Origin of the sequence: uncultured Caulobacter sp. (assembly GCF_937900395.1) — a bacterium.
In the GTDB taxonomy this organism is placed as follows: domain Bacteria; phylum Pseudomonadota; class Alphaproteobacteria; order Caulobacterales; family Caulobacteraceae; genus Caulobacter.
The window spans coordinates 1-56,736 of sequence record NZ_CALCDX010000013.1 but is presented as its reverse complement, the minus strand read 5'-3'; the positions used below and the strand labels follow the sequence as shown (position 1 = coordinate 56,736).

Annotated in this window: 48 protein-coding genes, 1 tRNA gene and 1 pseudogene (1 of these 50 only partly in view); 26 read left to right on the top strand and 24 right to left on the bottom strand. The window is 65.8% G+C overall.

Features of this window, described 5'->3' with window-relative positions; all coding sequences use genetic code 11:
* Together Q0379_RS00900 and Q0379_RS00895 are read left to right on the top strand one after the other, a co-directional pair.
* Positions 1-2,412 carry the 3' portion of a PAS domain S-box protein gene (locus Q0379_RS00900; protein WP_299003196.1) on the top strand. Its footprint begins 321 nt before the window's first position, so the window shows 2,412 of its 2,733 coding nt (coding positions 322-2,733); the start codon falls outside the window, past its left edge; its stop codon occupies positions 2,410-2,412.
* Positions 2,413-2,477: 65 nt separating this feature from the next.
* A complete protein-coding gene (locus Q0379_RS00895) occupies positions 2,478-4,130 on the top strand; it encodes an MFS transporter (protein ID WP_299003193.1) in 1,653 nt (550 codons plus the stop codon).
* Here the strand turns inward: Q0379_RS00895 and Q0379_RS00890 are convergent.
* A complete protein-coding gene (locus Q0379_RS00890) occupies positions 4,127-5,023 on the bottom strand; it encodes an NAD(P)-dependent oxidoreductase (RefSeq protein WP_299003191.1) in 897 nt (298 codons plus the stop codon). The two genes, Q0379_RS00895 and Q0379_RS00890, sit on opposite strands and share 4 nt — an antisense overlap.
* A gap of 12 nt (positions 5,024-5,035) precedes the next feature.
* Complete coding sequence (locus Q0379_RS00885) at positions 5,036-5,347, bottom strand: MliC family protein (RefSeq protein ID WP_299003189.1); 312 nt, start codon at positions 5,345-5,347, stop codon at positions 5,036-5,038.
* A gap of 152 nt (positions 5,348-5,499) precedes the next feature.
* Between Q0379_RS00885 and Q0379_RS00880 the strand changes: the two genes are divergently transcribed.
* From Q0379_RS00880 to Q0379_RS00870, 3 genes are all read left to right on the top strand, one after another.
* Positions 5,500-5,955: a (2Fe-2S)-binding protein gene (locus Q0379_RS00880; RefSeq protein WP_299003187.1), complete on the top strand. Its 456-nt coding sequence runs from the start codon at positions 5,500-5,502 to the stop codon at positions 5,953-5,955.
* Positions 5,952-8,126 carry a xanthine dehydrogenase family protein molybdopterin-binding subunit gene (locus Q0379_RS00875; protein WP_299003184.1) on the top strand — a complete coding sequence of 725 codons (2,175 nt, stop codon included), beginning with the start codon at positions 5,952-5,954 and terminating at the stop codon, positions 8,124-8,126. The genes Q0379_RS00880 and Q0379_RS00875 overlap by 4 nt, the downstream gene beginning before the upstream one ends.
* 71 nt (positions 8,127-8,197) lie before the next feature.
* On the top strand, positions 8,198-8,416 hold the full coding sequence (locus Q0379_RS00870) for a hypothetical protein (protein ID WP_299003181.1): 219 nt from the start codon (positions 8,198-8,200) through the stop codon (positions 8,414-8,416).
* Here Q0379_RS00870 and Q0379_RS00865 read toward each other — a convergent pair.
* Positions 8,388-9,032 (bottom strand): nucleotidyltransferase family protein, encoded by a 645-nt coding sequence (locus Q0379_RS00865; protein WP_299003178.1) that lies wholly within the window; start codon positions 9,030-9,032, stop codon positions 8,388-8,390. The genes Q0379_RS00870 and Q0379_RS00865 overlap by 29 nt on opposite strands.
* A gap of 29 nt (positions 9,033-9,061) precedes the next feature.
* Here Q0379_RS00865 and moaA point away from each other — a divergent pair, with 29 nt between their 5' ends.
* The 5 genes from moaA to moaC are packed head-to-tail and all read left to right on the top strand — an operon-like array spanning position 9,062 to position 11,838.
* Entirely contained in the window at positions 9,062-10,105 is a 1,044-nt protein-coding gene (moaA, locus tag Q0379_RS00860) for a GTP 3',8-cyclase MoaA (protein ID WP_299003215.1), read from the top strand.
* 2 nt (positions 10,106-10,107) lie between these two features.
* Entirely contained in the window at positions 10,108-10,347 is a 240-nt protein-coding gene (locus tag Q0379_RS00855; RefSeq protein ID WP_299003173.1) for a MoaD/ThiS family protein, read from the top strand.
* The gene (locus tag Q0379_RS00850) at positions 10,344-10,787 is read left to right on the top strand and encodes a molybdenum cofactor biosynthesis protein MoaE (protein ID WP_299003171.1); all 444 of its coding nucleotides are present in this window, start codon (positions 10,344-10,346) and stop codon (positions 10,785-10,787) included. Before Q0379_RS00855 ends, Q0379_RS00850 begins: the two co-directional genes overlap by 4 nt.
* 12 nt (positions 10,788-10,799) lie before the next feature.
* A complete protein-coding gene (gene moaB / locus Q0379_RS00845) occupies positions 10,800-11,354 on the top strand; it encodes a molybdenum cofactor biosynthesis protein B (protein ID WP_299003169.1) in 555 nt (184 codons plus the stop codon).
* Positions 11,355-11,367: 13 nt separating this feature from the next.
* Positions 11,368-11,838, top strand: coding sequence for a cyclic pyranopterin monophosphate synthase MoaC (gene moaC / locus Q0379_RS00840; RefSeq protein ID WP_299003167.1), 471 nt, complete (start codon positions 11,368-11,370; stop codon positions 11,836-11,838).
* 7 nt (positions 11,839-11,845) lie between these two features.
* Here the strand turns inward: moaC and Q0379_RS00835 are convergent, their stop codons facing one another.
* The 5 genes from Q0379_RS00835 to tsaD form a co-directional block, all read right to left on the bottom strand.
* Entirely contained in the window at positions 11,846-13,645 is a 1,800-nt protein-coding gene (locus Q0379_RS00835) for a HAMP domain-containing methyl-accepting chemotaxis protein (RefSeq protein ID WP_299003162.1), read from the bottom strand.
* Positions 13,646-13,767: 122 nt separating this feature from the next.
* A complete protein-coding gene (locus tag Q0379_RS00830; protein ID WP_299003158.1) occupies positions 13,768-14,133 on the bottom strand; it encodes a Rieske (2Fe-2S) protein in 366 nt (121 codons plus the stop codon).
* A gap of 4 nt (positions 14,134-14,137) precedes the next feature.
* Positions 14,138-14,419, bottom strand: coding sequence for a YciI family protein (locus tag Q0379_RS00825; RefSeq protein ID WP_066682407.1), 282 nt, complete (start codon positions 14,417-14,419; stop codon positions 14,138-14,140).
* Positions 14,420-14,434: 15 nt separating this feature from the next.
* Entirely contained in the window at positions 14,435-15,433 is a 999-nt protein-coding gene (locus Q0379_RS00820) for an NAD(P)H-dependent glycerol-3-phosphate dehydrogenase (protein WP_299003145.1), read from the bottom strand.
* Positions 15,430-16,533: a tRNA (adenosine(37)-N6)-threonylcarbamoyltransferase complex transferase subunit TsaD gene (tsaD, locus tag Q0379_RS00815; protein WP_299003142.1), complete on the bottom strand. Its 1,104-nt coding sequence runs from the start codon at positions 16,531-16,533 to the stop codon at positions 15,430-15,432. The genes Q0379_RS00820 and tsaD overlap by 4 nt, the downstream gene beginning before the upstream one ends.
* 71 nt (positions 16,534-16,604) lie before the next feature.
* Between tsaD and hemC the strand changes: the two genes are divergently transcribed.
* The 5 genes from hemC (at position 16,605) to Q0379_RS00790 (ending at position 20,834) form a co-directional block, all read left to right on the top strand.
* Positions 16,605-17,573 (top strand): hydroxymethylbilane synthase, encoded by a 969-nt coding sequence (gene hemC / locus Q0379_RS00810; protein WP_299003139.1) that lies wholly within the window; start codon positions 16,605-16,607, stop codon positions 17,571-17,573.
* 3 nt (positions 17,574-17,576) lie between these two features.
* A complete protein-coding gene (locus tag Q0379_RS00805; RefSeq protein WP_299003137.1) occupies positions 17,577-18,263 on the top strand; it encodes a uroporphyrinogen-III synthase in 687 nt (228 codons plus the stop codon).
* 43 nt (positions 18,264-18,306) lie between these two features.
* Positions 18,307-19,185, top strand: coding sequence for a mitofilin family membrane protein (locus tag Q0379_RS00800; RefSeq protein ID WP_299003134.1), 879 nt, complete (start codon positions 18,307-18,309; stop codon positions 19,183-19,185).
* Positions 19,182-20,717 (top strand): heme biosynthesis HemY N-terminal domain-containing protein, encoded by a 1,536-nt coding sequence (locus tag Q0379_RS00795; protein WP_299003131.1) that lies wholly within the window; start codon positions 19,182-19,184, stop codon positions 20,715-20,717. The genes Q0379_RS00800 and Q0379_RS00795 overlap by 4 nt, the downstream gene beginning before the upstream one ends.
* 41 nt (positions 20,718-20,758) lie before the next feature.
* Positions 20,759-20,834 (top strand) — tRNA-Thr (locus tag Q0379_RS00790).
* A gap of 194 nt (positions 20,835-21,028) precedes the next feature.
* Here Q0379_RS00790 and Q0379_RS00785 read toward each other — a convergent pair.
* The 5 genes from Q0379_RS00785 to Q0379_RS00765 are packed head-to-tail and all read right to left on the bottom strand — an operon-like array spanning position 21,029 to position 29,767.
* A complete protein-coding gene (locus Q0379_RS00785; RefSeq protein WP_299003128.1) occupies positions 21,029-24,484 on the bottom strand; it encodes a DEAD/DEAH box helicase family protein in 3,456 nt (1,151 codons plus the stop codon).
* Positions 24,484-26,211 carry a DUF262 domain-containing protein gene (locus Q0379_RS00780; protein WP_299003125.1) on the bottom strand — a complete coding sequence of 576 codons (1,728 nt, stop codon included), beginning with the start codon at positions 26,209-26,211 and terminating at the stop codon, positions 24,484-24,486. The genes Q0379_RS00785 and Q0379_RS00780 overlap by 1 nt, the downstream gene beginning before the upstream one ends.
* A gap of 3 nt (positions 26,212-26,214) precedes the next feature.
* On the bottom strand, positions 26,215-27,333 hold the full coding sequence (locus Q0379_RS00775) for a restriction endonuclease subunit S (RefSeq protein WP_299003123.1): 1,119 nt from the start codon (positions 27,331-27,333) through the stop codon (positions 26,215-26,217).
* Positions 27,330-28,898, bottom strand: a complete 1,569-nt coding sequence (locus Q0379_RS00770; protein ID WP_299003120.1) for a class I SAM-dependent DNA methyltransferase — start codon at positions 28,896-28,898, stop codon at positions 27,330-27,332. The genes Q0379_RS00775 and Q0379_RS00770 overlap by 4 nt, the downstream gene beginning before the upstream one ends.
* Positions 28,898-29,767: a WYL domain-containing protein gene (locus Q0379_RS00765; RefSeq protein WP_299003118.1), complete on the bottom strand. Its 870-nt coding sequence runs from the start codon at positions 29,765-29,767 to the stop codon at positions 28,898-28,900. Before Q0379_RS00765 ends, Q0379_RS00770 begins: the two co-directional genes overlap by 1 nt.
* Before the next feature lie 141 nt (positions 29,768-29,908).
* Between Q0379_RS00765 and Q0379_RS00760 the strand changes: the two genes are divergently transcribed.
* The 6 genes from Q0379_RS00760 (at position 29,909) to Q0379_RS00735 (ending at position 39,624) form a co-directional block, all read left to right on the top strand.
* Positions 29,909-30,193, top strand: a complete 285-nt coding sequence (locus Q0379_RS00760; RefSeq protein ID WP_299003115.1) for a DUF3892 domain-containing protein — start codon at positions 29,909-29,911, stop codon at positions 30,191-30,193.
* 71 nt (positions 30,194-30,264) lie between these two features.
* Entirely contained in the window at positions 30,265-31,770 is a 1,506-nt protein-coding gene (gene rmuC, locus Q0379_RS00755; protein ID WP_299003112.1) for a DNA recombination protein RmuC, read from the top strand.
* A gap of 147 nt (positions 31,771-31,917) precedes the next feature.
* Positions 31,918-33,870: an anti-phage ZorAB system protein ZorA gene (gene zorA, locus Q0379_RS00750; protein WP_299003109.1), complete on the top strand. Its 1,953-nt coding sequence runs from the start codon at positions 31,918-31,920 to the stop codon at positions 33,868-33,870.
* Positions 33,867-34,619 (top strand): OmpA family protein, encoded by a 753-nt coding sequence (locus Q0379_RS00745; RefSeq protein ID WP_299003107.1) that lies wholly within the window; start codon positions 33,867-33,869, stop codon positions 34,617-34,619. The genes zorA and Q0379_RS00745 overlap by 4 nt, the downstream gene beginning before the upstream one ends.
* Positions 34,616-36,004, top strand: coding sequence for an EH signature domain-containing protein (locus Q0379_RS00740; RefSeq protein ID WP_299003105.1), 1,389 nt, complete (start codon positions 34,616-34,618; stop codon positions 36,002-36,004). The genes Q0379_RS00745 and Q0379_RS00740 overlap by 4 nt, the downstream gene beginning before the upstream one ends.
* Before the next feature lie 116 nt (positions 36,005-36,120).
* A complete protein-coding gene (locus Q0379_RS00735; protein WP_299003102.1) occupies positions 36,121-39,624 on the top strand; it encodes a DEAD/DEAH box helicase in 3,504 nt (1,167 codons plus the stop codon).
* Positions 39,625-39,940: 316 nt separating this feature from the next.
* Here the strand turns inward: Q0379_RS00735 and Q0379_RS00730 are convergent, their stop codons facing one another.
* Together Q0379_RS00730 and Q0379_RS00725 are read right to left on the bottom strand one after the other, a co-directional pair.
* A complete protein-coding gene (locus Q0379_RS00730; RefSeq protein ID WP_299003099.1) occupies positions 39,941-40,483 on the bottom strand; it encodes a hypothetical protein in 543 nt (180 codons plus the stop codon).
* A 516-nt stretch (positions 40,484-40,999) separates the two neighbouring features.
* A complete protein-coding gene (locus tag Q0379_RS00725) occupies positions 41,000-41,458 on the bottom strand; it encodes a hypothetical protein (RefSeq protein WP_299003097.1) in 459 nt (152 codons plus the stop codon).
* 93 nt (positions 41,459-41,551) lie between these two features.
* Between Q0379_RS00725 and Q0379_RS24090 the strand changes: the two genes are divergently transcribed.
* Complete coding sequence (locus Q0379_RS24090) at positions 41,552-41,734, top strand: helix-turn-helix domain-containing protein (RefSeq protein ID WP_366519282.1); 183 nt, start codon at positions 41,552-41,554, stop codon at positions 41,732-41,734.
* A 64-nt stretch (positions 41,735-41,798) separates the two neighbouring features.
* Here the strand turns inward: Q0379_RS24090 and Q0379_RS00720 are convergent, their stop codons facing one another.
* A complete protein-coding gene (locus Q0379_RS00720; RefSeq protein WP_299003094.1) occupies positions 41,799-42,266 on the bottom strand; it encodes an ArsR family transcriptional regulator in 468 nt (155 codons plus the stop codon).
* A 605-nt stretch (positions 42,267-42,871) separates the two neighbouring features.
* Complete coding sequence (locus tag Q0379_RS00715) at positions 42,872-44,032, bottom strand: site-specific integrase (protein ID WP_299003091.1); 1,161 nt, start codon at positions 44,030-44,032, stop codon at positions 42,872-42,874.
* 405 nt (positions 44,033-44,437) lie between these two features.
* Between Q0379_RS00715 and Q0379_RS00710 the strand changes: the two genes are divergently transcribed.
* The 3 genes from Q0379_RS00710 (at position 44,438) to Q0379_RS00700 (ending at position 47,762) form a co-directional block, all read left to right on the top strand.
* A complete protein-coding gene (locus Q0379_RS00710; protein WP_299003088.1) occupies positions 44,438-44,755 on the top strand; it encodes a hypothetical protein in 318 nt (105 codons plus the stop codon).
* Between the two features lie 429 nt (positions 44,756-45,184).
* A complete protein-coding gene (locus tag Q0379_RS00705; RefSeq protein WP_066687593.1) occupies positions 45,185-45,712 on the top strand; it encodes a hypothetical protein in 528 nt (175 codons plus the stop codon).
* A gap of 25 nt (positions 45,713-45,737) precedes the next feature.
* Positions 45,738-47,762: a TonB-dependent receptor gene (locus Q0379_RS00700; RefSeq protein ID WP_299003081.1), complete on the top strand. Its 2,025-nt coding sequence runs from the start codon at positions 45,738-45,740 to the stop codon at positions 47,760-47,762.
* Between the two features lie 63 nt (positions 47,763-47,825).
* On the opposite strand, the gene Q0379_RS00695 is transcribed toward Q0379_RS00700, so the two are convergent.
* The 7 genes and pseudogenes from Q0379_RS00695 to Q0379_RS24085 form a co-directional block, all read right to left on the bottom strand.
* The gene (locus Q0379_RS00695) at positions 47,826-48,464 is read right to left on the bottom strand and encodes a hypothetical protein (RefSeq protein WP_299003078.1); all 639 of its coding nucleotides are present in this window, start codon (positions 48,462-48,464) and stop codon (positions 47,826-47,828) included.
* A 131-nt stretch (positions 48,465-48,595) separates the two neighbouring features.
* Positions 48,596-50,797 carry a 3-hydroxyacyl-CoA dehydrogenase NAD-binding domain-containing protein gene (locus tag Q0379_RS00690; protein ID WP_299003073.1) on the bottom strand — a complete coding sequence of 734 codons (2,202 nt, stop codon included), beginning with the start codon at positions 50,795-50,797 and terminating at the stop codon, positions 48,596-48,598.
* A gap of 24 nt (positions 50,798-50,821) precedes the next feature.
* Positions 50,822-52,027, bottom strand: coding sequence for an acetyl-CoA C-acetyltransferase (locus Q0379_RS00685; protein ID WP_299003068.1), 1,206 nt, complete (start codon positions 52,025-52,027; stop codon positions 50,822-50,824).
* 72 nt (positions 52,028-52,099) lie between these two features.
* A complete protein-coding gene (locus Q0379_RS00680) occupies positions 52,100-52,480 on the bottom strand; it encodes a hypothetical protein (protein WP_299003212.1) in 381 nt (126 codons plus the stop codon).
* Positions 52,481-52,491: 11 nt separating this feature from the next.
* Entirely contained in the window at positions 52,492-53,655 is a 1,164-nt protein-coding gene (locus tag Q0379_RS00675) for an acyl-CoA dehydrogenase family protein (protein WP_299003062.1), read from the bottom strand.
* A gap of 2 nt (positions 53,656-53,657) precedes the next feature.
* Entirely contained in the window at positions 53,658-55,451 is a 1,794-nt protein-coding gene (locus Q0379_RS00670) for an acyl-CoA dehydrogenase C-terminal domain-containing protein (RefSeq protein ID WP_299003059.1), read from the bottom strand.
* Between the two features lie 121 nt (positions 55,452-55,572).
* Positions 55,573-56,061, bottom strand: a pseudogene (locus tag Q0379_RS24085) (GNAT family N-acetyltransferase); the annotation flags it as partial.
* 116 nt (positions 56,062-56,177) lie between these two features.
* Between Q0379_RS24085 and Q0379_RS00665 the strand changes: the two are divergent.
* Complete coding sequence (locus Q0379_RS00665; RefSeq protein ID WP_299003056.1) at positions 56,178-56,384, top strand: hypothetical protein; 207 nt, start codon at positions 56,178-56,180, stop codon at positions 56,382-56,384.
* The last annotated feature ends 352 nt before the right edge of the window (positions 56,385-56,736 follow it).

Sequence of the window (56,736 nt, the reverse complement as noted above, 5' to 3'; positions counted from 1 at the left end):
GCGGTGTGGCTGCAGGGCCGCTCTCGCCTTGGGCCCAACGGCGAGATGATCGGGCTGATGCACGACGTCTCCAGTGACGTGGAGGCCCGGACCGAGCTGGAGACCGCGCGGCGGACGCGCGAGATGCTGGCCGAGGCCGCCGGGATCGGCGTCTGGACCTATGAGCCCGAAACCGGCCTGGTCGACTGGGCTCCGGATGCTCTGGCCCCGTTGGGCCTCATGCCCGCCGACATCGCCACGACCGCGCTGTTCTTCGAACGGGTCGCGCCCGAGCAGCGCGCCAAGGTGAGCGACGCCTTCAAACGGGCCGTCGCCACGGGCGAGGGCGGAACGATGGAGTACCGGCTGCGAGGGGACCACGGCCGCTGGCTGACCTTCCGCAGCACCTACCGCGCCGAGCCACGCCCGGGCGGCATCTACGCGCTGAAGGGCATCTCGCAGAACATCACCGACGTGGCGCGCAGCCGGGACAAGGCGATCTGGAGCGAACGCCGCGCGCGCCGGTTGATCGAGGACGCGCCGTTCGCGGTCGGCGTTTACGACATCGACATGCGTCTTCGCCTCGTCAGCCCCAAGTTCCTCGAGATCTTCAAGGCCTCCGAGGCGGACGTGATCGGCAAGTCGCTGGACGAACTGACCGGCGGCAGCCGCCGCCGGTTCGTCGCCGGCGTGGCCCGGGCCTTGTCGGGCGAAACCGTGACCCGCCGCGAGGATCGTCTGCTCGACGCCGAGGGCGGCGAGCACTGTCTGCGCTGGGAGGCGCGGCCCTGGCGCGACGTGAACGGCGAGATCGTCGGTGTCATCACCTATATGGACGACGTGACGGCCCTGGCGGCCGCGCGGCGGGAGGCTCGCATCAATGCGCGGCGGCTGAAGGTCGCCCTGGGCGCGGCCCGGGCCGGCGTCTACGAGATCGACCATGAGCGCAAGACCTTTTGGGGCTCGCCCGAGTTCCATCGCATGATGGGTCGTCGGGTGGGATACGAAGACGTGCGCGAGGCCATCTGGCCGATGCTCCACCCCGAAGATCGCGCCAGGCTCTACGCGGCCGCCGCCCAGTGGAAGAGGTCGGGCGACCGCGGCGCCCACGAATACGACGTGCGCCTGTCGCCGTCGGAGGGCGAGACCCGCTGGATCCGCGTCTTCCACGAAGTGAGGCGCGATCCCAGTGGTCGTCCGCGCAAGGCGTTCGGCCTGGTGCTCGACATCGACGAACACAAACGGGCGGAGTTGGCCCTGATGGCCGCCGAGCGCGCCGCCCAGGCGGCCAGCGAGGCCAAGGCGCAGTTCCTGGCCAATATGAGCCATGAGATCCGCACCCCGATGAACGGGGTGCTCGGCGTCCTCCACGTCCTCAAGCGCGAATTGCCCGATGGCGAAAACGCCGAGCTGCTCGGCGAGGCCTTGGCCGCGGGCCAGATGCTGTCGACGCTGCTCGACGACGTGATCGATATCTCCCGTATCGAGGCGGGGCGGCTGGAGCTGAACCGCGAGGCGGTCGATCCGGCCGAGCTGGCGCGCGGCGTCGTGCGTTTGCTGGCCGGACCGGCGTCTGAAAAGGGGCTGCGGCTGGAGCTCGACATCGTCCAGAACCTGGGCTGGATCGAGACGGACGCGACCCGGGTGCGGCAGGCCTTGTTCAACCTGATCGGCAACGCGGTGAAGTTCACCGTGAAGGGCTCCGTCACCGTGCGGGTGCGGCGGTTGGGCGCGCCGACGGACCAGCGGTTGGCATTCGACGTGATCGACACGGGCGTCGGCGTGCCGCTGGCGGCCCAGGGGCGCCTGTTCGACCGGTTCCAGCAGGCCGACGCCAGCACCACCCGTCGCTTCGGCGGGTCAGGCCTTGGTCTGGCGATCAGCCGCAACCTGGCGCGCATGCTGGGCGGCGACATCACCCTGGTTTCGAAGCCGGGCGTCGGTTCGACGTTCAGCCTGACCATCGCCGCGCCGCCGGCGATCGCACCCATCGGGACGGGGGGCGAGACCGAGGACCTGCTGGCGGGGCTGCGCGTGCTGGTGGTCGAGGACAATGCGACGAACCAGCTGGTGGCCCGGCGCATCCTCGAGCAGCTGGGCGCCGCGGTCTCGGTGGCCGATGACGGCGCCGCCGGCGTCGCCGCGGCGCGTGACGGCGCCTTCGACCTGATCCTGATGGACGTGCAGATGCCCGGCATGGACGGGCTGGAGGCGGCGCGCCGAATCCGCGCCTTGCCAGGCGAAGCCGGGCGCGCCCCGATCATCGCCTTGACCGCCAATGTCATGGCCCACCAGCGCGCCGCCTACCAGGCCGCCGGCATGGACGGGGTCGCCGCCAAGCCGATTTCGCCGGCCGCCCTCGTGACCGAGATTCTCCGCTTGTCGAATAATGGATCGCCGGGCGCGAGCGCCAGCCTGGGCGCGCTGGCCTAACGGCGTTCCGCCTCTTTCCCCCGTGGCCTGAAGCACGCTAAAGCAGGAGAAAATCGGGGGAACATATGGCTGACCAGGGTCAGGAACGCGCCTCGATGCGCACCGTGGTGGCGGCGTCTTCGGCCGGCACGGCGTTCGAGTGGTACGACTTCTTCATCTTCGGCAGCCTGGCCCAGGTCATCTCCAAGACGTTCTTCGCCGGGCTCACCGAGACCGCGGGCTATATCGCCGCCCTGGCGTTGTTCGGCGTCGGCTTCGCGTTCCGGCCGTTGGGCGCCCTGGTGTTCGGCAAGATCGGCGACCAGGCGGGGCGCAAGGGCGCGTTCCTGGCCACCGTGCTGCTGATGGGGGGCGCGACCTTCGCCATCGCCTTCCTCCCGACCTACCAGCAGGCGGGGATCATCTCGCCGATCCTGCTGATCATCATGCGTTGCGTGCAGGGCTTCGCCCTGGGCGGCGAATATGGCGGCGCGGCCATCTATGTCGCCGAGCATTCGCCGCCGGATCAGCGCGGTTGGTCGACCTCGTGGGTGCAGACATCGGCGGCGTTCGGCCTGTTCGGCGCCCTGCTGGTCATCCTGGTCACCCGCTGGATTCTCGGCGCTCAAGTCGGACCCGAAGCCTTCGACGCCTGGGGCTGGCGCATTCCATTCGCCGTCTCGATCGGCCTGCTGGGCGTCTCGGTCTGGATGCGAATGAAGCTGACCGAAAGCCCAGCCTTCGAGGCCATGAAGGCGGAAGGCGAACACTCCAAGGCGCCGTACGCCGAGGCGTTCGGCCAGTGGAAGAACCTCAAGCTCGTCCTTCTGGCCTTCTTCGCCATGATGTCGGCGCAGGGGGCGGTCTGGTACACCAGCTTCTTCTACGTCCAGACCTTCATGGAGAAGTTCCTGAAGGTCGATCCCGTCGACATCAACGGCCTGATGATGACGGCCACGGCGATCAGCGCCATCTTTTATGTCGTGTTCGGCTGGCTGTCGGACCGCATCGGCCGCAAGCCCGTGATGCTGGGCGGCATGACCCTGGCGCTGCTGTTCTACTTTCCGGGGTTCCACCTGCTGGAAAAGGCCGCCAATCCGGCCCTTGCGGAGGCCAGCGCCCGCGCGCCCGTCGTGGTGGTCGCCGACCCCCAGGACTGCTCGCTGCAGTTCGATCCCGTGGGCAAGGCGGCCTTCGTGACCGCCTGCGACATCGTCAAGGGCGCGCTGGCCAACGCCGGCGTGTCCTACGTCAACCAGAAGGCTCCGGCCGGGACCGTCGCGACCATGAAGGTCGGCGGCGTCGAGGTGGCGTCGCAAAGCGCCAAGGGGCTGCCGAAAGCCGAGGCCAAGGCCGTGAAGACGGCGGTCGAGGCGAAGATCAAGTCCGCCCTGGCCCAGGCCGGCTATCCCGCCAAGGCCGATCCGGCGCGGATGAACCGGCCGATGATGCTGGCGGTCCTTCTGGTGTTCGTGATCGGCGCCACGGCGTTGTTCGGCCCGCTGGCCGCTTGCCTGGTGGAGCTGTTCCCGACCCGGGTGCGCTACACCGCCCTGTCGCTGCCCTATCACATCGGCACCGGCTGGGTGGGGGGCTTCGTGCCCTTCTTCGCCTTCGCCATCGTCACCGCGGTCGGCGATATCTATGCGGGTCTCTGGTACCCGGTGGCCTTCACCCTGCTCAGCGTCCTGACCACGCTGTTCTTCCTGCCCGAGACCAAGGGACGGTCGCTGGACTAGTCTGCCTGGGCGACGGGCAGGGCCTCCACGGCGACACCCGCGCGCCGCAAGGCTTCCAGCAGGGCGGGCGCTGAGGGCCGCGCGCGCAGCCAGACGACCTGCCGTCCTTCGCGCGCCAACGCCGTCAGGTGATCCGCGTCGGCCTCGCTCGGCGCCAGGCGTTCGACGTCGCGCCGCGCCAGCCTGACCACCTCCGGATCGGCGTCCGGATCGATCACCGCGACATCAGCGGTTCCAAGAGCGCGGATCGCGCGCAGGCTCAGCAGGTCGACGGGCCCCGTCGCGGCAAGGAACTGGACGCCGCCCGCGCGCGTCACGCCCTTGGCCAACGCCTCGCGCAGCAACGCCTCGGCCCGGGCCATGTCGCCGTCCAGGGCCGCCTGGGCCGCCTCGCCGCGCACCGCCGCGCGCAGGAAGGCCCGCCGCTCGTGCAGGACGGGCAGGGCGCGGCGCACCTCGTCCTGGAGGCGGGCCAGCAGAGCGGCGACGCGGCCCATGCCTTCGGGCAGCTGGGCCTCGATGGCGTTGCGCAGCAGGGTCGCCATCACCGGCGCCGAACCGCCCGTGCCGACCGCCGCCACCACCTGTCCCCGATCGATGATGGCGGGGGTGTTGAAATCGCAGAGCGCGGGGCGATCGACCACGTTGAGCAGGGCGCCGGCCGCCCGCGCGGCCTTGACGGCGGCCTGGACGAAGGCCTCGTCGGCGTCGCCCACGAACACCAGGATCGCGCCCTCGTAGGCGGCGGGCGAGAACGCCTCTGGCGCCTGCAGGCGCACGACCGTCGCCGGAGACCCCTCGAACAGACGCGCCTTGGCCTCGGCCGGCTCGCCCGAACCGGCGATCACGACCTTGCGCCCGGCCAGAGGGAAATAGGCGGGAAAGGAGTCCACGCGGTCCTCGAGCTATTGCGCGCTGCAGTCCAGGTAGGGGCCGCCCGGAAAGCCCTTGAGCGTGGCGGCGGGGCCCTTGCCCCAGATTTCCGCCTGTCCGGCCGTATAGCGCGCGCCAGAGCCCGAGCGCGCCAGTTTCAGCGTCCGGGTGATCCCGCCGGCGGTCACCACCACCCGCTTGCCGTCCAGCGCATAGGCGGCCGTGAAGCCTTTGCCCGCCTGGCAGCGATAGCGGATCGGCGCGTCGGTGGCGTCCGGCGCCAGGGTCGCGCAGCCCGCCGCGGTCAGGGACAGCAGGGCGAGAAGGATGAACGCGCGCCGCATGTCGTAGCCTCCGGGTGATCTGGGTCTCGACCATAGCGGGTTTGGGGCGCGACGATCCAGGCGATCGCGATTTACTCTGGTCAAGTCCAATGTGAACGGTGTTAGCTTTCGGCGCGGGCGCGCCGCGTCCGTCTTCGGGGAGGCGAAGGCGCATGGCTGTGACACTGGACATCAATGGCAAGCCGGTGACGGCGCAGGCCGCGCCGGATACGCCGCTTCTGTGGGTCCTGCGCGACGAGCTGGGACTGACCGGAACGAAGTTCGGCTGCGGCATGGCCCAATGCGGCGCCTGTACGGTGCATCTCGACGGTCAGCCGATCCGCTCTTGCGTGACGCCGATCGCCGCCGTCGGCGCCGGCAAGATCACCACCATCGAAGGTCTCGGCGGCGCCCACCCGGTGCAGCAGGCCTGGGTTCGCCACGACGCGCCCCAATGCGGCTACTGCCAGTCCGGCCAGATCATGTCGGCGGTCGCCCTACTGGCCGAGAAGCCCAAGCCCTCGGACGAGGACATCGATAGCGCGATGGCCGGGAACATCTGCCGCTGCGGCGCCTATCAGCGCATCCGCGCCGCGATCAAGGACGTGGCCGAGGGAGGCGTCCGATGAACGCGCCCTTCAAGCCCGAGGCGCCCAGTCGCCGGGACGTTGTCGTGGCCGCCTCGCTGGTCGGCGGCTCGCTGCTGGTCGGCTGCTCGCCGGCCGACCTGATGAGCATGGGCTCCAAGGTCGAGGTCGGCGCCTTTGGCCCGTTCATCAAGATCGCCCCCGACGGCGCGGTGACGGTGATCTCCAAGCACATCGAGTTCGGCCAGGGCAATCACGCGGGCCTCTCGGCCATCGTCGCCGAGGAGCTGGACGCTGACTGGAGCCGCGTGCGGGTCGAGCAGGCCCCGGCCAACGCCAAGCTTTATGCGAACGGCTCCCTGGGCGCCCAGCTGACGGGCGGCTCGTCGGCGATCTCGAACTCGTGGGAGCAGCTTCGCGAGGCTGGTGCGACGGCCCGCGCCATGTTCGTGCAGGCCGCCGGCAATCGCTGGAACGTCCCGGTCGGCGAGATCACCGTCAAGGACAGCGTGCTGACTCACGCCTCTGGCAAGAGCGCGACCTTCGCCGAGCTCTTGGCGGACGCCGCCAAGGTTCCGCCGCCCAAGGACGTCAAGCTGAAGGACCCCAAGGCCTTCACCCTGATCGGCACCGACCGCGTGCGCCGCAAGGACTCCCAGGCCAAGAGCGACGGGACGGCGCGCTACACCCAGGACGTCCATCTGCCGAACATGCTGACCGCCATGGTCGCTCATCCGCCGCGCTTCGGGGCCAAGGTGAAAAGCTTCGACGCAGCCCCGGCCAAGCAGGTTCCGGGCGTGGTCGACGTCTTCCAGATCCCGTCCGGCGTGGCGGTGGTCGCGCAGAACACCTACGCCGCCAAGCTGGGCCGCGAGGCCCTGAACATCACCTGGGACGAGGCGGAGGCGGAAAAACGCGGCTCGGCCGTCATCACCCAGCTGTTCAAGGACATCGCCGCCGGCAAGGACGACTCGGCCAAGTGGGAGGCCTTCGATCAGCGCGGCGACGCTTCGTCCCTGGCCGCGGCCAAGGGCGACGGCGTGTTCGAGGCGACCTACGAATTTCCGTACCTCGCCCACGCCACCATGGAGCCGATGAACTGCGTCGCCTCGGTGGACGGGTCGAAGGTCAGGCTGACGTTCGGCTCGCAGGGCCAGACCCTGGACCAGCTGAACGCGGCCAAGATCGTGGGCTGCCTGCCCGGATCGGTCGAGATCGAGACCCTGTTCGCCGGCGGCTCGTTCGGCCGCCGCGCCAATTTCCAGTCCGACTATGTCGCCGAGTGCGTCCATATCGCCAAGACGGTCGGCGACGGCCGGCCGGTGAAGCTGGTCTGGACGCGGGAGGACGACATGCGGGCCGGCTACTTCCGCCCGATCGTCGTCCACGCGGTCAAGGTCAAGCTGGACAAGGACGGCTATCCGGGCGCCTGGCGCCACCGGATCGTCACCCAGTCGATCATGAAGGGCTCGCCCATGCCGGCGGGCAAGGGGCCGGACCAGACGGCGGTCGAGGGCGCGGCGGGGTCGCCCTATCTGAAGGCCACGCCCGTGGTCGACGCCCAGGTCGCCTGCCCGGACGTCGGCGTGCCGGTGCTGTGGTGGCGTTCGGTGGGCGCGACCCACACGGCCTTCGTCATGGAGCACACGATCGATCAATTGGCGCGCCAGGCCGGCAAGGACCCGATCGACTATCGTCGGACGCTCTATCGCAAGGCCGGCGCGGATCGCCATCTGGCGGTTCTGAACCACGCGGTCGAGAAGGCCGGCCAGGCCGTGACGCCGGGCTGGACGCGCGGCGTCGCCGCGCACGAGAGCTTCGGCTCGGTCGTGGCTCAGGTCGCCGAGGTCAAGGTGGAGAACGGGGTCCCGCGCGTCGGTCGCGTGGTCACCGCCATCGACTGCGGCGTGGCGATCTCGCCCGACCAGATCGCCGCCCAGATGGAAGGCGGGACCTGCTATGGCCTGTCGGCGGCGTTGTTCGGCGAGGTGACCCTGACGGACGGCAAGGTCGACCAGGGCAATTTTGACGGCTACCGCGTGCTGCGGATCAACGAGGCGCCGGCGGTCGAGACCTACATCGTCCCCTCGGGCAATCCGCCCAGCGGCGTGGGCGAGCCGGGCACGCCGGTGATCGGTCCCGCCGTGGCCAACGCCCTTCTCGCGCTCGACCAACGCGCCACCCACCGGCTTCCCCTGATCCGGGGCGCCTGACGGCGCGGCAAGCTGGACGGAATCGACCTATCCGAGCATTGTGCGCCTGTTCGCCAATGCGTGGGGTGTTCATGGCCGAGCTGTCCGGGTCCTCGGAGGACGAGATCGAGGACGATATCGCGGAGTTCCGCGAAGCTCTGTCGCGCATCCGCGAGGACCACCGCAGGGTCTTGCTGGTCCTCGTGCCCCGCCTGGCGGCGATGCAGGAGCGCGGCGACACCGAGGGCGCCTTGGCCCTGGTCGCCAAGATCCAGGCCATCCTCAGCGATCCCGAGCGCCCGCTCCAGTAGCGGGCCCGATCCGGGCCAGGTCCTCGGGTCGATCGACGTCGAGCAGCACGCCGGGGTCATCGACCTCCACGACGCTGACGCGGGGTCCGGCTTCGACGATCAGCTTGCGGGCGCCCTCGTCGCCCTCGCGTGTCCCGAGGGCGGCCAGCCAGTTCGCGCCGAACAGGACCGGATGGCCGCGCCGGCCCTTGTGGACCGGAACGACGATGCGGTCGGGCCCATCCCAGGCGGTCGCCAGGCGCGCCGGCGTTTCCGGCCGGATCGCGGGCATGTCGCCAAGAAAGACAAACACGCCATCGACATCCTCCGACACGGCCGCCGCGACGGCGGCCAGGGACGCTCCCATGCCCTCGGCGGCGTTGGGCGCGGGGACGAGCACGAGGCGCTCCAGCGCCTCCAGGCGCGTCGCCTCGGCCCTCAGCGCCGCGGCCAGCGGGAGATCGTCTCCGACCGCGACCAGAACCCGGCGCGCGGGGGCGGCGAGGGCTGTCCGCAAGGCCCATGCGACCAGGGGCGCGCCCTTCAGATCGGCCAGCAGCTTGTCGCCGCCGAACCGCGCGCCGCGCCCGGCCGCCAGGATCACGGCTTCCAAGACCGGGGTATGGCTTTGCGTCATCGACTCCAGCGCCTATCTTGCGGTCAGACATGACGCCCTATGACGACAGCCCCGCGCAAGCGGTCTTGGCGCCGATCGGCCCGCCCGCCCTGGTGGACGGCTTCGGGCGCGCCGTCACCTATCTTCGCGTCTCCGTCACCGACCGCTGCGACCTGCGCTGCGTCTATTGCATGGCCGAGCACATGACCTTCCTGCCGAAGGCCGACGTGCTGACTCTGGAAGAGCTGGATCGCCTGGCCTCGGCCTTCGTGGCCCTGGGCGTGCGCAAGCTGCGCCTGACCGGCGGCGAGCCGCTGGTGCGCAAGGGTTTCATGACCCTGGTCGAGCGCCTGTCCCGGCATCTGAAGTCGGGGGCTTTGGACGAGCTGACCCTGACCACCAACGGCGCCCAGCTGGAGCGGTATGCGACCGAGCTCGCGGGCCACGGCGTGCGGCGGATCAATGTCTCGCTCGACACCCTGGATCCGGCGGTCTTCCGCCGCCTGACCCGCGGCGGTGACGTCGCCCGCGTGATCGCCGGGATCGACGCGGCCCAAGCCGCCGGCATGGCGGTCAAGATCAACGCCGTGGCGCTGAAGGACGACAATGCCGGGGTGCTGCCGGATCTGATCGCCTGGGCCCACGCTCGTGGGTGCGACGTCAGCCTGATCGAGACCATGCCGCTGGGCGAGGTCGAGCAGGACCGCACCGACCAGTTCCTGTCGTTGGCGCAGGTGCGTCGCGACCTCTCCTCGTTCTGGACGCTGCGGGACATCCCGCTGGTCACCGGCGGGCCGGCTCGCTACGTGCGGATCGCCGAGACCGGCGGACGGCTCGGCTTCATCACCCCGCTCAGCCATAATTTCTGCGACGCCTGCAACCGCGTGCGCCTGACCTGCACCGGCACGCTGCACACCTGCCTTGGCCGGGACGACGCCAGCGATCTGCGGGCCGTGCTGCGGTCGGGCGCCGACGAGGCCGGCTTGCGCGCGGCGATCTTCGCGGCGATCGGCGCCAAGCCCCAGGGGCACGACTTCCAGATCGCCGCCGCCCGCCCCGCCGTGGCGCGGCACATGTCGACCACGGGAGGCTAGGCATGGCGCGGGTGCTGCTGTTCGGACGCCTGGCCGACCAGGCCGGCTGGCGTGACCGGCGGATCGAGGCCGGCGATCTTTCCGCCCTGCGCGCGGCGCTCGCCAAGGAGGACGCCGACCTGGGCGAGGCCTTGGCCGGTCCGGGGGTCCAGGTGGCCGTCGACAAGGTTCTGGTTCGCGGCGAGGCGGCGCTGGCCGCCGGGACCGAGGTCGCCTTCCTGCCGCCGATGAGCGGCGGATGACGGTCGCCCTGACCGACCAGCCCTTCGAGCCGGGCGCCCTGGTGACGGCCTTCTGCGCCCACCGCGTCGAGACCGGCGCCGTGGCGACCTTCGTCGGCCTGGCGCGCGCCGAGCGGGGCGCCGCCGCGGCCCTGGAGCTCGAGGCCTATCCCGGCTTCACCGAGGCGGCGATCGGCGAGATCGCCGACCAGGCCACGGCGCGCTTCCAGCTCCAGGATGTCCAAATCGTCCACCGCATCGGCCGGATCGCGCCGGGCGAGGCCATCGTCTTTGTCGCCACCGCCGCCGCGCATCGTCGCGAGGCGTTCGAAGCCTGCGACTTCCTGATGGACTATCTGAAGAGCCGCGCGCCTTTCTGGAAGAAGGAGCATGGCCCGGACGGCGCGCGCTGGATCGAGCCGACGGACCGCGATAGGACCGACGCTCAGCGCTGGGATTGAACGGAGACACGGATGTCGGAGGCGGGCCTAAAGCCGGGCGGCGGAATCAAGCCGGAGCTGCCGTTCAAGCCCGTGCGCGTGGCGGTGCTGACGGTCTCGGACACGCGCGACGAAGCGACCGACACCTCGGGCCAGATCCTGGTCGAGCGCATCTATGCCGCCGGTCATGAGCTGGCCGGCCGCATCGTCGTGCGCGACGACATCGAGAAGATCCGCGCGCAGGTTCGCGCGTGGATCGCCAGCAAGAGCGTCGACGCCATCGTCACCACCGGCGGCACCGGCCTGACGGGCCGCGACGTCACGGTCGAGGCGCTGGAGCCGCTGTTCGACAAGAAGATCGACGGCTTCTCGGTGGTGTTCCACCTGGTGTCCTACGCCTCGGTCGGGCTTTCCACCCTGCAGTCGCGCGCCACCGCCGGCCTGATCGACGGCGTCTTCGTCTTCTGCCTGCCGGGCAGCAACGGCGCGGTGAAGGACGGCTGGGACAAGGTCATTTCCGCGCAATTGGACAGTCGCCACAAGCCTTGCAACATGGTCGAGCTGATGCCCCGCCTGCTGGAACAATGAGGGTGGTTGGGCGATGAGCAAGCTGACCCACATCGATGACCAGGGCCGGGCCCGCATGGTCGACGTCTCCGACAAGCCCGCGACAGCGCGCGAGGCGGTCGCCGCGGGGTTCGTGCGGATGAGCCCCGAGACCCTGGCGCTGGCGGTCTCGGGTTCGGGGCGCAAGGGCGACGTCCGCGCCGTGGCCGAGCTGGCGGGCGTCATGGCCGCCAAGAAGACCTCCGACCTGATCCCGCTGTGCCATCCGCTGGCGTTGTCGAAGGTCGAGGTCTCGGTTGAGCCGGCCGACGGCGGCCTCGCCGTCACCGCGCGGGTCAAGACCACCGGCCCGACGGGCGTCGAGATGGAGGCCCTGACGGCCGCCTCGATCGCCTGCCTGACGATCTACGACATGCTGAAGGCCGCCGAGAAAGGCATGGTCATCGAGGCCGTGCGCCTGCTGGAAAAGACGGGCGGCAAGTCCGGAGACTGGGCGGCGGGATAGTCGGTTCTTAAGCCGCCGCGGCGCTCCGCGCCTCGGCGCTGATGCGCAGCTCGCCCATGCGCTGGGCCAGGCGCGTGGCTTCCTGGGCCAGGGCGTGGCTGGCGGCGGTGGTCTGCTCGACCATGGCCGCGTTCTGCTGGGTGACCTGATCCATCTGGGCCACGGCGCCATTGACCTCGACCAGGCCGCGAGCCTGCTCGGCGGCCGAGGCGGCCATGTCGCGCACCAGTCCATCGATCTGCTGCACCTCGGCGGCGATGGCGCGCAGCACCTCGCCGGTGCGGCCGACCTGCTGGACGCCATGGTCGACCTCGGCCGAGCTGGTGTCGATCAGGTCCTTGATCTCCTTGGCGGCGTCCGCCGACCGTTGCGCCAGCGCTCGGACTTCCTGGGCGACGACGGCGAAGCCGCGACCGGCTTCACCCGCCCGGGCCGCCTCGACCCCGGCGTTCAGCGCCAGGAGGTTGGTCTGGAAGGCGATCTCGTCGATCACGACGATGATCTTGCCGATCTGGGAGGAGGACTTCTCGATCGCCTCCATGGCTCCGACGGCCTGGTCGACGATGTCGCCGCTGGCGCTGGCGGCCTCGCGGGCCCGTTCGACCACCGAGCGCGTGCGGCCGGTCGTCTCGGCGGTCTGGCGCACCTTGGCGGTGATCTGGTCCAGCGCGGCGGCGGTTTCTTCCAGGCTGGCGGCCTGCTGTTCCGTGCGGCGGGCCAGGTCGTCGGCGGCCGAGGTGATCTCGCGCGAGCCGCCGTGGATCATGTTGGTGGCCTCGAGCGAGGCGGCGATGACGGCCGACAGTTTCTCGACGGCGGCGTTGAAATCGACGCGCAGGCGCTCGTAGCCTTCCGGGAAGTGGCGGTCGATCCGATGCGACAGGTCGCCGTCCGACAGGTGATCCAGCGCCTCGGCCAGGCTGCTGACAACAGCCTTCTGCACGGCGTCGGCCTCGTCGCGACGGCGCTCGGCTTCACGGCGCTCGAGTTCCAGCGCCTCGCGCACGTCGGCGGCCTCGAGGTCCTTCTGGCGCGCCTCGATGGTGTCATGGAAGGCGCGCAGGGCGTGGGTCATCTCGCCGATCTCGTCGTGGCTCTTGATGACCGGCAGGACGACATTGACGTCGCCATTGGCCAGGGCGCGCAGGGCCTTGGTCACCGACGTCAGAGGCAGGATCAGGCCTTGGCGCGCCATGACGATCAGCAGGCCGGCGAAGACGCCAGAGGCCAGGAGCAGGATCCCCATCAGCGCCTGACCCATGACGCCCAGCGCCTTGGCTTCATTCGCGTCGTGCGTGGCGGCGGCTTCGATCTTCTGGGAGGCCGCCTCCATCTTGCCCTCGAGCGCCGAGAACTGGGTGGCGAAGCCGGGTAGGCGGGTCCGGGCGCCGGCGGGGTCGGTGTCGGCGATGGCGACGATGCCGTTGGCGGCGGCGATGTAGGCGGCCAGCGGCGCCTTCACCTCGGAAAGGGCCGCGCTCACCGCCGGGTCATGAGCCAGCCGGCCGCCCTCGGCGATGTCCTGCTTGAAGGCGGTGGTGTGCTCGGCCAGGTCGGCGCGGACGGCTTTCAGGTCGACGCCAAGGGCCGGGTCGCTGGACATGATGGCGCCCATGACATCGGCGCGCAGGGCGTCATGCATCATGTCGCCGTGCATGTGCAGGCGCAGGATGCGGGCCGAACCCTCCGCGCGGACCAGGGCCAAGTCGAGGCTGTGGGCCACCCACAGGCCGGTTCCGGCCGTCGCCGCGCACAACAGGGCGGCCCCCGCCGCCGCGCCCATGACTTTCCGCCCGAGGGACGCCATGTCGAAATCTCCGCCTTCGCTTGAACGCGGGGAGGATGCGGGATGATTTGGCTAACGGCGCTTAATCCCGTCGCCCAACCGACAGTGGCATAGTGTCGCAAGGATCTCGGAATGGCTGTCGTTCAGGCGGCGAAGACTTGGCCGTCGCGGACGGCCACCGGCCACGGCGCCAGGGTCTGGTTCGGGCAAGGCCCGGCGACGCAGGCGCCGTTCTCGATCTTGAACAGCGCCCCATGGCCCGCGCACAGGATGTAGTCGTTCTCGCGCGTCAGATAGCGACCCGCGAACCCCGCCAGCGGCCAGCCGGCGTGCGGACAGCTGTCGACATAGCCCACGAGCGTCTCGCCCTGGCGCACCACGAAGCCGGCGAACAGGGCGTCGCCCTCGCGGAACCGGAAGCCCTTCGAGCCGGGCGAGGGGATCTCGTCCAGCGCGCAGAGCGGGGTTCCGGCCGCGGGGCGGGCGGGGTTGTCGGGATCGCCGCGCAAGGCGTCAGAGCGAGCCGATCGCCACGCGCCAGGGGCGGACCTCGACGCTCTCGAACACGCCGGCGGCGGTGAAGGGGTCGTTGTCGGCCTGGGCCTGGGCGGCGGCCAGGTCCTCGGCCTCGACGATCAGCAGCGAGCCGATCGGATTGCCGTCGTCGCCCAGCAGGGCGCCGGCCAGCTTGAGGCCCTTGGACTGGTTCAGATAGTCGAGGTGCGTGGGGCGCGTCGCCAGACGGGTGTCCAGCGCGCCGGGCTTGTCCTTGCAGAGGATGGCGAAGAGGGCCATGCGGCGATCCTTGTTCTAGAAGCCTTCGGATTTCAGAGGGCGGGCCAACAGGGCGGCGATGGCGGCGTCGACCGCCAGCTCGCCGTCGAGGATGGCCGCAACGGCCTCGCAGATCGGCGTTTCGACGCCCAGCTTGCGGGCCAGGGCGCGGACGGCGGGGGCCGAGGCGACGCCTTCCGCCACTGACAGCTTGCCGGCCAGCGCCTGCTCCAGGGTCAGGCCCTGGCCCAGCGCCAGGCCGACGCTCATGTTGCGCGACTGCGGGCTGGAGCAGGTCAGGACCAGATCGCCCAGGCCGCACAGGCCGTTCAGCGTCTCGGCGCGGGCGCCCAGGGCCACGGCGAAGCGGGTCAACTCGGCGAAGCCGCGGGTGATGACCGAGGCGTGGGCGCTGCGGCCCAGTCCCTTGCCCTCGACCACGCCGCAGGCGATGGCCAGGACGTTCTTCACCGCCCCGCCGGCCTCGGCCCCGATCATGTCGCCGGCGACATACGGACGGAAGGTCGGGGTGGCGATGGCGTGGGCGATGCTGCGTGCAAGACCCTCGTCGTCGCAAGCCAGGGTGACGGCGGTCGGCAGGCCGCGCGCCACCTCGCCGGCGAAGCTGGGGCCCGACAGCACCGCGATCGGCGCGCCGGGGATGGTCTCGGTCGCGACCTCGGTCATCAGCTTCAGCGAGCCCTGCTCGACGCCCTTGGCGCAGAGCACCACCGGAACGCCCGGCTTCAGATGCGGAGCCAGCGCCGCCAACGCCGAGCGCAGGTGCTGGGCCGGGGCGACGGCCAGGATCAGGTCGCAGGCGGCCAGCGCGCCCATGTCGGCGGCGGCGCGGATCGCCGGCTCCAGCGCCACGCCCGGCAGGAAGAGGGCGTTCTCATGGGCCTCGTTGATCGAGGCGACCACCTCGGCCTCGCGGGCCTGCAGCGTGACTTGCAGGCCGGCCCGGGCGCAGACCTGGGCCAGGGCCGTGCCCCAGGCCCCGGCGCCGATGACGCCCGCGTGGTGGAAGGTCATGCCTTGGCTCCCTTGCGGCCGTAAGCGTTGGCGGGATTGGCGAGCGCGGCGGCCTCGTCCAGCGGCCAGCGTGGACGGGCGACGGCGTCGAGGTCGTCGGAGATCCCCAGGGCCAGCCGTTCGGCGCCGGCCAGGGCGATCATCGCGGCGTTGTCGGTGCAATAGGCCAGGGGCGGGGCGGCGAAGCTGAAGCCGTTCTTCTCGCAATTGGCCAGCAAGGCGGCGCGCACTGCGCCATTGGCCGCCACCCCGCCGGCGACGACGAAGCGCAGGTCGTCCGCCCCGTGGGTCTCCTTGTAGAGCTTCATCGCCCGATCGACCCGCTCGGAGAGCTGGCGGGCGATCGCGGCCTGGACGCCGGCCGCCAGGTCGCGGCGCTCGTCGTCGGTGGTCAGGGTCTCGGCGATCCGCGCCGCCGCCGTCTTCAGGCCCGAGAACGAGAAGTCGCAGTCTTTGCGGCCCAGCAGGGCGCGCGGCAGCGGATAGCGGTCGGGGTTTCCGCCGACGGCCAGCTTTTCCAGCGCCGGACCGCCCGGATAGGGCAGGCCCAGGCTCTTGCCGATCTTGTCGAAGGCCTCGCCCGCGGCGTCGTCGATCGTGGTGCCCAGGCGCTTGCAGGCGCCGACGCCGGCGACTTCCAGCAGCTGGCAGTGCCCGCCGGAGACCAGCAGGAGCAGGAACGGATAGGCGACCTCGGCGCCCAGACGGGCGGAGACCGCGTGGCCCTCCAGGTGGTTGACCGCCACCAGCGGCACGTCCCGCGCCAGCGACACCGCCTTGCCGAACGCCAGGCCGACCATGACCCCGCCGACCAGGCCCGGACCCGCCGTCGCCGCGACGCCGTCGAGGTCCTCGAAGCCGAGTCCGGCCTTCCGGATCGCCTCGGCCGCGATGGCGTCGATCGACTCGACGTGGGCGCGGGCGGCGAGTTCGGGCACCACCCCGCCGAACGGCGCGTGCTGCTCGAACTGGGTGCCGATGATCGAGGACAGCACCTCGACCGTGCCGTCCTCGGCGCGGCGCACGACCGAGGCCGCGGTCTCGTCGCAGCTGGTCTCCAGGCCGAGGATGGTGAGGCTCGAGGGCTTAAGGGCGGTCATCTGGTTGCGGGGCTTTCGCCGCTCCTGTAGCAGCGAGGATGAATTTCGCATCCGCAGGTAACGTTCCGACCGTGTCCCGGCAACCTCCCATCCGCATCGGCGCGCGCGGCTCCAAGCTGTCGCTGGCGCAATCTGGACTGATGCAGGCCCGTATCGCCGCCGCCCTCGGCGCGCCCGCCGGCGCTTCCAAGGACGAGATCGAGGCCGTCGCGCCGCTGATCCCGATCGTCACCAGCGGCGATCGCATCCAGGACCGCCGCCTGATGGAGATCGGCGGCAAGGGCCTCTTCACCAAGGAGATCGAGGAAGCCCTGCTGGACGGCCGCATCGACTGCGCCGTCCATTCGCTGAAGGACATGCCCGCCGAGCTGCCGCCGGGCTTGGTCCTTGCCGCCACGCCGGAGCGGGAAGATCCGCGCGACGCCTTCATCAGCCATATCTGCGAGCGCTTGGAGGACCTGCCCAGGGGCGCGCGCCTCGGCACCGCCTCGCTGCGCCGCCAGGCCCAGGCGCTGCACGTGCGGCCTGATCTCGAGATCGTCATGCTGCGCGGCAATGTCGACACGCGCCTGGCCAAGCTGGAGCGCGGCGAGGCCGACGCCATCCTGCTGGCCCAGTCGGGCCTGAACCGCCTGGGCCTGGGTCACCTGACCAAGAGCTGGATCGACCCCGACGCTTGCCCGCCGGCCCCAGGCCAGGGCGCCCTCGTCATCGAGACGCGGGCCGAGGATGTCGGCGCGCCGTGGCTGGACGCCATCCGTTGCCGTCCGACCACGATCGCCGTCGCCGCCGAGCGCGGGGCGTTGCTGGCGCTGGAGGGCTCGTGCCGCACGGCCATCGGCGCCCGCGCCACCCTGGACGGCGCGCGCCTGTCGATGATCGTCGAGGCCCTGACCCCGAACGGCGCCCAGCGCTTCCGACGCCATGGCGAGGTCACGCTGTCGGGCGCTGACGACGCCGGCGAAGCCCTGGCCCTGGGCCTGAAACTGGGCGGCGAGGTCCGCGCCGAAGGCGGCGACGCCATCCTGCTGCCGGAATAGGCCATGGGTGAGGGCGCGCCGGTCTGGATCACCCGCGCCCTTCCTGGCGCCGAGGCGACCGCAGCCAAGGTCGCGGCCCTGGGCTTCACGCCGGTCGTCGATCCGTTGCTGGAGGTCGCGCCGAGCGCGGCGTCGATCGATCTGGCGGGCGTCTCGGCCCTGGCCTTCACCAGCGTCAACGGCGTCCAGGCCTTCTCGGCGCTTTCCGATGTTCGGGCGCTGCCCGTCTTCGCCGTGGGACGCGCCACGGCGTCGGCGGCGCGCGAAGCCGGCTTCGCCCAGGTCGCCAGCGCTGAGGGCGATGTCGATGACCTGGCCCGCCTGGTCGTCGCCGCCGCGCCGGGCCCGGTCCTCTGGGCGGGCGCGCGGGAGCCGGCGGGCGATCTCGTCGGGACGTTGAATGAGGTCGGCGTCGCGGCGCGCGGCGTGGCGGTCTATGAGACGGTCGAGCGCGCGCCGTCCGACGCGACCGTGGCCCTGCTGGACCAGCCCCTGACCGTGCTGCTGCACTCGCCTCGCGCGGCGCGACGTCTGGCCGATATTCTGGGACGCCGACCCGCCGCCGCCTTGCGGGCGCTCTGCCTTTCCAAGGCGGTCGCCGCGCCTTTGGAGCCGCTGGTCGAACCCGGCTCTGTGGCCTGCGCGCCGCGCCCGGACGAAACCGCGCTGCTCTCCCTGCTGACAGCTTAAGCGCAAAGTTGCGCGGCGCGGCGGCGTGGGGCACGAATGGCGTATGAACGCCGCACCCGACCCCGCTGAAATCGTCGCCCCCAGCGATCCGGCGCTGTACGCGCGCAAGAGGGTGATGGGCCCCAGCGTCTGGGTCTGGCTGTTCCTCTGCCTGCTTTGCGCGGTGCTAGGCGCGGGCGTGGCTTGGTTCGGACCGACCCTGTTCCCGGCGAAGTCCTCGCCGACGGCGCCGATCTCCGCCGCGCCCAGCCCCAAGCCGATCGCCGAGCGCCTCGCGCCGACCCCCACGCCCACCGTCGAGGCCAGCGTCGCCGCGCCGGTCGCCCCCGCCGCCGATGTCGAGCGCCTGGACGGTCGGGTCACCGCCCTGGAGACGACCCAGAAGAGCGTCGCGGACGCCGCCGCCGCCGCCCTGGCGGTCTCGACCATGGCCGAGGCGGCCAACAGCTCGCGTCCCTTCCCGGAGGAGCTCGCCGGCCTTCAGCGCGTCCTGCCCGGCTCGCCCAGCCTACGGGCCCTGGAGCCGCTGGCGCGCCTGGGCGCGCCGACGCGCGCCGGCCTCGCCGTCCAGTTCGGCAATCTGGCGGGCCGCGCCGCCAGCGCCGCGCGCAATCCCGGCGCCGACGCCGACCTCTTCGCGCGTATCCGCTACGCGCTGTCCAGCATCGTCTCGATCCGTCACGTGGGCTCGATCAAGGGGTCGACGCCGGATGCGATCCTCGCCCGCGCCCAGGTGCTGCTGGACGAGGGCGATATCGAGGGCGCGGTGGCGGCGCTGGAAGCGCTGCCAGACCCGGCCCGCGAGGTGTTGGCCCCCTGGTTCGCCGCCGCCAACCGCCGCGTCGAGATCGACCGCCACGTGGCCTCGGTCCGCGCCGACGCCCTGGCGTCCCTGGCTCGCATCACGCAGGCCGCCCCATGACCCGCGTCGTCTTCGCCCTTTTCCTGGTGGCCGCCGTGGCGGTCAGCGTGCTGGCCCTGACCGGCGAGCCCGGCCGCGCCTCGCTGGAATGGATGGGCTGGCGAATCGAGATGACGGCCGCCGCCGCCGCTCTGCTGACCCTGTTCTCGGCCCTGCTGTTCACCGTGCTCTGGCGCGGCGTGATCTGGATCGTCGAGGCCCCGCGTCGCGCCGCCCGCGCCCGGGCCGAGGCCAAGCGCAAGCAGGCCATCGAAGCCCTAACGCGCGGCTTCCTCGCGGTCGCGGCCGGCGATGGCTCCGAAGCCCGCCGACTCGCCCAGAAATCCGCCGAACTGGCCGAGGACGCGCCCGGTCTGGTCCGCGTCCTGGCCGCCCAGGCCGCCGAGACGGCGGGGGATCGCGGCGCGGCCGCCAGCGCCTACAACGCCATGCTGGGCTTTCCAGAGATGCGTCTGGCCGGCCTGCGCGGGCTGATGCAGGCGGCTCAGGCCGATGGCGACCGGCAGGCGGCGCTCCGCTACGCCGAGACCGCCTATGGCCTGGCCCGCACCGCCCGCTGGGCCTGGCGCGCCCTGCTGGAGGCGCGGCTGGAGGCCGGCGACTGGGCCGCGGCCCTGCAGCTGGTCCAGGGCGCCCTGGAACGCAAGATCGTCTCTCCGGCCGTGGCCGAGCGCAGCCGCGCCGCCCTGCTGGCCGCCTCGGCCGCCAGCCTCGAGGACTCGCCGGACCCGAAGGTCCGCGCCCAGGCGCTCGACTTCGCCAACCAGTCGGTGAAGCTGAAGCCCGACTTCGCGCCGGGCGTGATCATGGCCGCCCGCCTGCTGGCCGACGACGGCAAGACGGCCAAGGCCGGCCAGCTGATCGAGACCGCCTGGAAGGCGCAACCTCACCCGGCGCTGTGGCTCGCCTATCGCGACCTGAAGACCAACGAGACGCCCAAGGCCCGCGCCCAGCGTCTGGCCGCTCTCGCCGCGATGCGCCCCGAGGTTCGCGAGAGCCTGATCCTGCGCGTCGAAGCGGCTCTGATCGGCGGCGATCCGATCGCCGCCCGCGCCGCGGCCCGGCTTTTGGACGACGAGGCCCCGACCGCCCGGTTCGCGGGACTGATGGCCCGCGTCGCCGCCGCCAACGGCCAACCCGACGAAGCGCGCGCCTGGATCGCGCGCGGCATCGACGCCCCGCGCGAGCCCGACTGGTCCGACCTCGACCCCGAGGGCCGCGCCTTCGCCTATCAGCGCGAGGACTGGGCGCGCCTGGCGGTCAGCTACGCCGAAACCGGCCAGCTGATCCATCCGCGCCACGAGCGCCGCGAGCGCACGATGAGCGACCTGCCCGAGATCCCGTCGGCCTACGTCGAATCGACGCCGTTCATTCGCGCGGCCGAGACCGGCGGCGCCCTGATGCCCATTCCGGACGATCCGGGCGTGTTCGACGCCCCGCCGCTTCCGGACCCGCCGGAACCGGCTCCCGCGCCCCGTCGCAATTCTAGTGCAAGACGGCGCTTGGCAAGCGGCTCGCGCCCCGCTAAATAGGCGCTCCCTTCGCTCCGGGATCGCTCCCGAAGCGTCCGTGGGCCGCCTTAGCTCAGCCGGTAGAGCGGCGCATTCGTAATGCGTAGGTCAGGTGTTCGAGTCACCTAGGCGGCACCACTTTTTCTCAATAAAATCAGCATATTATACACCTTGCGCCGACCGGTGCTTAGCGCCTGCGTTGAGCGTGGAACCAAGGTGGAAACACCGCGCGAAAGTGATCTTATCCACAGATAAGTGTGCTGCCACACGGCCTACGCCGCCGAACTCGTTCAGCTCGGAATCTCAAATGGGATCCTACAGCCTCAAACGAACTATGCGGCAGCGCGCGCTTTTACGCTCTCCAGGATCTCGATGACGGCAGTGGTGTCGGCCAAGCTGAAGAGTCCCGCGACGCCCAGCGGATTGAAGTCCGTGAACGGGCTTTCGTAAAGCAGCCCCGGCTCCATCTGCCCCCGTTCTGTCAGATGCGTGATGACCATGTTCAGGAACTCGATCTGGCTCGCGGAGAGGTTCCGGCCCGTCATGAAGCTCGCAAACGCGGAATTCGCGGCCTCGCGGTCAAGGCCGACCAACGAGCGGACGAAGAGCCCTAGACCGCCTTCCGCGCGAACCCGCTCTATATCATCCGGCTCCGCGACACCGGCGTGCACAAATATCCGCTCTAGCTCGGCGAGGTCGGTCGCCGTCAACGGTTCGTTCCTGCGAAGCTTCAGCACGGCGATGTGGTTGGCGTTCTCCTGAAGGAAATGCTGAGCCTTTCGCCGGAAGCGTTCCATGTCGGCGCCGACATTGGTTCCCCTCAGCTCAATCTCGGTCCCGACGCCGATCTCATCCTCGAAGTCCGTTCGGACGATCGAGCGCGGCTTCGCCTCGATAAGCTTGATCAGGCCGCGTAAGCGACGGCGCAGCGTCTCCAGAATTGGAACGGTGACGCCTTCCCAATAGTCGTCAGACTGGATTTCAAGGATCAGCGCCATCTCATGGGCGACCATGGGAATGGTGCGCTTCTCCTCAAGCAGGCCCGCCAATCCGACGATCTTTTCCCGCAGCCCCTGGAAGCTGGCTTCCGAGCGAAGAAGCGCTAGCTGGGCGCGGAGCACAAGAAGATCGAACTGCTTCGCTGCCACGTCTTCGTCGGTAACGCTGCTGGGGAGCGCCGCGATCTGATGGGTCAACTCGGCTTGATCGTCGAGACCTAGCCGGCGCCATGCATCCGGGTCAGCGTACTTCTCGACCAGACGCCGCTTAGGCCGGACCAGGAAGTTGTCCAGGCTCATGCCTTGGACGATCTCACGCAGCCCTTCGGCTAGGTCGTCGCGCAGCGCCTGTGTTTGGTCATGGCCTGCGTAGCTTTCCGCTACGGCGGAGACATCCGTTTGCCCCTCTGGGAAAACGCCAGGCGGCGTTGGTCTGGGTAAGCCGTCCAACGCGCTGATCAGCTCGACGCGACTGGCGAATAGCCGTTCGCTCAGAGAGGCGCCAATCGAGCCGTCCGTGACATTCGGGTTCTGGTTGAAGAATTCCAGGTTCTGACAGAAGTCGAAGATCGTGAAGAACGCCTTGTCCTGGCCGGGACCGAACAGGTCTGGGCACAGGCGCGTCCCGCGCCCCACCATCTGCCAGAACTTCGCCTTGGACCGCACGATCTTGAAGAAGACGAGGTTCACCACCTCCGGCACATCGATGCCGGTGTCCAGCATGTCGACCGAGACGGCGATATGCGGGGCTTTGTCGGCCTGGGAGAAGTCGTCGATCAGGGTCTGCGCATAGGGATCGCTGGAGATCACCACCCGCGCGAAACTGCCTGCCAGCGCGGGATAAGCTAGGTCAAAGCGCTCGACGATGAAGCGCGCATGGTCCTGGTTCTTGGCGAAGATGATGGTCTTGCCCAGTCGGTCGCCATCGGCGACGCGCTGACCGTGCGTCATCAGGTGTTCCAGCACCTTGTCGACGGTATCGGCGTTGAACAGCCACTTGTTGACCGCTGCTGGCTCGACGACCGCCGGCACATTGCCGTCTTCGTCCCATTCGACGGCGTCCCAGGCTTCCTTCTCGTCGTCGGAGAGGTCGTCGTAGCGGATGCCTTGTCGCTCAAAGCGAAGCGGCACCGAGATCGCCTTGGGCGGCACCAGATACTTGTCGCCGACGGCCTCATCCAGACCATAGGCGTCGGTCGGCACGCCGCTCTGAAGGTTGAACAGTCGGTAGGTGTCGCGGTCTATCTCGTCCCTGGGCGTCGCCGTCAGGCCGACGAGCATGCTGTCGAAGTAGTCGAAGATCGCGCCGTACTTGCGATAGACCGATCGGTGGGCCTCATCAATGATGATCAGGTCGAAGTGACCGGGGCCAAAGCGTCGCGCCACGCTATCGTCCTTACGGTCGATCAGGCCCATCATCGTCGGATAGGTCGAGACGTAGACCCGTCCCGTCGACTCCCGATCGGTCATCAGATTGACCGGCGCGGACGAGGGGAGGAACTTCTTGAAGGCGGCGGCGGCCTGCTTCACCAGCGCCTTGCGATCGGCGAGGAACAGGATGCGGCGCGCCCAGTTGGCCTTCATCAGAAGGTCCGCCAGAGCGATGACCGTCCGCGTCTTGCCCGAGCCCGTCGCCATGACCAGAAGGGCGCGGCGTTGCTTGTCGACCTCGAAGGTCTCGGCCACCCGCCGGATCGCCCGCGTCTGGTAATAGCGCCCGGCGATCTCACTATCGATCTCGATGCTCGCGAGGCTGCGCAGGCTCGTGCGGCGGCGGATCGCCAGTTCCAGTTCGTCCTTGGTCAGGAAGCCCTGCACCGGACGCGGCGGATAGCGCCGATCATCCCAGATCCAGTGCTCGTAGCCATTGGTGTAGAAGATGATCGGGCGCTGGCCGGTCTCGGCTTCCAGGCAGTCGGCGTAAAGCTCGGCCTGGCGCTGGCCGACGCGGGCGTCCTTGCGCGTACGCTTGGCCTCGACCACCGCTAGGGGTTTGCCATCGTCGCCTCGCAGCACATAGTCCACGAAGCCGACGCCCGGCTCATTGGGCATTCCGGCGACCTCGACCTCTAGAGCCAGGTTGCCAGCTTCCACCGACCATCCGGCCTCCAGCAGCAACTTGTCGATAAAGAGATCGCGGGTCGCCGCCTCGCCGTAGTCGTGGTCATCGGGCTTGGCGCTGTTCGTGGCCTTCGTGGCGGCGATCTCGGCGCGAACGGCGGCAAGCTCCGCCTCCAGGGCTAGGCGTCCCTCCTCACTGGCCCGGGCCTTGGCCTCGGCGGCCTCGCGGGCCTTCACGGCTTCGACGAAACGCTCCGCAGCGGCGTTCAGCTGCTCCAGGCGTTGCGCGGGCACCGCCTTGTTGAGGGGGAGGGTGTCCGCCGAGAATGTCAGCGAGCCGGAGGGCTTTTCCCCACGGGCATAGGTCCGCGCCAGCCAATAGCCGACGTGGAAGAGCTCCCGCGCCGCCGCTATGCCGTCCGAGGCGGGGACGGCGCGCGACTCATGTGCCGCGCGGTTGCCCAGATCCTTCAGGATGCGCGCCTTAGCCGAGAGCGCGGACCCGACAAGGGTTCTGAACGTCGGCTCATGGATCCGCGCCGATAGCGTCCGCTCATAGGGCGACTTCAGTGTGTTGTCGTGGCGATAGAGCCAGTCGACGATCGTCTCCAGGGTCAGGCGGGCGTAGAAGCAGGCCCCCCGCGCATCCGTGCGCGCCAAATTCTCGACCCGAACCGCCAGGTCGTGAACCTCTGGAAACTCCGGTGCGAGGAAGGCGAACTGGGACATCAGGCAAGCCCCGCCTTTTTCTGGATGAAGTGGTTCATGCGCTCAGCCAGCGCCTCGCGCCTCTGAGCCAGGAAGTCTGGATAGGTCCCGACCGTCAGCACGCTTGGATCCGTCGGCACGCATTGCGAGGAAAGCGCCTCGACGCCTCGCTTGGCGATGATCTCCGGCAGGTACTCCGAAGGCGGCTTGCGCCCTAGCTGCTGGTTTGTGCGTCCCGAGATGAAGGCCATATTGGCGATCTCGTTGATGTCGCCGGTCTCGAAGCCGTGATCCTTCAGAAGCGCCTTCGGATAGATGTGATGCCACTGGATGAAGTGCATCTTGCCCTGGTGGGTCAGGGATAGGCCAAGGCCGCTGTGCCAGTCCTTGGCGCCGGCATCCTTCAGGGCCAGGTAGGCCAGCGAGAACAGAGGGCTATTGGAGCCACGGGCTTTCAGGTCGCCCGGCTCGATGTGCAGTCGCCCGAATTGCCGTTCGACAATCGACAGGAGCTCGGCGGCGTCACAGCCTCGCCGGAAAATGACGGCGAGGTCCTCGTTTAGCAGGGTCTCGGTCGAACCGCGCGAATAGCGGCCTCGGGCGTTAGCGACCAGCAGCCAGTGCAGCAGCGCCCGCTCCTCGGCCTGATCCAGCTTGTGGTTCTTGGCGTGACCAAAGGCCGCTAGTGCGTGGAGGAACATCGGCGAGGACAGCAGGCTCTGGTCCTCGATCCCCGCATTGGCCCGAAGGAAGTTGATCGCGAAGTTGAGGCCGCTCTTGGCCTGTTCCCAGCCCGCTTGCAGGCGTTCCAGCGAGGTCGAAGCCACGCTCCGGAAGAGGCACTGCCCGGTGGCGAACACAACGATCGCCCGGACAAGTTGGCCCAGGTCGATGAAGAAGCCGCTGGTCTCGCATTCGGCCTGATAGGCTTCCAAGAGCGGCAGCAGGTTCCGCCAACGCGAGGTCATCTGGGCGAGGGCCAGGTCGGAGGACCGCAGCTTGGCGCCCGCCGAGTTCACCCGCACAAAGATCTCGGTGACCTCGTCGTAGCTCATGCTCCGTTCCAGCACGTGGACGACGTAGCCGTAGTCGCGGATCTTTTTCAGCCGAGCCAGACGCGCTTGGTACTTGGCGAGGCGGGGGTCATCCAGGCTGCTCACGCCCGCCTTCTTGAGGATCGCGAGCTCTTCCTTCTCGAAAACGTCGCTGACCGAGACCCAGTTCGGCTGCGCCTCGATCGCCTTGCTGGCGACGACGAAGGTCCGTTGATTGAAGCGGTCGCTGACGGCGTTTTCCTCGCTGGCTTCGTCGGCGTCGTCAGTCAGCTCGTCGTCGGGCGTCAGCGGGCTCTCGTCCGGCGTCTCTTCCTCGACCTCGGCGCGGGGTGGGCCATCTGGGTGGTCGAGATTGAACAGGATGCGCACGGGGCGCTTCCGGCCTCGCACCGTCACTGGCTCGCCGCTCAGCACGGCGGTTAGCGAGGTCAGGCGCTGCTGACCATCTAGTAGCAACTTCCGACCAGCGAAGGCGGTGGTCTCCTGAGCGACGGCGAAGTCGCGGGTCGGGACCGGTTCGTCGGTTTCCCACATCAGGATCGAACCGGACGGATAGCCGCGATAGAGGCTGTCGAACAGGTCCCGCACCTGGGTTCCGCGCCAGACATAGTGGCGCTGGATCTCCGGCAAGCGCAGCTCGCCGCGCCGATACATGTCGACCAAGGTGCTGATCGGGACGGTCTGCTGCTGCATGGCTCAGAGCTCTCCCCGGAACGCGCGGTGTTGGAGGGAGGCAAAGAGGGCGTCGAGGTGGGCGAGTTGACGATCTCCGGCGCTTCGGTTGAGCTCAACCTCTTTGTAGAAGTCAGCGAAGCTATCTTGCTCTTCCCTAGGGGGCACCAAGACGGGGAATTTCTTTAGGTCACCTAGGTTTATCCCCTGGACGGCGATCCCCCGGGTTCGCTCGGCCATCCATCTCTTGCTGAGTGGATGCTCCATTAGCGCGCGAACAAAAATGGGGTTCGCTCCCACAATAGCTAGACGTGCCGTATCTTGGGTGATGTTGGCGCCATCAGCCTCCGGTGGAACAAGAGCCATCCTGCCGACGTGTCCTCGAATACTTATCAGCACATCCCCAGTTCGCAACGTGGAGCGTCGATATTGATGTGAGATTTCGGGGCTGGTGCGACGCAGTTGATCAGTAAGAACTCGCCCACCTTTTATGTCCACAACTCGCACATAGGGCACGCCATCGAGTAGGTCGGGGCCCGGCTTCAGAATGCCGTAAGTTATTGGCCTGTCGGAATCTATAAGCGATACAAGCTCGACCGAAGGATACAAGCGCTTGGTTCCGACGGGGTCGCCGAACATGGCTTGAAACTTTGCGCTAACCAAGGCCGCCATGCGCGATGAGTGCTCCCGCCGCTTGCGGCGCAGGGCATCGGCTTGGTCGAGGATCGCCGCGATCCGCCGCTGTTCGTCGAGTGGTGGGAGGGGGATGGTGGTTTCCTTCAGGAACTTGAAGTGCCTGGAGTACCCAGCACTTTCAATCGGAACCTGCTGGAGGAAATGAAAAACGTATTTTGGGTCGACGCCGGCCTTTGCCCGCAGGACTTTCGTTCCATCTGCCCCCAGGCCGAAAGGAAAATCGACGTATTTGAAGATACGTGTGTGATCCCCAAAAATGATCAGGGGTAGGGGAGACTGGCAGAGGCGGGATGCATCATTTGTGTAACCCGCGACTAGCGCCTTGCCTTGATCGACTATTGGATAATCGCCACTATCAAGATAGTCGCTCTGTAGCGTCTTGATATTGCCACCAGTCAAATCCTCTAATGCTTCGCTAAAGGCGATCCGCGTGAAGGACCGGCTCACCCCACCATCTCCTCAAGCTTCACCAGCCCCTCGGCGATCTCGGCCTCCAGACGCTTCAGCTCGGCGATGAGCTCCGCCGGACTCTGGTGTTCGACGGCTTCGTGGACGGCTTCCTTGTAGCGGATGATTGAGAGGTCATAGGCCCCGTCACTGGCGATGGCGGCCTTATCGACCACGAAGCTCTGGGCCGTGCGCGGGCGCTCATGTTCCGCGCCGTTGCGCTCCACCCAGCGGGCCAGGACGTCGGGCAGGTTGTTCTTGTCGTGCTCGGCCTCGGTCAGCGGGGTCTTGGGCGCGACGCCCAGCTTGTCGTCCGGCAGCAGGGGCTGGCGCTTGTCGTCCAGCGACCACCCGTCAGCCTTCATGTCGTAGAACCAGACCTTGTCGGTACCGCCGACGCCCGTCTTGGTGAAGATCAGGATGGCGGTCGAAACCCCGGCATAGGGCCGGAACACGCCCGACGGCAGCGAGATCACCGCGTCCAGCTTGTGGTCCTCGACAAGCATCCGGCGCAGTTCCTTGTGGGCCTTTGACGAGCCGAACAGCACCCCGTCTGGCACGATGACCGCCGCGCGTCCGCCGGTCTTCAGCAGGCGCAAGAACAGCGCCAGGAATAGAAGCTCGGTCTTGCGGGTCTTGACCACGCGCTGCAGGTCGACGGCGGTCTGCTCGTAGTCCAGCGATCCCGCGAACGGCGGGTTGGCGAGGATCAGGTCGTACTTTTCCTTCTCGCCGGCGATATCCTCGGACAGGGCGTCGCGCGCCTCGATCACCGGGTTGTCGACCCCGTGCAGGATCATGTTCATCGAGCCGATCCGCAGCATGGTCGGGTCGAAGTCGAAGCCGTGGAACGCCTTGGCTTGGAAGTGCTCGCGCAGATCCTTGTCGCGGAAGATTTCCGGGTGATGAGCGCGTAGATACTCGCCCGCCCCGACCAGGAAGCCGCAGGTGCCGGCGGCGGGGTCGCAGATGACTTCCTTGGGTTTGGGCTGCATCAGGGCCACCATCAGGTTGATGATGTGGCGCGGCGTGCGGAACTGACCGTTCTGACCAGCGCTGGCGATCTTGCCCAGCATGTACTCATAGACGTCGCCCTTGGTGTCGCGATTGTCCATCGGCACCCGGTCGAGCTTGTCGACGACTTTCGCCAGAAGGGCTGGCGTCGGGATGGCGAACCGCGCATCCTTCATGTGCTGGGACACGGCACTTTCGGCGGCGACCTTCTCGCGGATGAAGGGGAAGACGTGCTCGTCCACGATCCGGAACATTTCCCGGGCTTCGAAGGTCTTGAACCGCGACCAGCGCAGGTTCTCGTACAGCTCGCCACCAAGCTCCAGGAGTTCCTTGTTGCCGCGCCCGTCACGCCCCTCGGGGAAGATTCGGCGCGCCAGTGGCTGCTTCAGCGTCTGAGCCTTGTGCTCTTCGACAGCCTGCAGCTCGTCCAGGCGGCGAATGAACAGCAGATAGGTCAGCTGCTCCATGACGCTCAGCGGGTTGGAAACCCCGCCCGACCAGAAGTCATTCCAGATCCCGTCGATCTGGTTCCGGATGTCGCCGACCAGCATTAAACGCTCCCCCGCACTAAACCCTTGGCGCTGGCCAGCGCCATCTCGAAAGCCTCGCGATTGGCGACGATCACCGGCGTTTCCGACGGCAAGTCGTGGTCCAAATCGAGGCGCAACCTCTTCTTCAGGTAGTAAAGCAGAGCTTTGCGCACGGAAAGCTCCACCGAACCCATTGGCATGTCGTACTCCCAGGCCACCGCTTCCTGCTGGCTGGCTGACAGCGCTGGGTTGGGCGCGAGCTTGACGCCGAAGGTGTCGCTCCAATCCTGATCGGCTGAAGGGCCGGCGCCGGCTGGACCTTTGGCGCGAAGACCGCGCCAGCGGGACAGGACGAAGTCCTTAAACACGCCGTCGATGTGACAGAAGCCGCGCACGTGCCACCGCAGGCCGTCCGACCCGAAGGCGTGCGGCGTGATCCTTCGCCATTCCGCGTCGGGGCGCAGCGGGCTCATCGACTGATACCAGACCTCGACCGAGGCGCCCTCGCGTATGACCGCCAGCAGGTCTCTCAGGAGCTGAGGGTCCACCCGGCGGGCGGGCGCCGGCATGGCTTGGGCGTCAGGCGCGACGCCAATCCATGTCTCGTCCAGGCTTATGACGCCCTCGGCCTTGGCCCTTAGTTGGGACAGGTAACGATCGGCGCTCAAGGCCAGGTAACGCGGGGCGAACTCCGGCGTCGCGACGTAGCGCTTGGCGCTAGCGTCGTAGACTAGGTTCGTGGGGGCCAGCTCGCGATATTGGCTCAGGTCGTTCGATGCCTGGGGCGTGGAGACCCCGAAACGGTCTGTGATGTCCGACCGATTGACGCCCCCCTCCCAGAAGGCGCGGAACTCAATGAATTCAAGGCGCTGCTCCGCGCCCCATCGCATTTTTGCCCCGTCGCTCGGATTGGTCATAGCGGTCCGATCAGAATAGTAACTTGACGGGTATAAAAACCCGACCCATAAAAATACTATTCCCATCGGCGCCGCCGGTCAATTCCGGACCGCCTTCACAGCGAGATCACTCCAATGGCCGACCTCCAAGTTACCTGCATCACCAAGTTCCAGCGCCAAAATACGCACGAGGCGATCACTCACCTCGGCGGACCGGGCAGCGGCGCTATCCCTGCGTGGTATTCGACGCGCCAGCAGGTCATCGACCTCATCAATGGCGGCGTTCACACGTTCTACACCCGCGTCAACGGTGTCCGTGCGAACGTTGAGGTGCGCGGCTATCGGCCCAATCAATACCTTCAAACTCGCGCTGACGGGGACTGGAACAACAATCTCCTGGCTCTGCCGGACTGCGCCTAAGCCGTCCGCCGCGAGGTGAACCCGCCTCGCGGCGGCCCCTAGCGATTTGCATTGAATGGAGACTGTTCCCCATGCTCGCTCTGTCCATCACCACCGCAATCGCGGCGGTTCTGGCTTGCGCCTTTGCGCTCGTGTCGCTGTTGAAGCGCTCCACGCGCGCACAGATGGATCCGGAGACCACCGCCAAGCTGATCGCTTTGGAGGCGGCGCTGAAGGACATTCAGCGCGCCGCCCGCGAGGATAATCAGGCGCTGCGCGATGAACTGCGTAACAGCCTCTTGGGTCACCAGCAGGCCCTCGAAGCGCGTCTGGCGTCGTTCGGCCAGGCGCAGAGCGAACAGCTCGCGGCCATGCGAACTGAAGCCTCCGATGGTCGCGCCAAGCTGGAAGAGGCGCTTAAGATCAGCACCGACGCCTTTGCCAACACACAGACGACGCGGCTGGGTGAAACGAACCAGGCGATGAAGGAGCTGGCCGAGCGCTTGCAGAAGGATCAGCAGACGGCGCGCGAGCAGCAGAAGCAGGGGCTAGATGCGGTCGCGCAGAAGATCCAGGCGCTGACGGAGGCGAACGACAAGAAGCAGGACGCGATCCGCGAGGCGCTGACGACCAATCTCGACCAGCTGCGGAAGGATAACGAGGCCAAGCTGGAGCAGATGCGCGTGACCGTGGACGAGAAGCTCCAGGGCACGCTGGAGACGCGTCTAGGCGAGTCCTTCAAGCTGGTCAGCGATCGTCTGGATCTGGTCCACAAGGGGCTTGGCGAGATGCAAAACCTCGCGACCGGCGTGGGCGATCTGAAGCGCGTCCTGACCAATGTGAAGTCGCGCGGCGGTTGGGGCGAAATGCAGCTGAGCGCGCTACTCGGCGATATGCTGACGCCGGATCAGTTCGAAGCCAACGTCCACATTCTGCCTGGTTCCAACGAGGTGGTGGAGTTCGCAGTTCGCCTGCCGGGGAAATTCGACGATACGCCGGTCTATCTGCCGATCGACGCCAAGTTCCCGCATGAGGATTACGACCGCCTGCTGACCGCTCAGGACAGCGGTATTCCCGAGGAAGTCGAGAAAGCGGCCATGGCGCTTGAACGCACCGTGCGTGCGCAAGCCAAGCTGATCTCTGAAAAGTACATTCACCCGCCGCACTCGACGGACTTCGCGTTCATGTACCTGCCAACCGAGGGTCTCTATGCCGAGGTGATCCGGCGCCCCGGGCTTTGCGCCGACTTGCAGTCCAAGCATCGGGTGATGGTGACAGGTCCGACGACGCTCACGGCGGTGCTCAATAGCCTGCAAATGGGCTTCCGCACCCTCGCGATCGAGAAGCGCTCCAGCGAGGTCTGGCAGGTCCTTTCGGCGGCGAAAGCCGAGTTCAGCAAGTACGGCGGGGTGTGGGACAAGCTCAGCAAGCAGCTTGAGACCGCCCAGAAGACCGTCGCCGAAGCGGGCCGCCGCACCAGGGCGGTGCAACGGAAATTGCGGGATGTGGAGACGGTCGAGTTGCCGGCTGGAGTCGATGTCCTTTCCGCGCTTCCCGACATCGATGCCCCCGATGATGAGGAGGGGGAGGCGGCGTAAGAGCGCGGCCAAAACCCAAAAGCATGGCGGGTGAGTTGCGGCGCGCTCGTTTGCCGGTTGAGGCGAGGCGCTGCATTTGCTCTTTTGATCTGGTGGAGTGTGGGGGCGCTCTGCGCATTGGCGCGCGCGGCCTCCGGGGAGGCGGACATGGATCTCGTACTAAATTTTATCCTTGAGCAGCTGGAACGCATTTACGGCAAGCCTTGGATCGCATTTTGCTTTTTCATCTTGATGTTCGCCATCGCTGGCGTGATCGAGGTCCGTAAACGTCGTCAGGTGGCGCCGTATCTAAAGGCCGCTCAAGCTCGGGTTAAGGCGCTGAGAGCTGCTCTAGGCGAGGCTCCCGAGGCCGTGGCTGAGCGTGAAGCCTTCAGTCGTAATTACTTCGACGTTGCGGCAGCGCTTAACGATGCGAGCGTCGGATCTGGCCCCCTCGTGCAGGCGTGGCGGGAGTTTCACGAGTCCATTATCGACGAGAATGCGTCGCCCATCCGCAACACGAACCGTCCTAGCGCCTACTTTCATCGTGCGGCCCCACGCCTGACGGATCTTGCGTTCGCCTCGAACGTGTTCGTTGCAGCTGGTCTGATCCTGACCTTCGTTGGCCTTGTGGTCGCGCTCCACACCGCCGCAGCAAACCTCAATGACCCGCAGAAGGCCAAGGAGGCGCTTACGCTTCTCCTCACTGTGGCCTCGGCGAAGTTTCTTACCTCCATCGGGGGGATCGGCGCCTCTCTGCGCCTGCGGATTGTCGAGCATCGCCTGGCTCGCAGGATCTATCGAGAGACTGAGCATATCTGCGAGCTTCTTGAGCGCGGTCTTCTGTACGTCCCGCCTCAGCGCCTGGCTGTGGAACAGCTGGAGGAGATGAAAGAGCAAACCGCTCAGCTGAAGTTCTTCAACCAGGACGTCGCGTTCCAGTTGGCCGACCGGATCAATGCCGGCGTAACTCAAGCTTTCGCTCCCATGGCTTCGTCCCTGACGGCGCTGAATGAGAACATGACCGCTGTCACGCAGGGCATCGGATCAGAGGCGGCGAAGGCGATCAAGGACGTCAGCGGGCAGCAGCTCCAAGGTCTCAGCGATACCCTTGCGGGCCTGACACAGAAGCTCGACGCTCTAACGGCTTCCGTCGGTCAATCTGGCGATCATGCCGCGCAGCAGATTCGCGCTGCGGGCGCTGACTTTGCTCAGGCCGCAGCTGATATCCGCGAAGCCTTCGATCGCCTTGTCGCCAATGTCGACGGTATGGGCGCGAAGCTCGCGGAGCAGGGCGAAAACGTGGCTCGCAATCAGGAGCAGACACTAGCGCGCGTTCTTGAGGGCTTGGAATCCGCTCAAGCGCGCTCCGCTGAATCCATCGCTGAAGCCGTGAGGGCGCTTCAAGAGGCAAGCGCCCAGGCAGCTGGTTCCATTCAGCAAGAGGTCGGCAAAGCGCTTGCGGACGGTGTCGCCGAGAGCCAGAGGACCTTTGGCATGGCGCTCGACGCTGCTGGAACACCCATCAAGGAGGCTGCGGCTGAGCTGACGCGCGCTGTTGGTGACGCGGCGACGAACGTTCAGAAGGCGTCGGAGAGCTTCTCGCGGAGCAGTGACAGCGCGGTCCGAACCGCAGAAGCCATGGAGGGGGTCACCGGGCAGGCCAAGTTCGCGGCCAACGCCATCAGCGACTCTATCAAGGGCTTTGCCACGGCGGCGGCGCCCGTCGCTCAAGCAGCGCAGGCAGTTAACGACGCCGCGAGCGGCATCGCCCGCGCGATCGAGGCGAACCGCTCTTCCAACGAAAGTGTCGTGAAGGGCCTGACGGAACTGATGGCGGGCATCCGTGAGACCCAAGAAGCAGCTGAGACAGCGTGGCGCGACTATCGCGCTCGTTTCGAAGGTGTGGACAAGGCGCTCGCACAGACGGCGGAAAAGCTCGGGCAAACGCTCGGCGACAGCTTCGACGAGTTCAGGCGCTTTGCTCAGTCCTTCGATTCAGAAATGTCAGCCGCTGTCCAAAGGTTCTCTGCGGGCCTGACAGCGATCGAAGAGTACGCCGGCTCGCTCGATGAGTTCGTCGATGACAATAAAAAGCAGCGCTTTGAGGCTGCCGAATGATCGCTGAAGAAAACTTCGAACACGCAGTAGAGGAAGAGAACTACTTCGTGTCCATGACGGACATGATGGTAGGAACCATTTTCATTTTTATCATCCTGCTTATGTACTTTGTGCTCCAATTTAGCACGACGATATCCCGCTTTCAGGACGTCAATGAGGCGAGGGCGAAGATCGCCGTTCAGCTAAAGGAGGAGTTGGAACGGCGCGGCGTCGCGGTGACGATCGAGGAGAACAGCAGTGTCCTGCGTCTAAAGGACAATGTTCTGTTCGATAGCGGTCAGTCAGATGTGAAGGTTGAGGGGCGAGGGAAGGTTGTGTCACTCGCCGAAAGCCTTCGCGCCGTTCTACCTTGCTACACAGATCAGGCCCCAGGCGCTGGGGGGAACGCGAAGATCTCATGCGAGAAGAGCCCGCATCGTATCGAGTCGCTTTTCATCGAGGGCCACACGGATACGGACCGGTTTAGCGGACTCGGCATGGTCGACAATCTCGACCTATCCGCAAAACGCGCCGCCAATGTGTTCAGGCGCTTGCGTGAAGCCGATGGCGGCCTAGCTGCTGTCTGCACCAATCGCGAAGGCGGGCGTTGCGTGCCTGTACTGAGTGTCAGCGGATACGGCGCTGACCGGCCAGTCGATGGCGACGTCATGGCAAAGGATCGAAATCGGCGGATCGATCTACGGATCGTCATGCACACGCCTCCCACGGACGAGTACAAGCGCGTCGAGGCCAAGGTGAGCGGCGAATGAGCCATTTAGCCGAACTCCTTGCTGCCCCCGATCTGCTCCTGCGGCGCGCCAAGTCAAAGGCGCCCGAGCCTCTGAAGCTCCGGAGAGCTGTCGCCGCCTTGCAGCAGTCGGCTACTGCCGAACGCTCCGAGGCGAGTATCGCGGAGATCCAAGAGCGGATCGCGTGGGCTGCGGAGCAAGGTATGTCGCTCCTATCTCGCCGCGATCTTCGGGAAGGCTGTCGCTCATTTCTGTACCCGCCACACCCTCCGGGTCGGTCTCCCGAAATCGGCGATAAACTTGTTGCGGAAGTGGTCACCCTGCAGCGACGCGCGGCTTACCTCGCGCTGATTGACGCCTACCTGGATTGCTTCGCGTACGATGACTCGGACATCGTGCGTCTCGCTCAAGCCCTCGCCAAAAGCGCGAAGACCTGGCCGTGGCGACCGACCGACCCATGGCCGCATAGGCTCAAGGCTTTCAACCTTTTTGATCCGGTCGAGGCTCCGTCTCGGATCGCGGCGGCGATACTCAAATCAAAGGACCCCGTGCGCGGTATCCTTATAGGCGCGGGATTAGATTCGGATGGCCGGCGGCTTGGTGGGCTCGTCGAAACGGCTTTCAAGGCGGCCTGTCAGATCGTTTCAGAGATGTCTTCAGGCGTAGCGCCATCCCCGCAAGACCGGTTGATTTCCTGGGCCACCGACAGCGGTAAGCCGCTCGATTTCCCTAAGGCTTGGCCCGCCTATGCAGGCGCGCTGTTCAAGCCTTGGGTCGGCAAAGAGCCAGCCGATGATCACCGTGCAAAATTGATTGAGTCGGCGTTGGGCTACGCCGGGGATCCCCGAGTGAACGAGGCGCGGTGGCGCCCTGTTCGGGATGAGTACGGCGATGCTTATGACGTCATTGTACGATGGCTGACCAAGGCGTCGGTTGAGCAGTTTTTCGATATCGTCAGCGAAACGATGACCGACCGCCCCGATATGTGGGAACAACGCCGTCGCTTTTGGACGCGCTACCTAAAAGCAGACAAGATCTCGGCTGCTTGGGTGGCGTTTGGTAGTGACGGTGCGTCTAGGGCAACTCGCATCGCTCGTAGCTCTGGCGACCGAGGGCTGACGATGTTCGGTCGCCTCTCTTCGGGGGGCGGGCGCACTGCCCAGCATGCATCTCTTATTATGCGGATCGGTGATCTAGTAGTGGCCGAGTGGAGCCACAACGGCAGATGCTACTTTTGGCATTACAGCGATAAGCGTGCCCCGAAGCTCTTTCGGAATAACGAGCAAGGTCGGGCGGACTACGATCCTTCAGAACTGATGGGCGCGCCGTTCGACGCTACTCATAGCATAGGCTGGGAGAGACGGATCGCGACCATCCTCCGAGATGAGGCGGGAGTCCGACTATGAGGGGGCTATTCCAGAGGAAGACCGATAAGGCGACAAAGGCCGCGACATTTGTATTCTCTCCCTCGGCGGAGGGGGGAAGGCTCGAACTGCGAAGCCCAAAGGGACTAGTTGCTCCCGTGGCTTGGCTTGAGGCGCGCCCCGAGGCGCGCCTTGGTATTGAGCATCTACAGATCGCCTCCGAGGATGGCGCAGGCTGTATCGCCCAAGACGATGGCTATCAGGTTTCAGCCGCTTTTCTGGCTGGGTTGGAGGCGCACGTCGCCGCTGACCTTGATATTCCAGCGCCAACGAACCTTGGATTGGATTTGAAATCCATTGGTAGGCTGGACCAGGACGATTTCTGCCTGAAATCACAGTGGGTTCGCCCCGGAGGGCAGCCTGTTCGGGCTGAACTTGTCGGGGCTATCCTGAAGACGCCCGACGGGCAGCGGCGTTTGCCTGAGCCGCTGTGGTCAATCTTTCATGCAGCTCAGGCCCTCTCGAAGCCTCTTGAGAAGTCTGAGCGCTTCCGGGCTGTGGCCAAACTTCGTGAGAAGTGGCCGGATGGCGCTCATGCGTCTGTTGAAAGCGACGCCTTCCTGAAGGATCTCCGAGTCTACTACGCGTCGAGTCTATCATTGCGACTTCGATCGCTGACGCCGGATCACACAGAATTCGATCCCGTCCTGTTCGGGGGAAAGGCCGCGAGGGACGCCGAAGCCGAAGGCCGGCCTGTCGACGAGGAAATCGATAGTGTCCTTACTCCCGCTGCGCAGAAGATCTTCTCGGAAGATCGCTTCAGGCGTGAGGGGGAGGCCCGCGCGGTCTATCCGCTTCGTGAGGGCGAATATGTCTTCATCGATCCCGCTCTTAGGCCGGTGTTGAACGTCGTTCGGCGACTTCAGGATGGCTCGGAGGCTGATCGTCGCGAATTCATCCTCAACCCTCGACGCATCCTTCAGGAGCGGATAGGGGAAACAAATCCTATTTCCGAGCGTCTCGACGAGCTTTTCATCGAGACAGACCAGTTCTCCAGCCGCGTGGCGGGCGTCGACGTTTGGCGCGCGCCAGTCCTCCCTTGGCTCACGCCTCTCGGTAAAAACCAGTGGCTTCCAGAGAGGTTTGGCATCCGCGTCGGAGACGACTACTTCGGCATCAAGTCGGAGAACCTGAAATCGGTTGTTGAAGCGGTCAGCGCCGCCGCGAGCTCAGGCGCGCCGCTCGTGGACCTCGAAGGCTTGCTCGATCCAGTAGATGGCGGACCACCGCCGCCGAATAGCTTGGCGACCAGCGACACTTTAATCGGTGCTGTGAAGAGCCTCGAGCCTCTGGTTCAAGCGACTAACGACGCCGACGGAATGGCCGAAGCTGAGCCGCAATCGTTCAATAGCTGGGCCGGAGACAAGCTCTTCCTTATCGTTCGGGAGAACTTCGAGGAAGTCGAATATGCGTCTATCGACGCGGCGGGTGAGGCCGAGCATGTCGAGTACGCACCAGTAACCGCTCCGAAGCGTCTAAGAACCACGCTTAAGCCACACCAAGTCCAGGGTCTGGGATGGCTAGCAAACTGCGCTAGGACAGGCCGTCCAGGCGCGCTCTTGGCCGATGATATGGGCCTTGGAAAGACGCTCCAGGCCATTGCTTTCATGGCATGGCTTCAAGAGGAGGCCGAGGCAGGGCGCCGGCCAAAAACGCCTTTCCTGATCGTCGCGCCTACGGGGTTGCTCGGGACATGGCGTCAGGAGATCCTTCACCATCTTGAGAAGAACCATCTCGGCCCGATGGTGTTGGCCTTCGGCTCGGACCTGAAAACGCTGCGCGATGAGGGCGGGTTTAGCGGGCGGGACATCGAGACCGGACGCGCCTCACTCAAAGCTGAAAACTGGCTGGACGCGGGCGTGGTGCTCACGACCTATGAGACGATGCGCGACTATCATTTCAGCTTCGCGCGCACCCGCTTCGGCTTGGTCGTCTACGACGAGATTCAAAAGCTCAAAAACCCCACCAGCCAGATGACCCGGGCGGCGAAGGCCCTAAATGCGGCCTTCACTCTCGGCATGACCGGCACGCCTGTGGAGAATCGGCTCCAGGACCTCTGGTCGATCATGGATGTCATCTCGCCCGGCCTGTTAGGCGCCAGCCGCGATTTCGAGCGCAGATACGCGCCGGACGATGTCAAAGCGCTCGCCGGCCTAAAGAGGCTGCTGACTGGCTCTGAGAGCGGAAGACCGGCCTATATGCTGCGTCGAATGAAGAGTGACGCGCTTGAAGGGCTACCTACGAAGCACGTCCACCGCCTTCCCGTCGATATGCCGAAAGCGCAGGCGGAGAAGTATCAGCAGATCGTGTTCAGGGCAGCGGCTTCCGCGTCTTCGGGAGGGGCGGGCAAGGGAAAAATGCTCGCAACGCTCGCGGCTTTGCGTGGCGTTTCACTACACCCTGTCGATCCAAGAGAGGCCCCCGCAGACCTCGATCTGTATGTGCAGGACTCCGCCCGGCTTTCGCACACGTTGCGTATTCTGGAAGAGGTTGCGGCGAACCGCGAGAAGGCGCTGGTCTTCGTGGAAGATCTAGCCATGCAGGAGCGCTTAGCGGGCTATATACAGCGCCGCTTCAAGCTTCCCAGTCTCCCGATGCGGATCAATGGGACGGTGCCAGGGCCTAGACGACAGGCGATGGTCACAGCGTTTCAGCAGAACCGCGAACGCTTCGATGTGATGATCCTGTCTCCGAAAGCGGGCGGCGTCGGGCTGACGCTGACTTCCGCCAACCACGTCATTCATTTGTCGCGGTGGTGGAATCCTGCGGTCGAAGATCAAGCGACCGACCGGGTGTTTCGCATAGGCCAGGGGCGCGACGTCCACGTTTATCTGCCGCTCTCGGTCCACCCGGATCCAACTATCCGGGATGCAAGTTTCGATCTCAGGTTGGACGCGCTGATCGATCGTAAGAGGCGGCTGACCCAGGATCTCTTTTTGCCGCCAGACCCCGAGGACGCCGAACTCACGGACTTGTTCCGGGAGGTGTCTTTGGCGGCGGACGTCGAAGCTCTCTCGGACGCCGCCGAGGGGGCGACGGAAACTCCGAAGGAGGCCGCTCCTGCGCCCGTTCCCGATAGGAACGAGCGTAAGACGCTCACCCTGAAGAATGAGATCGTAAAGACGGGAATAAGGAGGTTCCGAAGCGAGTCGGGCCAGGAGCGCCCTATCCGCGAAATTCTGTCGCCCTTCGTCGGAAGGGAAATTGCCCACGTAACTATCCGGGATCCTTACGCTATCGCTCATGTAAATTCGCGGCGAGCTCAGGTGCGGTTCCTGAGCGAGCTAAACGGTGTTGCAAAAGGGATCAGTGCTGCGACCATCGAATATGCCCCCGACATTGATGGGTTCGATGATGCTCTTTGCAGGCGGAGCTTTGGGGAGATATTCGCAGAACAACTCGGCAGTGGTCCTAAGCTCTCGCTCCAGCGGAGAAGGCGTAGGGCGACCGAAATGGACTTTCATGACCGCCGCATCGAACTCGATGTTGTTCATGCTGGCGGTTCAATAATGCGCCATGAGATTGATATCGGGCGAGGTCTTGAGGCGCTCTTCGATATCTCGAAGCAGTGCACTGTAACCTATGTGCCTCCTGTGATTTGAGTTGCCCAAGCTTGGGGCGCTTCTCTTAACTTTTGGCAGGCGCTTCGCGAGGGCCGGCGAAGTGGCCTTGGTTTGGGTGGCTTCTTCGAAGCCGACCTTCCCAAGTCCACGTCTTGGCCCATAGTGGGCTGGATGTGTTGGTTAGCCAGGTAACTTGTACGCTCTCTGTGGCTATTAGTTATTGAAATTATTCCATAACTTTAAATCGGCCCCTGCTGAGAGGCCGATTGAATGGTGTGTGGTTAAGCCGATCCCGCCTCTCCAAGGCGGTATGGGTGAGCGCGGGCTCGGCTAGACGTTGTCGATGGGCTGGGCGTTAGCCGATGAAGATCGGCTCTTTGGTGGTGGTGAACGCGTCGCGCTTTGTGGCGTAACGCAGCCATCCTCGTGCAGCGCCAGTGTGGGCTGCGGTGTTCGTCAAGTCGTAGGTCCGGTTGTTCGGCCCCAGAGGGTTGTGAAGGTCGGACCAATATCGGTCGAGGAAGTCCCGGCAAAAGTGCTCTTCAGCTGCACTGCGAAGGCCGATCAGCCCGTGGAAGTGGCGGATGCGCGCGTCGCTTTTCGTATCGACTTGCCCTTCCTCGAAACCGACTAGACGCGGCTTGTCCCTCTTGATGTTTCTGTACTCGCAAGACCTTGGGACGCCGCGCGGGCCATAGGCGAGGGCGGCGGACAGGCGCCTCAGCTTCGTCAGGGTCGTGGAGAACTGATGATGGGGGCAGTTTGGGGTGAGAGTGATGGCGAAGCAGCTGCCGTCTTCGGCCACCCAGTCACATATCGCCTCGATGGTCGCCTGTTTGTGGGCGCCATTGATCGTCTGGAGCGCCGGGATGTTCCCGCGCCCGATAGCTTTTTGCATGTTTAGAGATATCGCGTGTCCGCCATAGACGGGCGGAGTTCGTTACGGTCGCTGGTGCCGGGCTGGTGCTCGGTGAGAACAGCAGTTGTTTACGGACACTATTGTAGCGCGCCTGTCATGGAGCGCGAGGCCGTCCGGCTACTATGATCTACTACGCGGTTTCGCGTGTTGCTGGCGCTGTTGCGAAATTGGGTAGCGAAAAAAGACGAGGCGCCGGCGCCAGGCTATGCAAAGGCTGAAACACCCTAGCGCCCTTATAGGGCATGGTTCGCCGTCAAACTCGGCCAGCCATCCTGCTTCGGTAAGGCTGGGGAGTTGGGTTAGGACCAGCTAATTGGATGCGACTGGCGTTCTAAATGCGAAGAAACTACGAAAAAGATAGGAAGAAAATTGGAAGTTTTTCGGTAGTTATGGGGGTTCTTTCTGGAAGCAAGCTGCTTCATGTCGCAGTATAAGAAGTAAGAGAAATTCGGCCCTCTTGATGAGGGAATGCCCCTCTGAGCATGAAGGAGTTTTCTAGGACTTCGAGTGTCGCGCGAGGTTCACGACTATGGTGCTCGAATATCTCTCCGATACATCGTCCAGGCCCATATCGCCTAATCTGGCGGGTGGCTTGACGAACCGGCCCCTGGAGACTTCTAGCCAAAGCTCAGATCTGTCTCCTATGGCTAACCTGCTTCCCTCGCAGATGTCTCCGGCGACCGCCCTGGCGCACCACGCCGGGTCGATCCCGGAAGCGAGTTCAGCTGCTCCCTGAAGTGAACCTCCCATGGCTTCCGCTATGCGCACTGCGATCTGGGCCAGCAAGACCTGCTCTGGCGCCCAGCGTCGCTCGCGACCACCGCCTGGAATGGCGACGTACATTGGCAGGATGAATTTGGTCGCCACCATCTTCTTCAGGCTCGGGACCGAGGGAATCCCGGTGGCTACTAGGAGCTGCTCATCGGTTAGGAGCTCGACGTCTGGAGAAGTCATAAAAGACCCTTGCCAAATCCGATCGGATAATTCATTTATCCGATCGTCGCCGCTTAGCACCCAGGGCGATGGTCATGCAACCAAGGAGGGCGGATGAACTCAATCCCGTCGACGTACAAGTCGGAATTCGTAACTACCAAAGAGCTCGCCAGGATCTTTTCAATTTCACACCGGACCCTGGAGCAGTGGCGCTGGCAGGGTAAGGGGCCTCCCTTCCATAAGGTGGGACGTATTGTCCGCTACCGTATTGATGAGACCATGAGCTTCTTTAACTGAAGCGAAGAGAAGCGCCCCGGTATGGGGCGCTTTTCGCATCTAGGCGCCACCCGATACCGGCGCCCTAGGAGGCGGCGTGGTTCGGGTTAATTACGGCCTCAAAGCGCGCCATCAGAGCCTGCCCCTCTGCCGCCAAGTGTAAGGCTTTTTGCTTAGGATTGTCGGGGTGAACGCGCTGCTCCAGTAGCGCTTCCTGTCCAAGCTCTAGTTCCCACGAGATCGGCCCCAATTCGCCTTTCGATTTCCGCGTCCCCGATGAAAGACGCTTGAGGTGCCGGCTGACGGTGCTCTGCGGTAAGCCGGTCTCGGTTACGAGTTCCCCCACCGATAGCCCCGGCCTGACGGCCACGGCCAGAAAGCATAGAAGTTCATCTGTGCTCATTGCGATCTCCTTGGCTGTGAGCATCTTCGTTAAGGCTAGCAGTCGGTTCGCCGTCTGGCTCATCATCAAATTCCACAATCGGATACAAATCCATAAATGGATATAAATGGCCGCGTCAAGGGCAAAGAGATCTGACTTCGAAGTCGTCACTGGGATCCCATCCGCCGATAGAGCGACCTATTCAGGCTCGATTGCGATCAGGCTCAGCGACATTCCAATGAGGGGGGAGACACCCCTACTGCCGCGCGGCATCGCCAACAGAGAGGCCCTATACGCTTTCGTCTGGCGCTCTGCTCCCGCCCATCTACCGCTCTTCCGAACGCTTCGTGGAGGCGTGCTGAGGTTCGGGAGCGCCAGTCAAGGCTACCTCAGAGGTCGGTGCCGGGAAGGAATAAGGGCGCTCTTGTGGGACGGCGATCCCCGCGCTCCATTTGCTGTAAGGCATCATAGCCTGGCGGGGTGGCGCAGTGCGGAGAACCCCGTCGCCTTAAGCGAACTCGAACTCGTCATTACGTATGGTGAGTGCGCCCAGGTCGCTGAAGCGATCGCGGTGAGGACCGCAGCAAGGGTATCTGGCTACTACCCGCCAGGGAACCAGACCAACGTTGGTGTCAGGTCTGGCAGATTCCACAGTATGCGTTGTTTCGGCCATGCGGGCTGCATTGGCGAAGGCGAGGTTCTGTTTCGAACATTCGAGGCCCTCCCAGCAGAATGAGCTGCTGGCGAGGCGCCTCGTTCCGAAAAGGGCGTTCGAATTAACGCTGGCCCGTCGTCATAGCGGTAACCGCGCTCTGCACGCCGTCGCGGCGGCGATCATCGCTGAGAAAAGCATATCGCGCGGTAGTCTTGGCTTGGGTGTGACCGAGCTGTCGACCGACGGTGGCTAGATCATAGCCGGACGAGAGAATGAAGCTGGCGTGAGTACGCCTGAGGTCATGCAGGCAGTAGCCGGAAAGCCCCGCCGCCTTTTGAATCACCGCCCAGGGGCGCTTCAGATCTCTGCGTGGCGCATCTCCACTCCGTCCCGGGAACAGGAAGCGACTGGAAGAGGTCGCCTTCATCTCTCGTAACATTTCCACAACCTCAGTCGCCAAATGGCCTGTGGTGATCCGCTTGGTCTTGGTGTGGTGGGATGGACGTCTCCACACCCCCCTCTCAAGATCCATATGGAACCATTCGGCTTTGAGTGTTTCCTGCAGCCTACCACCGCAGAGCAGAAGCAAGCGGATCGCGTTAGCAGCATTCTGATCGCCGTACTCGTCGCATGCCTTCAAGAGCGCTTTCACCTCTGCGGGGGAGAGGTGGTTCTCTCGTTGATCTTCTGGAAAGCGTTCGACGCCTTTGCATGGATTGGAAGTGCGAAGGTTGGCGCGGATAGCCAAGTTGAAGATTCTGCTCATAGCGGCGCGGAGCCGGTTGGCTTGATATCTGCCGGCGACTTTGCAAGCTTTGCCGTGAATGGCGTCGATTTCTGGAGAAGAGACGTCCACGATCCGGCGATTTCCGATTGCTGGGATCATGAAGCGATCAAACAGTTTGCGAGCGTCGTTGACGGTGCGAGGCTTCAGTTGTCGAGCCTGGGCATAAGGGCCGCAGTACTCATCGGCCAAATCGGCGACGAGCTCGGCTTTTCTGCCGGCTTGGCGCTCCAGAGATGGATTCCCGCCTTCCTTGACCCGGGCGTAGTGATCGAGAGCAGCACGCCGCGCGTCATCGATCGACATGGCGGGATACTGGCCGATCGTGATCTTCGTCTGCTTCCCGCCGGTGGGGCGGTACTGGAAGATGAAGCTACAGGTCCCCGAGGCCAGAACGCGCACGCCGAATCCTGGCGGCGTCGTGTCCCACAGGGACTGGCCCGGCTTCGCATTAGCAATGACGGTTTTCGTAATTCGGATGGCAGTTCGTTTGGGCATAGCGCCTCCTTCAATGTTGATGGAGGCACCTATCCGCGTCCCCGCCGTGGAAACAAGGTGGATGCAAACGGCATAGAAGAGACGCGTTTTCGATCGTAGGTGCGATCACTAACTAATCGCTATCTCTTTGTTCCGTATGGATTTTGTAGAACTCGGCAGTGCTCCATAGAAATCAGGGCCGCTAATTCGTAATGCGTAGGTCAGGTGTTCGAGTCACCTAGGCGGCACCACTTTCTCCTTTCTTCGTGAAATTGACGCTGGCGCGACGGGTTCGTCTTCGCGGCGACATCGTGTCCTCCTAGCGACGCAGCTGGCGGCCTGGCGCGCTTCGAACTCGCGCCGTAACGGGTCAGGCCGGAACCCGCGCGTTCGCGTGTTCGTTGCTGCGTGACCACGGAGGCCGCCATGTTTGATCCCGTCGACGACGAAACCGCCCTCGAGCAAGTGCTCGCCTTTCTCGGCGCGCCGCCAGCGGCCGGGACGCCTGACGACGCGCGGTTCGGGGCGCGGCTGCGCCAGGTCATCGCCGCCTCGATTCCAGCCGCCGAGGATGACGACGCCGAGGATGCGCCCCGACTTTCGCTGGATGACGATCTGCGGCGTCGACTGGACGCGCTGGCGCGCCAGCGGGCCGAACACCATCCGTTCGGGGACCATCCTGACGGCATCGGCCCGACCCTCGGCATGGATCTTGGCCTGTCGACGCCGCGTCGAGAGCCCTAGGTTGAGGGGCGGACGCGACTCGTCCGCAGCGGAAACTTGCCACTCATTTCAGGTTTGAAACACAGGGCGCGACAATCTGTCCCGTTCCGGGATTTGGGTTGCGCGCCCAACTGATTTGGCGCGGCCATACCGATTTGCTGTACCGGCCATACCGCTGTAAATCCTGGCGGAACGGCGTTGTTGGAAACAATTCTTTCTGTATTTGAGGCGTATTTCTCGTTACAATTTCAGTTGATCGATGCTCTGGACGATGAAATTTGACGCCATTGATTTGCGATAGTCGAAAGTAGAGCCGCGCGAATATATTCGTTTTGTTTGGAATTGGCCTGCGACAATCTGTCATTTTCGACGGCGATTTACCTTCTATTCAGAAGTAAAGCCCGACCTCCATGCGCATCAGCTCGGCATAACGAGCGGGGGATAGGCTGAATGTTGAACAAGACCAAGAGTGGCGCGATCGCGCTGATCATCGCGGCGTCCATGACGCCCCTGGCGGCGCACGCGGATGCGGCCAAGGATATCGTAATCGCGGGCCGCGCCCTGACGTTCCTTGAGAATGGTCCCACGGGCAAGGTCGTGATGGGCGTTGTCTTCGATCCGTCGAAGCCCGCCTCCGTGGCCGAAAAGAACGCCGTCATGGCCGCCATCGGCGGCGGCCTCAGCGCCGGCTCGGTGACGCTCACGGGCAAGCCGGTCGAAGCTGGCGACGCGGGGGCCCTCGGCGGCGTCGGCGCGCTCTATGTCACCACGGGCGCCAACGGCGCGGCCGTGGTCGGCGCCGCCAAGGGTAAGAAGATCATCACCATCGGCTCGGACGTGTCGTGCGCCACCAGCGGCGCCTGCGTCATGAGCGTGTCGGGCGATCCGAAAGTGGAAATCGTCGTGAGCCGCTCGGCGGCCGCGGCGGTCGGCGCGGTCTTCAAGGCCGCCTTCCGCATGATGATCCGTGAAGTCTGACCCTAGCGAACGAAAGAGACCCACCATGAAGACGACTCTCTTCGCCGGCGCTTCGGTCGGCCTGTGCCTGATGGCCTTCGCCGGCGCGGCCAACGCGCAATCCATCGACTACGGCGCGATGGAGCAACTGTTCAACGAACCGGTCACCACCTCTGCCACCGGCTCGCCGCAGCGCTCCACCGAGGTGCCGGTCGACATGACCATCATCAGCGCCGCCGACATCAAGCGGTCGGGCGCCAATGACCTGCCCACGATCCTGAGCCGCGTCGCCGGCGTGGACGTGCTGAACTTCGCCGCTGGCCAGTCGGACGTCGGCATCCGCGGCTATAACCAGGCCCGCTCGCCGCGCCTGCTGGTCCTGATCAACGGTCGTCAGGTCTATCTGGACCACTTCGGCTACACCGACTGGGCCTCGCTGCCGATCCAGCTGAGCGAAATCCGCCAGATCGAAGTGGTCCGCGGCCCCAACAGCGCGATCTTCGGCTTCAACGCCGTGTCGGGCGTGGTCAACATCATCACCTTCAACCCGAAGTTCGACAATACGAACGTCATCGAGCTGAAGGCCGGCACGAACTCCAGCACCAGCGTCTCGATCGTGAAGACGCTGCGTCTGGGCGAGCGCCTGTCGGTCCGCCTGTCGGGCGGCGTCGAGCATGAAGACGAGTGGAAGAATAACACCTCGGGCACGGGCGTCGTCCTGGCCTCGCAGATCCACAACCCTTCGACCGCCCGCGCCAACATCGACGCCGTCGCCCAGCTGACCGACAAGGCCACGCTGCGTGTTGAGGGCTCGATGTCGAACGGCTCGTCGACCCAGGTGATCTCGACCTTCGCCTACGCCGCTCACCGGGTGAAGACCGACTCGATCAAGGCGACCCTGAACGCCGAGACCAAGTTCGGCCTGCTGCAAGCCCAGGCCTATCACAACGGCCTGGACGCCCTGACGCCCGGTCGTCGCTACCTGAACGACATCACCGTCTACAGCCTGGAAGACCTGTTCAAGATCGGCGCGGCCCACACGATCCGGGTCGGTCTCGAATATCGCGACAACCAGCTGGACACGGCCTCGTACGCCGGCGCCAAGGTCAGCTACACGGTGCTCGCGCCGTCGGCCATGTGGAACTGGGTCGTCAATCCGAAGCTGTCGGTGACCACCGCCGTTCGCCTCGACAAGCTGAGCCTGAAGCGCACGGGCACGTTCCCGGCCGGCGCCCCGCAGGCCAACAACGCCCTGTGGGATCGTGACATCACCGAGACCAGCGTCAATGTCGGCGCGGTCTACAAGGTCACCGACCGCGACACCGTGCGCGCCACCTTCGCCCGCGGCGTCCAGGCGCCGACCCTGCTGGAGCTGGGCGGCCTGCTGATCCCGCCGGCCACCCCGGCTCCGACCGGCGGCCTGATCACCGGCAATCCGCAGCTGGATCCGGCGATCGTCACCAACTACGAGCTGGCCTATGACCACGCCCTGCCGGCCCTGAAGGCCAAGGTTGGCGTCAAGGTCTTCGCTCAGAAGACCAAGGACGTGAAGGGCCAGTTCAACGCCTCGCTGCTGGACATCGCGCCAACGGCCACGACCTGGGCGACCTTCACCTACAAGAACGTCTCGGACTCGAAGATGAAGGGCGTCGAGCTGTCCGCCTCGGGCAAGCTGGACGGCGGCTTCCGCTGGAGCACCGACACGACCTACACCGACGTGAAGGACACCCCGTTCACGACCGTCTCGACGATCGTGCTGCGTAAGGTGAACTTCGAGGCCACCTCGCCGAAGTACCGCAGCAACCTGGCCGCCGGCTGGGCGAACGACAAGTGGGCCGTCGACGGCTACGCCCACTTCGTCAGCAAGTTCAACTCGTACAACGGCAACGATCTGGAGCGCGTGAAGGGCTACACCGCCATCGGCGGCCGCGTCGCCTACACCCTGGCCAAGGGCACGGATATCGCCCTGAACGGTCAGAACCTGACCACCAGCCGCCAGTCGCAAGCCAAGGGCCCCAGCGGCCTGCAGGCCGAGCGCCGGGTGATGCTGTCGCTGACCAAGACCTGGTAAGCGTCCGCACGGACTAAAGGAGAGGGCTCCGCCGCGAGGCGGGGCCCTTTTCGCGTCTGGGCGTCAATCGTCCCAGCCCTTGCGCTTCTTCTTCTTTCCCAGCGCGAAGATGCCGGGATAGGGCCCCTTGCCGGTGCGGTAGAGGCACCAGTCGTCGTCCGTCTTGCAGTCGCCGTCGAAGGCGGCCTTCTTGTCCGGATCGATCGCGGCGTACATCGGCGCCGTCAGGGCGCGCTTGCCGTCGGCCTCGGCGCAGGCGGCCTTCTCGTCGCGGGTCAGGGCCGCGACCTTCTCGTGCCGGCAGCCGAGACTGTCGCGCAGGCTCTTGCGGGTCCCGTCGCTCTCCTCGACCAGCTTGCGAGCGGTGAAGCCCGGCGGGGCGACGATCGCGGGGGCGCCGGCCGGTTTGGCGGCGGGCGCCGTCGGCGCGGCGACCGGGGGCGGCGCCTCGCGTCGCGCGGCGGGGTGAGCGGAAGGTTCGACCCGCGCTCTGGCGGTCGCCGCAGCGGGGGGCGGCGGCGCGACCAATTCGGCCTGGATGGTCGGCGGTTCGACGAGGTCCGGCATCCAACGCGCGCCGGCGACCAGGGCCAGCAGCGCCAGGGCATGGGCGGCCAGCACCGCGGCCCAGGCCGCCAAGGTGCGCCGCAACGCTCGCCGCGAGGGCGCTCGCCAGGTTCCGATGGCGATCGCCGTGCTCATGGTCTCTCCGGGCGCTGCGGCGCGCCGTCTCGGTAGGCCGGCCATGCGGCGCAAGCGTGACCATACGGGACAACAAAAAGGCCCGACGTCGCCGCCGGGCCTTTCCGTGTTTCAAGCTTGAAGGCCTAGGCTTACGCCGCGGCCTTCGCCTTGGCGCCGAAGCGGCCATAGAAGGTCTCGCCCTTCTCGGCCATTTCGCGCAGCAGGGCCGGCGGGGCGAACCGCTTGCCGTACTTCTGGGCCAGCTGGTCGCAGGTCTCGACGAAGGCCTTGGCGCCGACCGCGTCGATCAGGCTGATCGGGCCGCCGGTCCAGGGCGCGAAGCCCCAGCCCAGGATCGCGCCGACATCGGCTTCGCGCGGGTCGGTGATGACGCCTTCCTCGAAGCAGCGGGCGGCCTCGACGGCCTGGCGGTACAGCAGCCGGGTGCGGATCTCCTGGATCAGCGCCTGGTCGGCCTCGGCGATCTTCACCGGCGCCAGCTCCGACAGGCCCTTCCACAGGGTCTTGGGGCCGTTTTCCGGATAGTCGTAGAAGCCCTTGCCGTTCTTGCGGCCGAAGCGCTGCAGCTCGACCACCATCTTTTCGATGATCGGGGCGAACGGACGGTCCTCGAACTTGTCGCCGAGGTCCTTCTTGGTCTGCTGGGTGACCTTGTAGCCAAGGTCCAGAGCGACGTCGTCGTTCATTTCCAGCGGACCGCGCGGCATGCCCGTGGCGCGGCCGACATTGTCGATGATGGCCGGGGCGATGCCGTCGGCCAGCATCTCGAGGCCTTCCTGCACGAAGGTGCCGAAGCAGCGGCTGGTGTAGAAGCCGCGGCTGTCGTTCACGACGATCGGGGTCTTCTTGATCTTCAGGACGTAGTCGATCGACTTGGCCAGGGCTTCCTGGCTGGTCTCTTCGCCCATGATGATCTCGACCAGACCCATCTTGTCGACCGGCGAGAAGAAGTGGATGCCGATGAAGTTCTTCGGACGCACGCTGGCCTTCGACAGGCCGGTGATCGGCAGGGTCGAGGTGTTGGAGCCGAAGATCGCGGTCTCGGCCAGTTGGGCCTCGGCCTTCTTGGTCACGTCGGCCTTGATCTCGCGGTTCTCGAACACCGCCTCGATGACGAGGTCGCTGCCCTTGACGTGATCATAGTCGGTGGTCGGGGTGATCAGGGCGAGGACCTTGTCGGCCTTCTCCTGGGTCATCTTCCCGCGCGACACGGCCTTCTTCAGCAGGCCCTCTGCGTACGACTTGCCCTTGTCGGCGGCTTCTTGCGACTGGTCGATCAGCACCGTCTCGATGCCGGCCATGGCTTGGACGTAGGCGATGCCCGCGCCCATCATGCCGGCGCCCAGCACGGCGACCTTCTTGGCTTCCGACGGCGGGACGTTGGCCGGACGGCCCGAGCCCTTGCCCAGCTCCTGCAGGGACAGGAACAGGGTGCGGATCATGCCCTTGGCCTGGGGCGACATCATCGTCTTCAGGAAGTAGCGGGTCTCGATGCGGATGGCCGCGTCGAACGGCACCTGCGTGCCTTCATAGACCGCCTTCAGGATGTTCAGCTGGGCGGGGTAGTTGCCATAGGTCTGCTTGCGCAGCATGGCGTTGCCCATGACAAAGACCTGGCTGCCGGTCGGGGTGTAGGGACCGCCGCCGGGCAGCTTGAAGTCCTTCTTGTCCCACGGCGCGACGGGGTCGCCCTTGGTTTTGACCCAGGTCTTGGCCGCTTCGACTTCCGAACCCGGGGCGACCACTTCGTGGACGACCTTCAGGGCCAGGGCCTCCTGCGGCTTCATCGACTTGCCTTCCAGCAGGTACGGCGCGGCCGCCATCACGCCCATCAGGCGCGGCAGGCGCTGGGTGCCGCCGGCGCCCGGCAGCAGGCCGACCTTGGCTTCCGGCAGGGCCAGCTGGGTCTTCGGATTGTCGCCGACCACGCGGTAGTGGCAGGCCAGGCAGATCTCGAGGCCGCCGCCCATGGCCAGGCCATTGATCGCCGCGGCGACCGGCTTGCCGCAGGTTTCCAGCGCGCGGAACGCCTTGTTGAGGGCGAAGCCGGCGTCGAACGCCGCCTTCAGGCCCGCTTCACCGCCGGCCGAGCCGCCGCCCAGGCCGCCCGAGCCGCCCAGTTCGCCGAGGTCGGCGCCGGCGCAGAAGCCGCTGGCCTTGCCCGAGGTGATGACCGCGCCCTTGATGGCGTCGTCGATCTTGATGCGCTCGACGATCTCGCCGATTTCCTTGATGACCGAAGCGGTCAGGGTGTTCATCGAACGGCCGGGCACGTCGAAGGTGACGAGGGCCACGCCGTCGGAATCGACCTCGATCTTGAAGTTTTCCATGTGACTAGTTCCTGATCGAGAGGGTTAGACGCGTTCGATGACCGTGGCGGTGCCCATGCCGGCGCCGACGCACAGGGTGATCAGGGCGGTTTCCTTGTCCGAGCGTTCCAGCTCGTCGACCATGGTGCCCAGGATCATCGCGCCGGTGGCGCCCAGCGGGTGGCCCATGGCGATGGCGCCGCCGTTCACGTTCATCTTGTCGTGCGGGATGTCGAGCGCCTGCATCATGCGCAGGACGACGGCGGCGAAGGCCTCGTTCAGCTCGTAGAGGTCGATGTCGGAGACCTCCATCTTCAGCTTCTTGAGCAGCTTTTCGGTGACCAGCGAGGGGCCGGTCAGCATGATCGACGGCTCGCTGCCGATCGAGGCCGCGCCCTTGATGCGCGCGCGGGCCTTCAGGCCCAGGGCCTCGCCCATTTCCTTGGTGCCGATCAGCACGCCGGCCGCGCCGTCGACGATGCCCGAGCTGTTGCCGGCGTGGTGGACGTGGTTGACCTTCTCGACCTGCGGGTAGCGCTGGGTGACGACGGCGTCGAAGGCCATCTCGCCCATGCCCGTGAATGACGGGTTCAGCGCGGCCAGGGTCTGCATGGTCGTATTGCCGCGCACGGTCTCGTCATGGTCCAGGATGGTCAGGCCCAGCTGGTCCTTCACCGGCACGACCGACTTCTTGAAGCGGCCGTCGGCCCAGGCGGCGGCGGCGCGCTTCTGGCTCTCGACGGCGTAGGCGTCGACGTCGTCGCGCGAGAAACCGTAGAGCGAGGCGATCAGGTCAGCCGAAACGCCCTGCGGGGCGAAGTAGGTCTTGAAGGCCGAGGACGGGTCGGTCGGCCAGGCGCCGCCGTCGCTGCCCATCGGCACGCGGCTCATGCTCTCGACGCCGCCGCCGATCGCCAGCTGGGCTTCGCCCGAGGCGACCTTGGCCGCGGCCATGTTCACGGCTTCCAGGCCCGAGGCGCAGAAGCGGTTGATCTGCACGCCGGCGACGCTCTCGGCGTAGTCGGCGGTCAGCACGGCGGTGCGGGCGATGTCGCTGCCTTGCTCGCCGACCGGGGCGACGCAGCCCAGGACGACGTCGTCGACCTTGCTGGTGTCCAGGTTGTTGCGGTCGCGCAGGGCTTCCAGCACCTGGGTGGCCAGGGACAGCGAGGTGATCTCGTGCAGAGACCCGTCCTTCTTGCCCTTGCCGCGCGGCGTGCGCACGGCGTCGAAAATGTAAGCGTCAGCCATGGAATGGCTCCTTCCTGCGAAGCGTTGTTCGTGTCGTTTAGCGGCGCGCCGGTCCTGTGCGGCCAGGCGTCGTCATTGTTTCCAGTTGCCGATCGGGTACTTGCCGATCGGCTCGCACTTGAGGCCTCGGGCCGAGACCTTGGCGCGGTAGTAGAGGCGCGAGCCGAACTCGGGCGGCGGCAGTTCGCACGCGGTGAAGCCCGAGGTGGTCACCTCCAGCTTCCACTCGGCGATCTTGGAGCGCAGCAGCGTCTGGCAGATGTCCTGGCCGGCCGGCGTCAGCGGCAGCTTGAAGGCGCCGGGCTGCGGCGTCTTGCCAACCAGCGCGCCGGAAAAGGTGAGCGAGCGAGGGTTTTGCACGGCGCGCACGCAGACCACGGCCGAGCGGGCGTCGTTAGCCGGCGCCGCGGCGGCCGGGCCGGCCAGCAGCGCGATCAGAGGCAGGGCGATCAGAGACAAGGCCGTCATAGGGTCCTCGCGATCAGCAGTTTCATGATCTCGTTGGTGCCGCCGTAGATGCGCTGGATGCGGCTGTCCTTGTACATGCGCGCGATCGGGTACTCGTTCATGAAGCCGTAGCCGCCGAACAGCTGCAGGCAGCGGTCGACGATCTTGTTCTCCAGGTCCGAGACCCAGTACTTGGCCATCGAGGCGGTGGCCGCGTCGAGCTTGCCTTCGAGGTGCTGGCCGATGCAGTGGTTGACGAAGACCTTGGCGACGGTCGCCTCGGTCTTGCACTCGGCCAGGACGAACTGGGTGTTCTGGAAGTCGATGATCGCCTTGCCGAAAGCCTTGCGGTCCTTGACGTAGGCGATGGTCAGCTCCAGCGCCCGCTCGATGGTCGCCATGCCCTGGACGGCGATGTTCAGGCGCTCCTGCGGCAGCTGGCTCATCAGCTGGAAGAAGCCCTGGCCCTCGTCGGTCCCCAGCAGGTTCTCGGTCGGCACCTTCACGTCGTTGAAGAACAGCTCCGACGTGTCCTGGGCCTCCTGGCCCAGCTTGTCGAGGTTGCGGCCGCGCTCGAAGCCCTCGGCGCCGTCGGTCTCGACGAAGATCAGCGAGGTGCCGCGCGCGCCCCCGGCCGGGTCGGTCTTGGCCACCACGCAGATCAGGTTGGCGGTCTGGCCGTTGGTGATGAAGGTCTTGGAGCCGTTGATGACGTACTGGTTGCCGACCTTCTTGGCGGTGGTCTTGATGCCTTGCAGGTCCGAGCCGGCGCCCGGTTCGGTCATGGCGATGGCGCTGACCAGCTCGCCGGTCGCCATGCGCGGCAGCCAGCGTTGCTTCTGCTCCTCGGTGCCGTAGTGGAAGATGTACGGCATGACGATGGCGTTGTGCAGGCTGGCGCCGAAACCGTCGACGCCCTTCTTGCCCAGCTGCTCCATTAGCACGACCTCGTGCCGGTAGTCGCCGCCGGCGCCGCCGTATTGCTCGGGCGTGGAGAGGCCGAGCAGTCCGGCCTCTCCCGCCTTGGTCCACATGTCGCGGTCGACGCAATGGTTCTTGCGCCACTTGGCGACGGTCTCTTCAGGGGCGTGCTCGTCGAAGAATTTGCCGACCGCGTCCTCGAAGATCGCGATGTCTTCCTCGGCCATGAAGGCCGGCTTTTCAACGTTGAGCACGCTCATGATCAGAAAGCCTCCGCAGGCAGCGCCATCAGGGTCGCCGAACCGGTCTTCAGCTTGGCCAGATGCGACGCAGCGTCAGGCAAGATGCGTTCGATGAAATATCGGCCGGTCGTCAGCTTGGTCGTGAAGAACGGGTCCGACGAGCCGGCGGCGATCTTGGCCTGGGCGGCCTTGGCCATCAGCGCCCACATGTACGCCAGGCCCGTCAGGCCGAAGAGGTGCATGTAGTCGGTCGAGGCCGCGCCGGCGTTGTCGGGGTTCTGCAGGCCGTTCTGCATCAGCCACATCGTGCCGTCCTGCAGCTGGCCCTTCGCGGCGGCCAGGGCCTCGATGAACGGCTTGATCGACTCGTCGGCGTCGTTCTCGCCGATGAACTGGTCGATCTCCTGGAAGAAGGTCATGACCGCGCGGCCGCCCTTGGCCGCCAGCTTGCGGCCGACCAGGTCCAGGGCCTGCACGCCGTTGGTGCCCTCGTAGATCAGGGCGATGCGGCAGTCGCGCATGAACTGGCTGACCGGGAAGTGCTCGGTGAAGCCGCTGCCGCCGTGCACCTGCACCGCGTTCGAGCAGACCTGGAAGCCCTTGTCGGTCAGGTAGCCCTTCAGCACCGGCGTCATCAGGCTCATGTAGTCGGCCGACTTCTCGCGGACCTTCTCGTCGGGGTGGACGTGCGACAGGTCGCCGTGTAGGGCGGTCCAGAACAGGAAGGCGCGGCCGCCTTCGATCAGGGCCTTGCTCTCCAGCAGCATGCGGCGGACGTCCGGGTGGACGATGATCGGATCGGCCGGGCCGTCGGCGTTCTTCGGACCCGTCAGCGACCGGCCTTGCAGGCGGTCCTTGGCGAAGGCGACGGCGGCCTGGTAGGCGGCCTCGCCTTGCGCCACGCCCTGCATGCCGACGCCGAGGCGCGCCTCGTTCATCATCACGAACATGATCTTCAGGCCGGCGTTTTCTTCGCCGATCAGATAGCCGACGGCGTCGTCATACTGCATCACGCAAGTGGCGTTGCCGTGGATGCCCATCTTCTCTTCCAGGCCGACGCACTTGACGCCCTGGTTGCGCTCGCCGACCGAGCCGTCGGCCTTCGGGAAGAATTTCGGCACGATGAACAGGCTGATGCCCTTCACGCCGGCCGGGGCGCCCTCGATGCGGGCCAGCACCAGGTGGACGATGTTGTCCGACATGTCGTGCTCGCCGGCCGAGATCCAGATCTTCTGGCCGGTGATGCGGTAGCTGCCATCGGCCTGCGGAACCGCCTTGGTGCGCAGCAAGCCCAGGTCCGTGCCGCAGTGCGGCTCGGTCAGGTTCATGGTGCCGGTCCATTCGCCGGTCACCATCTTCGGCAGATAGGTCTGCTTCTGCTCGTCGGTGCCGCCGAAGTGGATGGCCGAATAGGCGCCGTGGGCCAGGCCCGGATACATCGAGAAGGCCATGTTGGCCGAGCTCGACATCTCGCTGAACGCCAGGTTCACGACGTAGGGCAGGCCTTGGCCGCCATAGGCGGGATCCGAGCCGAGGCCGGTCCAGCCGCCTTCGCACAGCTGCTTGTAGGCGTCCTTGAAGCCGGGCGGGGTGGTGACGGTGTTCGTCGCCGGGTCCAGCTTGCAGCCGTTCTTGTCGCCGACCGTGTTCAGCGGCGCCAGGACGTCGCCCGTGAACTGGGCGGCGGCGTCCAGGATCTGCTCGACGACGTCGAACGGCGCGTCGGAGAAGCCGGGCAGGTCGCCATGCTGGTCGATATTGAGCACGTCGCGCAGGATGAAAGCGTGATCGCGAACGGGCGGCTGGTAGGTCATGAAACGGTCCTGGGAGGATCGGAGGAGGAAAGGTGTGTGGCGTCGTCGCGCCGACGGTCGCCGATCGGCGGGCGATAAATTCCTGTCGCAACATGCCGTAGAGCTCCACGTCGATCCGTTGCCCGAAGCGAAGATAGTGTTCGCGCAGGCGGCCCTCGTGCGTCATGCCCACCTTTTGTAACACTCGCCCCGAAGCCGGGTTGGTATGGAAGTGCGGCGCGTACAGGCGATGCAGCGTCAGGCTGTTGAAGCCGTACTCCAGAAGCGCCGTGACGACCTCAGTGCCGAAGCCACGATTCCAATAGGCCTGGCCCAGCCAATAACTCAACCGTCCCTGTTCATGTTCGGCGAGGATCTCCAGGCCGATTGAGCCGATGACGTCCCCGCTCTCTGCGAGGGTGACGGCAAAGGTCACGCTCGTTCCTGCCGCCGCGTCCTTCTGACGTTCCGCGATCCAGTCGTGAGCCGCCTGCCTGTCCATCGGGTGCGGGAGGAAGGTGCCGGCGGCCACCTCTTTGGCTCCAGCCAGGTGATGCACCGCTTCAGCATCCGCCGTCTGAAATGGCCGGAGACGCAGTCGTTCGGTGCGAATGGTGGGAACAGCGGGCATGGGTCGATCTCATCACATCGTCTGGGTAAGACACAACGGTCGGTTTTCGCCGTGTTTCTTGACGGCTCTCCTGTTCGCGCGTAGGGTGGCACCAGTGTTCTACCTACGGAGATACGATGGACGTGGCACGGGTGCTGATCGCGATTGTCGGGATGGGGGCGTCGGTCACGACGTACTGTCTCATGCGATTCCCCCATATGCGTCGGGAACGGTTCAGGCAGTATGCGGCCTGCTCAGTCCTGGTCTCCGGTCTTGCCGCGCTGGCGGTCCTGTGCCTCTCGCTGCTGGTGTTGATCGCGCAAGATGCCTGGCAGGCACACTAGAACCTCGTTCAAAATGGTGGTCTCCATAAGAAAAGATCCTGTCATGCGTCCGTATGGTGCGTCTGCGCGACGATCAATAGGATCGCATTCGAGAACACTTTCCCGAGGAACACATCCCCGAAGACTGCCCCGACCCATTCAGTGGTGTGTGCCAACCCCAAGATCCTTGACGTCGCTGTCTTGGGTTCAAGCGTTTCCGGTGTTTGCTACCGGCACCCCGGTCTAGCATGGTCTGCCAGCCGGACGGTGGCTGTCCCGCAATGGGCTACTTCTTGAGGCATGGCCGTTCCGTGGAGCAGTCGTCATTCAAGACCGCCATACCTTGAATTTCGATCTTCATCCCCGGAATGGC

What these genes read in the sequence shown, in the direction of transcription:
- Q0379_RS00710 (WP_299003088.1), top strand. Translation starts at nt 44,438, where the DNA reads ATGTTTGATCCCGTCGACGACGAAACCGCCCTCGAGCAAGTGCTCGCC.
- Q0379_RS00875 (WP_299003184.1), top strand. Translation starts at nt 5,952, where the DNA reads ATGAACGCGCCCTTCAAGCCCGAGGCGCCCAGTCGCCGGGACGTTGTC.
- Q0379_RS00760 (WP_299003115.1), top strand. Translation starts at nt 29,909, where the DNA reads ATGGCCGACCTCCAAGTTACCTGCATCACCAAGTTCCAGCGCCAAAAT.
- Q0379_RS00685 (WP_299003068.1), bottom strand. Translation starts at nt 52,027, where the DNA reads ATGGCTGACGCTTACATTTTCGACGCCGTGCGCACGCCGCGCGGCAAG.
- Q0379_RS00670 (WP_299003059.1), bottom strand. Translation starts at nt 55,451, where the DNA reads ATGACCTACCAGCCGCCCGTTCGCGATCACGCTTTCATCCTGCGCGAC.
- Q0379_RS00805 (WP_299003137.1), top strand. Translation starts at nt 17,577, where the DNA reads ATGGGTGAGGGCGCGCCGGTCTGGATCACCCGCGCCCTTCCTGGCGCC.
- Q0379_RS24090 (WP_366519282.1), top strand. Translation starts at nt 41,552, where the DNA reads ATGAACTCAATCCCGTCGACGTACAAGTCGGAATTCGTAACTACCAAA.
- Q0379_RS00885 (WP_299003189.1), bottom strand. Translation starts at nt 5,347, where the DNA reads ATGCGGCGCGCGTTCATCCTTCTCGCCCTGCTGTCCCTGACCGCGGCG.
- Q0379_RS00745 (WP_299003107.1), top strand. Translation starts at nt 33,867, where the DNA reads ATGATCGCTGAAGAAAACTTCGAACACGCAGTAGAGGAAGAGAACTAC.
- Q0379_RS00740 (WP_299003105.1), top strand. Translation starts at nt 34,616, where the DNA reads ATGAGCCATTTAGCCGAACTCCTTGCTGCCCCCGATCTGCTCCTGCGG.
- Q0379_RS00880 (WP_299003187.1), top strand. Translation starts at nt 5,500, where the DNA reads ATGGCTGTGACACTGGACATCAATGGCAAGCCGGTGACGGCGCAGGCC.
- Q0379_RS00730 (WP_299003099.1), bottom strand. Translation starts at nt 40,483, where the DNA reads ATGCAAAAAGCTATCGGGCGCGGGAACATCCCGGCGCTCCAGACGATC.
- Q0379_RS00765 (WP_299003118.1), bottom strand. Translation starts at nt 29,767, where the DNA reads ATGCGATGGGGCGCGGAGCAGCGCCTTGAATTCATTGAGTTCCGCGCC.
- Q0379_RS00855 (WP_299003173.1), top strand. Translation starts at nt 10,108, where the DNA reads ATGGCGCGGGTGCTGCTGTTCGGACGCCTGGCCGACCAGGCCGGCTGG.
- Q0379_RS00820 (WP_299003145.1), bottom strand. Translation starts at nt 15,433, where the DNA reads ATGACCTTCCACCACGCGGGCGTCATCGGCGCCGGGGCCTGGGGCACG.
- Q0379_RS00850 (WP_299003171.1), top strand. Translation starts at nt 10,344, where the DNA reads ATGACGGTCGCCCTGACCGACCAGCCCTTCGAGCCGGGCGCCCTGGTG.
- Q0379_RS00780 (WP_299003125.1), bottom strand. Translation starts at nt 26,211, where the DNA reads ATGCAGCAGCAGACCGTCCCGATCAGCACCTTGGTCGACATGTATCGG.
- Q0379_RS00895 (WP_299003193.1), top strand. Translation starts at nt 2,478, where the DNA reads ATGGCTGACCAGGGTCAGGAACGCGCCTCGATGCGCACCGTGGTGGCG.
- Q0379_RS00795 (WP_299003131.1), top strand. Translation starts at nt 19,182, where the DNA reads ATGACCCGCGTCGTCTTCGCCCTTTTCCTGGTGGCCGCCGTGGCGGTC.
- moaC (WP_299003167.1), top strand. Translation starts at nt 11,368, where the DNA reads ATGAGCAAGCTGACCCACATCGATGACCAGGGCCGGGCCCGCATGGTC.
- rmuC (WP_299003112.1), top strand. Translation starts at nt 30,265, where the DNA reads ATGCTCGCTCTGTCCATCACCACCGCAATCGCGGCGGTTCTGGCTTGC.
- zorA (WP_299003109.1), top strand. Translation starts at nt 31,918, where the DNA reads ATGGATCTCGTACTAAATTTTATCCTTGAGCAGCTGGAACGCATTTAC.
- Q0379_RS00800 (WP_299003134.1), top strand. Translation starts at nt 18,307, where the DNA reads ATGAACGCCGCACCCGACCCCGCTGAAATCGTCGCCCCCAGCGATCCG.
- tsaD (WP_299003142.1), bottom strand. Translation starts at nt 16,533, where the DNA reads ATGACCGCCCTTAAGCCCTCGAGCCTCACCATCCTCGGCCTGGAGACC.
- Q0379_RS00725 (WP_299003097.1), bottom strand. Translation starts at nt 41,458, where the DNA reads ATGACTTCTCCAGACGTCGAGCTCCTAACCGATGAGCAGCTCCTAGTA.
- Q0379_RS00825 (WP_066682407.1), bottom strand. Translation starts at nt 14,419, where the DNA reads ATGGCCCTCTTCGCCATCCTCTGCAAGGACAAGCCCGGCGCGCTGGAC.
- Q0379_RS00695 (WP_299003078.1), bottom strand. Translation starts at nt 48,464, where the DNA reads ATGAGCACGGCGATCGCCATCGGAACCTGGCGAGCGCCCTCGCGGCGA.
- Q0379_RS00700 (WP_299003081.1), top strand. Translation starts at nt 45,738, where the DNA reads ATGAAGACGACTCTCTTCGCCGGCGCTTCGGTCGGCCTGTGCCTGATG.
- Q0379_RS00865 (WP_299003178.1), bottom strand. Translation starts at nt 9,032, where the DNA reads ATGACGCAAAGCCATACCCCGGTCTTGGAAGCCGTGATCCTGGCGGCC.
- moaB (WP_299003169.1), top strand. Translation starts at nt 10,800, where the DNA reads ATGTCGGAGGCGGGCCTAAAGCCGGGCGGCGGAATCAAGCCGGAGCTG.
- Q0379_RS00675 (WP_299003062.1), bottom strand. Translation starts at nt 53,655, where the DNA reads ATGAGCGTGCTCAACGTTGAAAAGCCGGCCTTCATGGCCGAGGAAGAC.
- Q0379_RS00665 (WP_299003056.1), top strand. Translation starts at nt 56,178, where the DNA reads ATGGACGTGGCACGGGTGCTGATCGCGATTGTCGGGATGGGGGCGTCG.
- Q0379_RS00770 (WP_299003120.1), bottom strand. Translation starts at nt 28,898, where the DNA reads ATGCTGGTCGGCGACATCCGGAACCAGATCGACGGGATCTGGAATGAC.
- moaA (WP_299003215.1), top strand. Translation starts at nt 9,062, where the DNA reads ATGACGCCCTATGACGACAGCCCCGCGCAAGCGGTCTTGGCGCCGATC.
- Q0379_RS00870 (WP_299003181.1), top strand. Translation starts at nt 8,198, where the DNA reads ATGGCCGAGCTGTCCGGGTCCTCGGAGGACGAGATCGAGGACGATATC.
- Q0379_RS00705 (WP_066687593.1), top strand. Translation starts at nt 45,185, where the DNA reads ATGTTGAACAAGACCAAGAGTGGCGCGATCGCGCTGATCATCGCGGCG.
- Q0379_RS00785 (WP_299003128.1), bottom strand. Translation starts at nt 24,484, where the DNA reads ATGTCCCAGTTCGCCTTCCTCGCACCGGAGTTTCCAGAGGTTCACGAC.
- Q0379_RS00715 (WP_299003091.1), bottom strand. Translation starts at nt 44,032, where the DNA reads ATGCCCAAACGAACTGCCATCCGAATTACGAAAACCGTCATTGCTAAT.
- Q0379_RS00835 (WP_299003162.1), bottom strand. Translation starts at nt 13,645, where the DNA reads ATGGCGTCCCTCGGGCGGAAAGTCATGGGCGCGGCGGCGGGGGCCGCC.
- Q0379_RS00690 (WP_299003073.1), bottom strand. Translation starts at nt 50,797, where the DNA reads ATGGAAAACTTCAAGATCGAGGTCGATTCCGACGGCGTGGCCCTCGTC.